Below are 57671 nucleotides of genomic sequence, written 5' to 3'. Positions count from 1 at the left end.
GCTCGGTGGCGGTGCCGTGGCCGTTGACGTAGCCGATCGCCGCTGGTTCCAGGCCGGCATCGTCCAGGGCCAGCTGCATGGCGCCGCGCATGGTCAGCAATTCCGGCTTGGTGGCGTGCTGGCCGTCGGAGTTGCAGCCGAAGCCGACGATCTCGGCATGGATGCGGGCGCCACGGGCCAGGGCGTGCTCCAGCTCTTCCAGCACCAGCATGCCGGCGCCTTCGCCGATCACCAGGCCGTCACGAGCGCTGTCATAGGGCCGTGGTGAGCTCTGCGGGGTGTCGTTCTTCAGGCTGGTGGCGTAGAGCGCGTCGAACACCATGGCTTCGGTCGGGCAGAGTTCCTCGGCGCCGCCGGCGAGCATCAGCGGCAGGCGGCCGAACTTGATCGCCTCGTAGGCGTAGCCGATGCCCTGGCTGCCGCTGGTGCAGGCGCTGGAGGTGGGGATCAGGCGGCCCTTGAGGCCGAAGAAGATGCTGATATTGGCCGCCGTGGTGTGCGGCATCATGCGGATATAGGAGTTGGCGTTGAGGCCATCGGCCACCGAGTTGAGCAGCATGTTGCCGAAGGCCTTGATCTCCTCGGTGCTGCCGGTGGAGGAGCCGCAGGCCACGCCCATGCGCCCATCGCTGATCGACTCGTCGCCGAGCAGGCCGGCATCGTCCAGTGCCCGTTCGGCGGCCAGTACCGCCAGCTTGGCTACCCGGCCCATGCTGCGCAGCTGTCTGCGGGTCCAGTGCTTGGGCACCGCGAAGTCATCGATTGGCCCGCCGAGGCGGGTATTCAGTTCCGTGAAGCGATCCCACTCGTGCATATAGCGGATGCCGCTCTTGCCGGCCCGCAAGTTCGCCTCGATGCTCGCCCAGTCATTGCCCAGGGAGGTAATGCCGGCCATGCCGGTGACTACGACTCGTTTCATCAACACAACCCACCGTTTACCGAGAGGACCTGACGGGTAATGTAGGCCGCCTCCTCGGACATCAGAAAATTCACCGCCCCGGCCACTTCTTCCGGGGTACCCATGCGCGCCGCCGGAATCATCTTGAGGATTTCCTCGACTGGCACCTGCTCGTCGAGCATTTCGGTGTCGATCAGCCCCGGCGCCACGCAGTTCACCGTGATCTTGCGCTTGCCCAGTTCGATGGCCAGTGCCTTGGCCGCGCCGATCACCCCGGCCTTGGACGCGCTGTAGTTGACCTGGCCGCGGTTGCCGATCAGCCCGGACACCGAGGTGATGCAGACGATGCGGCCCGGCTGGCGCCGGCGGATCATCGGCATGCACAGCGGGTGCAGGACATTGTAGAAACCGTCGAGGTTGGTGCGCAGCACCTGATCCCAGTCGTCCTCGCTCAGCGCCGGAAAGGCGCCGTCGCGGGTCAGCCCGGCGTTGCATACCACGCCGTAATAGGCGCCGTGCTGCGCCACATCCGCTTCAAGGATTTCCCGGCAGGCTGCACGCTCGGCGACGTCGAATTGCAGGATACGCGCCTGACGGCCTAGCGCCTGGATCTGCGCTTGCACCGCCTCGGCCTCATCGCGGCGCGCGCGGCAGTGCAGGACAATGTCGAAGCCGGCCCGAGCCAGGCGCAGGGCGATGGCCCGGCCGATGCCACGGCTGGAGCCGGTGACCAGAATCGGGTCAGTCATGTGCGGTCTCTCGTAAATGTGCCAGGCGACTTGCCGCGTTGGCGCGGGCGATATGAGCGCGGCTGGAGCCGCTAACCAGAATCGGGTCAGTCATGGCGTGCACTCCTCGGGTTGTTCTTGCAGGTAGCTGGCCGCTTGCGGTGGGCAGAAGACGTTGAGGCGGGCTTCGGCATGGATGCCGGGACCGCGCAGGTGGCATTCGAACACGCCCATGCCGTTGTCGTCCTGCAGCGAGCGCTGCGCCTGGATCTGCAGTTCGCTGCCGGCGGGGAAGCGCTCGACATTGCATTGGAAATTGCGCGTGCCGAGGAGAAAGCCCAGCGCCACCGGCATGCCGGCCTGGCGCGCCTGGCAACCGGCGTAGGCGGCCACGCTCTGCGCCATCAGCTCGATGCCGACCCAGGCCGGCAGGCTGCCGTCGGCTTGATTGAACAGGCCGCCGGGGCGCACGCACAGACGGGTTTGCACATCCTCTTCGCTGAAGTGCAGCACTTCGTCGAGCAGGATCATGTCGCCGGCATGCGGCAGCAGTTCGGCGATCGGCCACAACCTCATGGCAGGGCTCCGAGAATCAGCGACAGGTTGCTGCCGCCAAAGGCGAACGAGTTGCTCATCAGTCGCTGCGGGCGGCTGGCGCCCGCGGCACGCACGTCGACCAGCTGCAGGCGCGGCAGTTGCGGATCGGCCTGGCCGTCCCACAGGTGGGGCGGCAGGCGCTGGTCGCGGTTGTAGGCGCTCAGGGTCAGCCAGCAGAATGCCGCCTCCAGCGCCCCGGCGGCGCCCAGGGTATGGCCGCTCAGCGGCTTGGTCGAGGAGCAGGGCACGCCTTGGGGAAACAGGGCCTGCACTGCCAGGCTTTCCATCGCATCGTTGTGCCGGGTGGCGGTGCCGTGCAGGTTCAGGTAGTCGATCTCCTCGGCGGCTACGCCGGCGGCGGCCAGGGCTTTGCGCATCGCCTGCTGGGCGCCGAGGCCCTGGGGTTCGGGCGCGGAGATGTGGTAGGCATCCGAGCTGGCGCCGCCGCCGAGCAGGGCGATCGGCCGCTCGCTAGCGGCTGTCGTTGTGTGCGGCAGTGGCGTTCGGGTCATGACGAACAACGCCGCCGCTTCGCCGATATTGATGCCCCGGCGATTCAGCGAGAACGGATTGCAGCGTTCGGCAGCCACCGCTTCCAGCGCGGTGAAACCGTTCAGGGTCAGGCGGCACAGGCTGTCGACCCCGCCGCACAGCACGGCATCGCAGACGCCTTGCTGCAGCAGGCGCTGGGCGCTGAGCAGGGCGCGGGCGCTGGAGGTACAGGCGGTGGACAGGCAGTAGGCCGGGCCGCTCAGGCCGAGCCACTCGGCGAGAAAGATGGCGGGGGCGGCGATTTCCTGTTGGGCGTAGCGGTAGTCCGCCGGCAGCGCGCCGTCGTTCAGGAAGCGGGCAATGTCCTGGCTGGCTTCGTGAATGCCCGAGGTGCTGGTGCCGAGCACCACGCCGACCCGTGCGCCACCGTACTGGGCGATGGCGGCGCGGATCTGCGCCTCGATCTGCAGCGCGGCGGCCAGCAGAAGCTGATTGTTGCGGCTGAGCGAGGTCTGCATGCCGTCCGGCATCGGCGGCAGCTCGGCAGTCACTGCGCCGACCGTCAGGCTGCGGCCGCTGACCCAGTCGTCCTGCGCGCGCATGCCGCTGGCGTCGCCGCTGAACAGGGCATCGGCGACGGCCTGCTTGCCCTGGCCGAGGGCGCAGATCAGACCGAGGGCGTTGAGGTAGCCGAGCATCAGGGAATCTCCTGGTCGGAGAGCACGTTGACCCGATAGTTCAGGTCTTGCGCGTGGTTCAGGGTGAAATCCAGGGGCGCACGGTAGCGGATTCGCCAGTCGGGGGTAAGCCGGCGCTGACCATCGGCGAGCAATTGCCAGGTGGTGGGCGCATAGCTGGCGGGCAGGGCATCGGCCGGGGTCAGGGCGAACAGCACGGCGGCGAACAGCTCGCGTGCTTCGCCGTTGGGCGGCAGCAGGCCGTCGGCCCGCCAGGCGCCATCCTGCAACAGCTGGCGCGCCAGGGGCACGCCGAGCGGATCGAACAGCGACCAGCGCAGGGTGGAGGCCTCGGCCTGCACCACCACCAGCCACCAGAACTGCTCCTCGCCGGCCTGCTCGCGGCGGATCTGCAGGGTCGCCGGCAGCAGCGCAGTGAGTTCGGGCGGATTCGAAGGCAGCGGTGTGCGCGCCGCGCAGGCGCTCAGCAACAGGCAAATGCCGAGGAGCAACAGACGGCTCATGGCTGGGGGCGCTCCAGCGGCTTGCGCGCCACCAGGTTGACCAGGGTTTCGTCACGCTGGCCAAGTGGTTTGGGCTGGCGCAGGCCCCAGCGTTGGAGCAGGCCGAAGTCCTTGGCGCGGCTCCACCACAGGTAGGGGTAGGAGACGTTGCCCTCGGCAAATTCGAAGCCCTGGCCGCGCAGCATGTCGAGGTATTGTCCGGCGCTTTTCTGCACCTGCATCGGATGGCGGAACAGCCAGCGGATCACCCAGGTATCGATATAGAACTTGGTCGACTCGGCGAACAGCAGCAGGCCGCCGGGCTTGAGTACGCGCCAGAATTCGGCGAGGGCTCGCTCCTGCTCGACCAGGTGGTGGAAGGTCTGGTGGCAGAAGAGGATGTCGACGCTGGCATCGCCCAGCTGGATCGCCGCGCAGTCGCTGGCGAGCAGGCGCACGGGCAGACCCTGGCGCTCGGCCTCGCTGCGCGAGCACTCGAGGCTGTGCGGGTCGGCGTCCAGGCCGATCAGTTGCGCCGGCGCGAACGCTGCCTGCAGCAGGCTGAAGGACTTGCCCTGGCCGCAACCGGCATCCAGCAGCACCGCGGCGCTGGGCAGCGGCGTATCGATCAGGCGCTTGAGGTCGTCGATCGCCACACGCAGCACGTGCTGCTGCCAGACGCGGCTCTGCAGGAACCAGAAACCGAAACGGGTTTCTTCGACATAGGTGGCGGCGGCGCGGCTCATCGAGCTTCCTTCTTCAGACAGTATGGGGGGTCAGACGGCATGGGCGGGGGCGCAGAATTCGGCCAGCGCGCGCAGGCGCCGAGCCGGTTCGGCGACATAGGGATTGCGCTCGTCCCAGGCATAGCCGGCGAGGATCGAGCTGATCATCCGGCGGATGTCCGGCGCGGCGTTCTGGTAATGGATCACGTCCTGGAAGGAACCGTCGTACCAGCCCTCGACGTAGACCCGGAAGGTGTCGATGCCGCGCTTGAGCGGGATGGCGAAGTCATTTTCCCAGTCCACCGCCTCGCCGCACAACTGACGGTGCAGCACGCCGGCGGCCATGCTCGCGGAGCGCATGGCGATGGTCACCCCGGAGGAGAACACCGGGTCGAGGAATTCCGCCGCGTTGCCGAGCAGGGCGAAACCCGGCCCGTGCAGGCGTTTGACGTTGGCCGAGTAACCGCCGAGGGCGCGCGCAGGGGTATCCCAGACGGCGTTCGCCAGCACGCGCTGCAGGCTCGGGGTTTCCGCGACGAACTGCTTGAGACAGGCGTCCAGATCCTGCGGTCGGCCGGCGTAGCGCGTGGCAGCGGCGACCACGCCGACCGAGCAGCGGCCGTTGCTGAAGGGAATGGTCCAGAACCACACATCCTGCATGGCGGGGTGGGTGGTGATGAGGATCTTCTCGCGGTCGAAGCCGCTGCCGGCGCTGCGATCCTCGACATGGGTGAACACGGCCTGGCGCACCGGGAAGGTCGAGGGCGTGTCGAGGTCGAGCAGGCGTGGCAGCACGCGGCCGTAACCGCTGCCATCGAGGACGAAGGCGCATTCCACCTGGTATTCGTGGCCATCACCCAGCCGGCGTACCGCCAGGCGCGGGCAGGCACCGCTGAAATCGACCGCGACTATTTCTTCCTCGTAACGGATTTCCACGCCCTGCTGCTCGGCCTGATTGGCCAGCAGCGTGTCGAAGTCGGCGCGCAGAACTTGGTAGGTCGAGCCCATACCCTGGGTGAAGCCGTCGCGGAAGTCGAAGTCGCTGTAACGCTCGCCCCAGGCGAAGGCCGCGCCATGCTTGGTCTGGAAGCCAGCGGCCTGCACCGCCTCGAGCATCCCGGCCTCCTCGACGAAGTCCAGGCAGTGCGACAGCAGGCTCTCGCCGATCGAGAAGCGCGGAAAGCGCTGGCGCTCCAGGACCAGCACATCATGGCCGTTGCGCTTGAGCAGGGCACTGGCGATGGCGCCCGAGGGGCCGGCTCCGATCACCACGACCTGGCGTTTTTCGACTTCGAGAGAATTCATACGGAGCTTGGTGCCTCGTTATTGGCGGTGAGCGGGAGGTGGCTCGGGGTAACCCAGGGCGACAGCAGGAAGCAGAAGAACAGGCCGAGGCTGATGGCCAGGCCGAAATTGGCGATGACCGGGGTCTGGCTGAGCAGCAACAGGCCGAACGACAGCCAGCTGGTCAGGGCCGCGAGCAGGGTGCCGAGCAGGCTCACCGCCGGGCCGCCGATGTTCTCGCGCATCAGGATCGCGTAGTCGACACCGATGGCGGTGATCAACAGCAGGCCGAACAGGCTGAACAGGGTCAGCGGTTGCCCCAGCCAGCCAAGGCAGGCCAGTGCCGCCAGGGCGGCCAGCAACGGCAGGCAGACGATGCGCAGGGCGCCGCCGAGGCCGAACGGCAGGCACAGCAACAGCAGGATCGCCGCAATGGACATCAATTTGAGCTGCGCCGCGCTCAACTGGGTGGCGCTGAACAGGCCGTTCAGCTCGCCGAGGCGATCCACCAGTTGCACGCCGTCGAGCCCCGCGCCGACGCTGTGCAGCACGCTGGTATCGCTCAGGCCTTGCAGGCTGACCAGTCCGGCCACGCCGGCATCGCTGTGGCCGAGCCAGAGCGGGCGCCAGGCCTCGCCGAGCGGGCCGGCGAGGGCCTGTTCGAGGTGCGGTTGTTCGCTGTTTAGCAGCAGCGCCAGTTCCGCCTGCAGGGCGGCCTCGGGAATGCCGGCCGCCAGCAGCGCCTGCCAGTGCTGCGGCAGGCCTTTCAGCGCCTGGCGCAGTGCGTGCTGCGAGTCGGCCGGGGCGACCAGCTGGCTGAGGGCGCGGTAGCCGCGCAGCTGGCCGTCGGCCACGGCCCGCTCCAGGCGTTCGCTCAACGCGGCCTGGCGCTGCAGCAGCTGTTGCTCGTCGCTGGCGCGCACCAGGAAGAACTGGCTGGTGGGCTGCTGCCCGGTCAGCTCGGCGATCCGCTGGGCCTCGTCGAGCAGCTGCGGCTCGGCGCCCAGCCACTGGCGCAGATCGTTCTGCGTCTGCAGTTGCAGCAGGCCGGCGGCGCAGAACAGCAGGAGCAAACCGAGCAGTTTGCGGTTGCCGATGCGGGCGAGCAGGCGGGCACGCAGGCTCAGCAGGGTTTCGCTGAAGCGCAGCAGGCGCGGCGCGGGGCTTAGCTGCAGGCCGGCGAGCCAGGCCGGCAGCAGGCACACCGCGCAGAGGTAGGCAGCGATCAGACCGGCGGCGGAGAACACGGCGATCTGGGTCAGCGCCGGGAACGGGGTGAAGGCCAGCGCCAGGTAGCCGATCAGGTTGGTGCCCAGGCTCAGGCTGAGGCCGGGCAGGGTCGCGGCCAAGGCACTCCAGCTGTGCCAGTTGGCCTGGCCGGGCAAGGTGCTCCAGCTCTTGCTCAGATAGTGCTGCGGGTAGTCGGCGGCCACGCCGATCAGGCTGGCGCCGAGCACCAGGGTCAGCGCATTGATCTGGCCGAACACCAGCACGCAGGCGGCGCAGCCGGCGAGCAGCGCCACGCCGATGGGCAGCAGGCTGACCAGCACACGCGTGCGGCGATAGCTCAGCAGCAACAGCAGGAGGATGCCGAGGGTCGCGGTGCCGCCGATCCAGGTGATTTCTCGGCTCGCCTGGGCCTGGCCGGCGGCGGCGTAGAGCAGGCCGCTGGCGGCGAGCAGGTGACCGCCCTCGGCATCGACCAGGGCGCGCGCCTTGGCCACCTCGCTGGCGACCGCCGGCGCTGCCTGCAGGTCGAATGAGTCGCCCTGGATGCGCGCGCGCAGCAGTGCCCAGGTCAGGCCCTGATCTTCGACCAGCAGCGCGCCGCTGCCCAGATCGGTCTGGATCCGCGGGTGCGGGTTGAGTGCCTGTTGCGCGCGGGCGCCGAGGCCCAGCCAGTCCTGATCGATGGGCAGCAGGCTGACGCTGGCGAAGGTGTCGAACAGCTGGGCGGCGCGTTGCTGGATAAAATCCTCGGGCTGCTCGATCAGCAGTTGCCGGTCTGCGCTGGGCAGCAGGCTCAGGCGGCTGGCGAGCAACTGTTGGCGCAGCGTGGCGAGATCGGCCTGCAGGCTCCACTGCACCTGCTCGAAGCGCTCCGCCTCGGCCCATTGTCGAGCGATGCGCTGCACCAGAACTATCGCCTGCTCGCGCTCGGCATGGCCGACCAGGATCAGCAGTTCGCGATTCAGCGGTTCCTGCATGCGCCGTTCGGCCTGCTGCACCAGGTCATCGCCCGCGCCTTGCGGCAGCAGGGCGAGCATGCTCGCCTGCAACGGTGGGCCGGCGCGCCACTGCCAGGCGCTCAGTGCCAGCAGCGCCAGCAGCAGGGCCAGGCACAGGCGCGGCAGGAACCGTCGAGTCGAGCGACGGTCAAGGCGCAAGGGCGAGGCGCTCCGCTTCGCTCAAGCTATCGTCGACCTGGCTCTGCGGCAGGCGCAGCAGGGTGCTGTCACCCTGGGTTTCCGCCAGTTCGATCCGCTCGACCAGTGCGCCACCCTGGATGTGGATGGCGCTGAAGATCTGTTGCAGCAGCCGCGAGCGCGGCGTCAGGCTGAGCTGCCAGGCCTCGGCGTCGCCGCTCAGCTGCAGCTCGAAGTCGTCGGCCAGGCCGGCATGGTCGCCCCTGAGCACGGCGAGGAACAGCCGACTCTGCTGCGCGGCGATGTCCTGCCCGGGTTGCTGCTGCCAGCCCTGGGGCGTGCGCCGGGCAATCCCCTGGTCGCCGATGCGGTAGTCCTGCTGCAGCGGGCTGTGCAACTGCCAGAGCAGGCCATGTTCGCGGGACAGGACGAACTGGCCACGGCTGGTCAGCGGCTGCGGCAGGGCGCGCAGGTGTTTCTCCTGGATAAACGGGCCACGCACCACGGCCGGTTTGGCCAGTTGGGCGCCGAGTTGGTCGAGGTCGAAGGCCTGGACCAGCAGCGGGCAGGTCAACAGGAGCAGGGTGACGAACGCCCGTAGTGTGCAGCGACTCATGCGAGCGCCTTCTCTACCGCGTCGACCAGCACCCGGGGCGAGGCCAGTTGCATTTCGCGGCTGGTCATTTCCACCGCCACCTGCACGCTGCTGCCGCGGGTCATGCGTTCGCCGGTCTCGGCGTCGCAGATCAGGTAGTGGATCTTCAGGCGGTTCTCCCATTCGATCAGGTCGGCGCGCACGACGATCGTCTGGCCGAACCGGGCGCCACGGATATAGCGCAGCTGCAGGTCGATGATCGGCCAGGCATAGCCCGCCGCGCGCATCTGCGTGTAGTTGTGGCCGAGCCTGTCGAGCAGGGCGCAGCGCGCCACCTCGAAATATTTGACGTAGTGGCCGTGCCAGACCACGTCCATCGAGTCGACGTCGAAGAAGGGCACGACCATCTCGATCTCGGCCTGCAGCACGCCTTGGCTACGCATGGACGGCTCCTTGGCGGGTGGTGCGCGCGGCGCAGCCTACGCGGTATGCGGTGCTGGCCGTAGGGTGCGCCGTGCGCACCAGGGCAGACTCAGGCATATAGCCTCCAATGCTGGTCGCGGATACGGGTCAGGCACAGGCGCAGTTCGCCTTCCAGGGCACGGTCTTCGATCACCGGCGCAAAATCCGCACTGAGTTGTTCATGCATGGCCGCCACAGGGGTGGGGACGTCGTTCTTGCCGTTGCGCAGACGCAGCCAGACGCCCTGGTTGGCCGCCAGCAGGGTGGCGGCGGCGACCTGTTCGGTCAGCTCGAGGCTGCGCAGGGCGTCGCGCGCGGCGATGGTGCCCATGCTCACCTTGTCCTGGTTGTGGCACTCGGTGGAGCGCGAGAACACGCTGGCCGGCATGGTGTTTTTCAGGGCTTCGGCGGTCCAGGCGCTGGCGCCGATCTGCACCGCCTTGAAGCCGTGGTTGATCATCGCGCTGGCCGCCGGTGCACCGGACAAGTTGCTCGGCAGGCCGTGGTTGTAGCGACTGTCCACCAGCAGGGCGAGCTGGCGGTCGAGCAGATCGGCGACGTTGCCGACCAGGTTCTTCAGGCTGTCCATGGCGAAGGCGATATGCCCGCCGTAGAAGTGCCCGCCATGCAGCACGCGCTCGGCTTCGGCGTCGATCAGCGGGTTGTCGTTGGCGCTGTTCAGTTCGGTTTCGATGAATTGCCGGAGCAGGCCCAGGCTGTCGGCCATCACCCCGAGCACATGCGGCGCGCAGCGCAGCGAGTAGCGGTCCTGCAGGCGGTGCAGCGGCGCGGTCGGCGCGTCGATCGCCAGGTCCTGGCGCAGCCAGGCGGCGACCTGCATCTGCCCCGGGTGCGGCTTGGCGGCGAACAGGCGCTCGTCGAAGTGCTCCGGGTTGCCTTCCAGCGCCACCACGTTGAGCGCGGTGATTCGCGTGGCCAGCTTGAGCAGGTACTCGGCGCGGGAAAATGCCAGGCAGGCCAGGGCGGTCATCACCGCAGTGCCGTTCATCAGCGCCAGCGCTTCCTTGGGCCGCAGGGTCAGCGGCGTCCAGCCCAGTTCGGCATGCACCTCGGCGGCGCTGCGTTGCTCGCCGCGATACAGCACCTCGCGCTCGCCGGACAGGGTGGCGGCGACATAGGACAGCGGGGTCAGGTCGCCGCTGGCGCCGACCGAGCCTTCTTCCGGGATCAGCGGCAGCACGTCATGTTCGAGAAAGGCGCGCAGGCGCTCCAGCAGTTCCATGCGTACCCCGGAAACCCCCTGGCACAGCGACTGCAGGCGCACGGCCAGCACCGCCCGGGTGCTCGCTTCGTCGAGCAACTGGCCCAGGCCGCAGCCGTGAAAGGTGTAGAGGTGACGCGGCAGCGCCTCGACCTGGTGCAGCGGCACGGCCACCACGCAGGAGTCGCCGTAGCCGGTAGTGACGCCGTAGATCACACCCTCCTTGGCCAGCAGGGTATCGAGGAAGCGCGGGCCTTTGTCGATCATCTCGCGGTAGGCCGCATCGTCCTGCAGCAACGCCTGGGCGCGGCGTTGGGACAGGGCGTTGATCTGCTCGATACTCAGCGGTTGTTCGCCGAACACCACGGGTTCAGCCAGGTATGTCGTCATCTTGCTTCCAGAACGGGTAGAAGTTGAACCATTGGTGCGGTGCATCCAGGCAGAGTTGGCCGAGGCGCTGTGCATAGCCCTGGACCCAGCTGCGGATCACCGCGTCGCGTTCGCCGCGCTTCCACTGTACGCGGTCGGCCAGGGGTTCGAGCAGCACTTGGTAGCGGCCGTCGATCTTCAGGCAACTCATCAGGTTGAGCGGGCAGCGCAGCAAACCGGCCAGCAGCCAGGGCCCCTGGGGGAAGGCGGCGGGTTGGCCGAGAAAATCCACCGTGACGCTACGGGCGCCATGCAGCGGCACGCGGTCGCCGGCGATCGCCAGCCACTCGCCGCGTTCCAGACGCTCGGACAGTTGCAGCATGATCGCCGGGTCCAGTTCGCTGACCTGAATCAGGCGCAGGTTGCTGGCACCGGCTTCATTGAGCAGGCGGTTGAACTGCTCGGCATGCCTGGTGTGCACCAGCACGTTCATCTGGACCTTGTTGTTCAGTTCGGCCAGCGCCCGGCACACTTCCAGGTTGCCCAGGTGCGCGCCGATCAGCATCTGGCCGCGTGCGCCCTGCATCAGACCGTGCAGGTCGTGGCGATCGATCAGATCGATGTCCTGCACGCCCAGCTTGTCGTTCCAGACGTCCAGCTTGTCCAGCAGGGAGTCGGCGAAGGCCATGAATTGACGGAATACCGACCGGCGGCTGGGCTGCAGTTCGGCGCGCCCGCTCCAGCGGGCCAGGTTGCGCTGGTAGCGCCAGATGCTGCGCCGGGCCTGGCCGCCGAGCAGGAAGAAGTACAGCACGATCAGGTAGAGCAGCGGGCTGAGCGCGCGGCGACCGAGCAGGCGTACGGCCAGGGCGATGAATTTCATCAGGACGAAGCTGCCGCGCTCTTGCTGTGCGGCCCAATGCTTGCTGTTGCGCGGCCGACTCATGCGCGCCACCGGCGCCAGAGCAGCTGCGGGGCGCGCAGGAGCATGCCGCAGAACAATTTGGCGTGCATCTTCGAGATCAGCGCGTTGTCGTGCCACAGGCGAAAGTGCGAGAGGCCGTCGGCCGGGTAGTGCACGCGCACCGGCAGCCAGCGCATTGGCTGCTCGCGCCAGAACAGGCGCACCAGAATCTCGGTGTCGAAGTCCATGCGCCGGCCGATGGCCACCGCGTCGAGCAGCGCCAGGGTGGCCGGCAGCGGGTAGATACGAAAGCCGCACATCGAGTCGCGAATGCTCAGCGACAGGCAGTTGATCCACACCCAGACATGGGTCAGGTAGCGGGCGTAGAGGCGGCCCTTCGGCACGCTGGCATCGTACTGCGGGTAGCCGCAGATCAGCGTCTGCGGTTCGGCCCGCGAGGCGGCGAGGAAGGCATCGAGTCCGCTGAGATCGTGCTGGCCGTCGGCGTCCACCTGCAGGGCGTGGCTGAAGCCCAGTCGCGCGGCTTCACGCAGGCCGGCCATCACCGCGCCGCCCTTGCCCTGGTTGACGGGCAGGCGCAGCAGGTAGACGTCCACCTGCGTGGCCAGACGCTCGATGGTCGCGGCGCAGGACGGGTTGGAGGCATCGTCGATCAGCACGCAGGGCAGTCCGGCACCGCGCAAGGCGCTCACCACCGCCGGTAGGGCGTGCTCATGGTTGTACACCGGGATCACCGCGCAGGGCTTATGCATGGGCAGCGCCTAGGTCGGATGGGGTGAGCGCAGCGATAGCCAGGGTGGTTTTGTTGGGTATCGCTGCGCTCAACGCCAACCTACGGGAGCATCTCATTGCGCCGGCCCCAGCAGGATGCGCCCGGACGAGCAGACCTTGTCGCCGTTGCGGAAGCTGAAGTAGAGCTTGCCGCGGCTGGCGTCGAAGCGCAGCGACAGCTGCAGGGGATCGCCGGGGCGCACCAGTTGCTGGAATTTCAGCACTTCCATGCCGACGAAGCGCGGCGGCAGTTGTTCGATCAGTTGCCGTGCCAGCTGCTGGGCCCAGTCGATCTGCACCACGCCCGGCAGCACCGGGGTCTGCGGGAAGTGGCCGCTGAAGTGGGCCAGGTCCAGCGGCACCTCTAGTTCAAGCAGCCATTCGCCATCCCGCTGCACGGCGCTCAGCGGCTCGACCTGGGTCGGGCGCGGCGCGGCGAGCAGGGCCTCGACCGTGGTCTGGGCCAGCTTGCCCTGGCTGCTGTAGGGCAACTGATTGAGCAGGCGCCAGCGCCGCGGCAGGGCGATGGCTTCGCAGTGCCCGGCCAGATGCCGGCGCAGGGTATCGGTGACGCTGCGCCGGCCCTGGTTGCGCAGCGCATGCACGCCGGCCGGACTCAAGGCCAGCAGGGCGCCAAGGAAGGCACGGCCCTGCTGAAGCACGCCGAGGCGCGCATCGCTGACCCAGTGATGGGCCATCAGGGCCTGCTCCAGCATGGGCAGGGAGATGCGCTTTTCTTCCAGTTTGACGATGCGGTCCAGGCGTCCGCGCAGGACGAAACGGCCATCGGCCTGGAGTTCGACGGCATCGGCGGTCTGCTCGCAGTGACCAGCTGGCAGGTAGGGCGAGGTCAGCCTGAGCGCACCCGCGGCGTTGACCCCCAGCTCGACGCCGGCGAACGGCTGCCAGGGCGTATCGCCCTGGCGCCAGGCGATGCCACCGGTTTCCGAGCTGCCGTAGATTTCCGTTGGCCACTGACCGAGCTGGGCGTGCAACAGCTGCGCGGCCTCGACCGGCAGGGCGCCACCGGAGGAGAACAGCTGACGCAACGGCTGCAGGGCGGTCCAGTCGAGGTTGTCGCCCATGCGCTTCAACAAGGCCGGGCTGGCGACCCAGGCGAACGCGGGCTGCTCCAGGCTGGTGCGCTGCATGTCCTCGGGGAAGGGTTGCGCGCGGCGCAGGAAGGCGCGGCCGGCACACAGCGGCCAGAGCACGCGGAACAACAGGCCATAGATATGCTGGGCGGCCACGCTGGCGACTATCACCGCGTCGCCCAGGCTCTCGCCCCATAGCCGCTCCAGCGCTTCGACTTCGTTGCTCAGTTGGCGCAGGCTCTTGTCGATCGGCTTGGCCGCGCCGCTGGAGCCGGAGGTGCACAGGGTCAATCGGCACTGGTCGAGATCCAGGGCGCGGGCCTGCAGGGGCTCGGCGGTTCCTGCACGATCGACGGCGTCAAGCGCATCCAGCCAGAGGTCGATCCGGCTCGCCAGCTGTAGGCGTGTCTGCGTCTGGGCATCGGCCGGCAGCAGCACATGGACCCCGGCCAGCCAGGCGCCGAGCAGGGCGATTGCCAGGTCGGCGGCGTCTTCCAGATAGAGCGCGACGCGCTGTACCTCCTGGGCGCGCAACTGCCCGCCCAAGTGCAATGCGCGGCGGCACAGCTCGGCGTGGTCGAGGTCCGGGGTGACGTAGCGGCTGGGGTCCGGGTGGAGCAGCAAGCAATCGAGGCCTATCCAGCTCATGCCAGCCGCCTTACGCGCTGGCGCACCAGCCATTCGCCGGCGAACAGCAGGCCGATCAGGCCGTAGGAAATCAGTCCGGTGTAGAGGGTCCACCAGGACAGCGGCGCCCACAGGGTCAGGGCGACGGTGATCAGGCCGTTGCCGAGAAAGAACAGCGCCCAGACCTTGGTCACCTGGCGGGTGTAATGCACCGCCACCTCGGGTAACTCCGGCTCGCGCAGGCGCGCCAGCCGTTCCACCAGCGGTGGGCCGACTTTCAGGCTGAGGGCAAACAGGCCGAGCAGCAGCAGGTTGATCAGCACCGGATACCAGCGCAACAGCACCGGCTCGCCGGCCAGGCCCAGCAGCAGGCAGAACGCCAACCCCGCGGTGGCCATCCAGCGCCCGCCCGCGTCCTGTTTGCCCAGCAGCAGGCGCGCCAGCCAGAGCCCGCCCAGGAGGGCGGCGAAGACCCGGGGCGAGAGGTGTTCCATGCCGTAATACACCGCGAAGGGATAGGCCAGGCCAGCCGCGACCAACAGCAGGCCGAGCAGGCGAGTCATGGGCGACTCTTCATTAACTGTCCGGCCATCAGTTGTCCGGGTTGACCAGGCGGTACACGGCTTCGACCACATCGCTCACGCTGCGCACCGACTTGAACTCCTCGGCGGCGATCTTCTTGCCGGTCTGGCGCTTGATGTGATCGATCAAATCGACGGCATCGATGCTGTCGATCTCCAGATCCTGGTAGAGGTCGGCCGTCAGGGTCACGCGTTCGGCATCCAGCTCGAACAGTTCGACCATGGCGTCGCGCAGGGTGGCGAAGATTTCATCACGGGTTTGCATGTGCTGAGTCCTCAGGCCGTTTGTCGTGCGGCAACGAAAGCCGCGAGGCTGGCCACGCTGGCGAAGTGCTCACGGGTGTCCTTGGCTTCGGCGTCGATCTTGATGGCGAAACGCTTCTGGATCGCCAGACCCAGCTCCAGGGCGTCCACCGAGTCCAGCCCCAGGCCTTCGCCGAACAGTGGCAGATCGGTGCCGATGTCGGCGGCTACCATGTCTTCCAGGCCGAGGGCCTCAATGATCAGGTGTTTGATTTCCAGCTGTAAATCGCTCATCTACGGCGAGCTCCTTAATGAAGTGACGATGCAAGAATTCGTTGAGTTTACGCGAGGCGATGGGCGCCGATCCCTGTGCACGGAACAATTGCGGGTCGATATCCTCGCCCACCCGCAGATGGAAGTGAAAGCGCTGCGATGGAATACGGTACCAGGGCTCGGCCTTGGTCAAGGTGGTCGGGGTCACGCTGATCACCACGGGAGTGACGATGCGCGCGCCGCGCAGCGCGATGGCGGCCGCCCCCCGGTGGAATTCGGGCGACTGCCCCGGGCTGGTGCGTGTGCCTTCGGGGAAGATCACCAGGGTCTGGCCGCCGTGCAAGGCGTTGGCGGCCTCGTCGAGCATGTCCATGCTGCCGCTGTTGCTGATGTACTGGGCGGCCCGAATCGGCCCGCGCATGCAGGGATTGTCCCACAGGCTCTGCTTGACCACGCAGTTGGCGTCGCGGATGAAGGCGATCAGCACCACCACGTCGATGAGCGACGGGTGGTTGGCGAGCACCAACTGGCCCGGCCGGCCCAGGCGTTCGGCGCCTTCCACCTCGTAGGTCAGCACCCCGCTGCGGAACATGAACTGGACGAAGGCGCGGAATACCCAGCTGATCACGCCGCGGGCGCGGCGTCGGCGAGTCTCGGCGTCGTCCGGCAACAGCCCCAGCAGGGGGAAAACCAGCACGCGCAGCAGCACGCCGCCCACGCCGAACAGGGCGAAGCTCAGCGCGGTGGCGATCAGACGCCACCAGAGGGGCGCACTGTAGGGGCTCAGGCCTTGTTGTGTGACCAGGTCCATTGATGGTTTTTCCAGTGATGCACGAGGGTCGGCTGTCCGCTGCAGAGCGCGCGCAGCAGGCTGATGGGGTGTGGCCATGCGGCTTGTTGGTCTTCACCGGTGCACAGTGTCAGCTGCCAGTCGTCGCCGGGCGTCAGCAGCAGGGCAACGGCGTAGGGAAAAGGCACGTCGTCGATATAGGGCGCATACAACGCTGGCGGTGCTTCCTCGGCGATCACCAGCAGCACTGCCGGAGCGCCCTCGCCGAGCAGCATGGCGGCTTCCAGCATGGCGTGCTCGAGGCCATCGCCGGCCGCAGCCATTGCGGTCATTTCGCTGGTGTCGCCACGCAGGATCGACCATTGACCGATGATGGCGTTGTGCACCGACAGGCTGAACTGGGTCGGCGACAGGGGTTCATCGCGCGCCAGGTCGCTGAGAATGGCCAGGGTGCGCGGCGTTTCGCCGTGGCGCGAGGCGAATATCAGGGGTAAGGCCGGGTAAGCGTCGGCCAGCGGCCAGGCAACCTGAAACAACATCCGCGCCAGGCGGCTGAGGCGTCGACGTTGCATGGCCGGGAGGAAGCTGACGTCCGGTTGCTGCTGGCCGTCAACCAGGCACACAGGCGCCTTGCACCAGGCGCGCCAGTCATCAACGCTCTCCAGGCCTGGGGCCCAGGCACGCCATTGCTCGATCCTGAAATGCATCACACGAAGCGTTTCCCGGCCCTGGTGGGCGTTCTTGTCAACTGCGGCGGTTGCGCGCGACAGCTTGAGTTGTCGGCGGCGCCATGGCGAAGTGCCCGCATTATCTAGGGCGCAGGCATTCTGCGCAAACTTTGACCGGACGCTTCTGATGGATGGGTGGGCGATTTCAGACGCCGACCTCGCCCTTGTCATGCGCTTTGCATAGAATCCAGGGTCAACGGAATCAGGGAGGTTTGTCATGCGGCGTGTGGTGTTCAATCAGAAAGGCGGGGTGGGCAAGTCCAGCATTGCCTGCAACCTGGCGGCCGTAAGCGCCTCACAGGGGTATCGCACGCTGTTGGTCGATCTGGATTCCCAGGCCAATTCCACCCACTACCTTACCGGCCTGACGGGTGATGAGATCCCCATGGGCATCGCCGAATTCTTCAAACTCAGCCTGACCAGTGGCCCTTTTGCCAAGAAGGGCCGGGTCGACATCTACGAGACGCCGTTCGACAACCTGCATGTGGTCACGGCGACCGCTGAACTGGCCGATCTGCAGCCCAAGCTGGAGTCGAAACACAAGATCAACAAGTTGCGCAAACTGCTCGATGAGCTTGATGGGGATTACGAACGGATCTACCTGGATACGCCGCCAGCGTTGAATTTCTACACGGTTTCCGCGTTGATCGCCGCTGATCGTGTGTTGATCCCCTTCGACTGCGACAGTTTCTCGCGCCAGGCCCTGTATGGGCTGCTGCAGGAAATCGAAGAGCTCAAGGAAGATCACAACGAAAGGCTGGAGGTCGAGGGCATCGTGGTCAACCAGTTCCAGCCCCGTGCGACCTTGCCGCAGCAGCTGCTCGATGAGCTGATCGCCGAAGGCTTGCCGGTGCTGCCGGTGAACCTGATGAGTTCGGTGCGCATGCGTGAGTCGCACCAGGCTTGTATGCCGTTGATCTATCTGGATGCACGGCACAAGTTGACCCAGCAGTTCGTCGAGCTGCATGACTTGCTCAACGCCAGCGATTAGTCGGGGCCGGGCAAAACGACAAAGGCGCCAGTGGCGCCTTTGTCGTTTTGCCCGGGTGATGGCTGTTTAGCGGCGTACGACAAAAATGTCGCAGGGCGCCTTGTGCAGGAAATGCTGCGCCAGGCTACCGAGCAATGCCTGGGACAAGGCGCTGCGGCCGTGGCTGCCGAGCACCAGCAGCTCGCTGCTGCGGGTTTTCAGCTGTTCCTGCAGGCTGCGCAGGATACCGCCTTGCCGCACCGAATGGGTCAGGGTCGGACCCGTGGCGGGCAGGGTCTGCGCTTCGTCCTCAAGCAGTTGATCGATCAAGGCGCACTGGATGTGCAGTTGCTCCTCGATCTGTTTGGGTGTGCCCTTGTCCGGCGCGAACACGTGCAGTGCATGCAGTTCGGCGGTTTCCGGCAGCAGGCGATAGGCCTGCTCCAGAGCGCTGCAGGCGCAGAGGGAGAAGTCGATGGCGGCAAGCGCGCGCTGGTAGGGCTGGAACTCGCTGCGTGCCACCAGCAGCAACGGCACGCTGCAGTTTCTGGCGATACGATCCAGGCTGGTACCGGAGAAGAAATCGTGGCGCTGATGATGGGCACCCAGTACCAACAGGTCGCAACCGAGCTCGTCTACTTGCTGCAGCACCACCTCGGAAGGTTTGCCGCTGATCAGTTGCAGTTCACTGCCCGGCGGGGCATATCGGGTCAGGCTGCGATCTAGGGCCTGATGGGCCTTTTCGTGCGCCTGGCTGCTCTGGGTGGGGTCGAGGACGTGCAGTATCGTCAGCTTGGCATTGTGCTGCTGTGCCAACTGGGTGGCGCGGCACAGGGCCATGTCGGCCGTGTCGCGCAAGTCATGGGCAATGAGGATATGGGTAAACATGGGGCAAATCTCCGGCCGATGGATGTCGGCGATTTATTATCCATCAAGCAATAGCCGTTCTTTTGACCTTAGGCAAGGCCAAGCGTCAGAGGCTGTAAAAATATCGAGCGCAGTAGGCAAACGTTTTTTACAAGCGCTCATAGCCCTTGACCATGCAGCCAGGCAAGCAATTGCGGCAGTGGCAGGGCGCCACTCTGGCGAGCCACTTCGCGGCCGCCCTTGAACAGGATCAGGCTGGGGATCGAGCGGATGCCCAGCTGGGTGGACAGTTGTGGGTTGGCCTCGCTGTCCAGCTTGCCCAGGCGGCAGCGCCCCTGCAGTTGGTTGGCGGCCTGGGTGAAGGTCGGCGCGAAGGCTTTGCAGGGCCCGCACCAGTCGGCCCAGACATCCACCAGCAGCGGCAAATCGCCCTTGAGCTGGCTGGCAAAGTTGGCCTGGGTCAATTCGATCGGCGTGCCCGGCACGACCTCATGCTTGCAGCGCCCGCAGCGCGGGTTGTCGTCCAGGCGCTCGGCGGGAATGCGGTTGAGACCGTTGCACTGGGGGCAGGGAATCAGCAAGGGGTCGCTCATGATGGGGCTCCGGTGGTTATGTCCAGTAGATGGAGCCGCCGCCATCGCTTATCAAGTCACACCGGCGTCAGCGGCCAGAACCAGGGAATCACGAAACTGGCCACCACCCACAACAGCAGGTTGAGCGGGATGCCGACCTTAATGAAGTCGGTGAAGCGGTAACCGCCGGCGTTGTAGACGAAGGTGTTGGTCTGGTAGCCGATGGGCGTGGCGAAACTGGCGCTGGCGGCGAACATCACCGCGACCACGAAGGCCCGCGGGTCGACGCCCAGGTGCTGGGCCAGGCCGATGGCGATGGGGGTGACCAGCACCGCCACCGCGTTGTTGGACAGCATCTCGGTGAGGATCGAGGTGAACAGGTAGATGAACGACAGCATCAGCAGCGGCCCGGCCCAGGGCATCAGGCCCATGACGTTTCCTACCATCAGACTGACCAGGCCGACCTTGTCCATGGCGATGCTGATCGCCAGCATGCCGAAGATCAGGCTGAGGATCTTCCAGTCCACCGCCTTGTAGGCGTCTTCCACGTCCAGGCAGCGGGTCGCCAGCACGGTCACCGCACCGATGATCGCCAGCCCCTCGATGGCCATCACGCCGAAGGCGGCCAGGACCATCACCGCCAGGGTGGCAATGATCGCAATCGGCGCCTTGTCGCGGCGGAAGGCGCGCTCCTGCACGGCGTTGAGGCTGATCAGTTCGCCGTTGTCGGCGAAACGCTTGATCTGCGCCGGGGTACCCTCGACCAGCATCACGTCGCCGAACTGCAGCTCGAAGTCGTCGAGGTTGCCCTGGATGTTCTCGTCCTGACGGTGTACGGCGAGCACGGCGATGCCGTAGCGCGCGGTGAGGTCGAGGTCGCGCATTGGCCGGTGGCTGTAGCGCGAATTGCGCCCGACTATGGCCTCGGCCAGCACCACGTCGTGGCTGCTGATGGTCTCGAAGGCGTCGCCGCGGTTGAAGGTCAGGTGGCCGCTTTCGCGCAGCTCGACCACGTTCTTCACCTGGCCGTGCAGCACCAGGCGGTCGCCGCTGGCCAGCAGGGTGGCGTGATCCGGTTCGGTCAGCTCCTGCTCTTCGCGGAACAGTTTGAGCACCTGCAGGCCGCTGCCGCCGTTGAGGTTGGCTTCGGCCAGGGTCTTGCCGATCACCGGTGAACCATGGGGCACCAGCAGCTCGGTCATGAAGGTGCGATCGAGGTCGGGACGCAACTGCTTGGACAGGGTTTCGCGTTCGGGCAGCAGGTGGCGGCCGATGGTCAGCAGATAGAGCATGCCGACCGTGGCCAGGATCAGCCCGGCGCCGGTGATCTCGAAGATGCCGAAGGGCGCCAGGCCGGCCTTGCGCGCGACGCCGTCGACCAGGATGTTGGTCGAGGTGCCGATCATGGTCAGGGTGCCGCCGAGGATGGTGGCGTAGGACAGCGGGATCAGCAGCTTCGACGGCAGGGTGCCGGCACGGCGGGCCAGGGAGATGGCCACCGGAGTCAGAATGGCCACCACCGGGGTGTTGTTCAGGCAGGCGGAAATCACCAGGGCGGTGATCGTCAGGCCGGTGAGTACGCGGATCGGGCTGGTGCCGACCAGGTCGCCCAGCCAGTTGCCCAGCGCGTCGATGCAGCCGGTGCGCTCCAGGGCTGCGGAGAGCACGAACATGCAGGCGATGGTCACCGGCGCCGAGTTGGACAGCACGCTGAGCACTTCGCCGGGGGTCAGCAGTTGCGTGACCAGTAGCGTCGCCACGGCAATCGCCGCGACTATGTCCGGGCTCCATTTCTCGCGGACGAAGGCGTACAGCACCCAGATCAGCAAGGCGCCGACAAACAGCAAGGGCAGGGGTAGCGAGTCCCAGAACATGAACGTCCTTAGCGTGCGAATCTCGTGTGAGGCAGCGGGCGCGCTCGAGGGCGGCCACGCGAGGCGCTGAAGATAAGGCTTGCTGCTTAGAGAGTCTAAGAATGTTTGAGAAGGTTTATATGCTTTTTCGATTTAACCGATAAGGGCAGGGTAAGCCACTCGTCGGGCGGGAGAGGCTTCATCCATTCACCGTTGAACGGGGGAGGGGGATGAAAAGGCATCATCCACTCTATGCATATGTCTGGCCTCGCCTACGACGAGCAGCTGATTTCCAGGTGTTTGCCCCATTCCGGCGGGCGCTGGGCGTAGCGCTCGAAGCCAGGTTGTTCGTCGAACGGCCGGCTGAGCACGGCATGCAGTTCGCGCACGGGGCCATAGTCGCCCTGTTCGGCGGCGTCGATGACTTGCTGGGCGAGGTAATTGCGCAGGATGTACTTGGGGTTGACCGCGTGCATGCGCGCGCTTCGTTCTGCCTGGGTTCCACCGTCCTGTTCGCTGCGGATCCGGTATTCGCTGGCCCAGGCATCGAAACCGCCGAGGTCGGTGAAGTCGTCGCGCAGGCGGGCGAGGGCCTGCTCGGCCGTACTGTTGCCCAGCTCGCGGAAGAAATTCGTGTAGTCCACTGCGCTGCTCTGCATCAGTTGCAGCAGGCGCTGGACCAATGCGTCGTCGCCGGCGTCGCTGCTGAGCAGGCCCAGGCGGCGGCGCATCAGGTCGAGGTAGTGGGCCTGGTACAGCGGCAGGAACAGGCTCAGGGTCTCGCGCAGGGCATCGACCTCGACCAGTGGGGTCAGCGCCTGGCCGAGGGCGGCGAGGTTCCACTGGGCGATCGGCACCTGGTTGCTGAAGCTGTAGCGCCCCGTGTCGTCGGAGTGGTTGCAGATGTGGTTGGCGTCGAAGTCGTCGAGAAAGGCGTAGGGGCCGTAGTCGAAGGTGATGCCGAGGATCGACATGTTGTCGCTGTTCATCACCCCGTGACAGAAACCATAGGCCTGCCAGTGGGCGATCAGCTCGGCGTTGCGTTCGACCACCTCGCGGAACATGGCCAGGTAGGGTTCGGGTTGGGCCAGGCAGGCGGGGAAGTGGCAGCTCAGCACGTGCTCGCCGAGTTGTTTCAGCAGGTCGTGCTGGCGGGTGTAATAGAAGTACTCGAAGTGACCGAAGCGCACATGGCTCTGCGCCAGACGCAGAATCATGGCCGCGCTTTCCTGCTTCTCGCGCCATACCGGGGTGCTCGAGGCGGTCACGCACAGCGCCCGCGAGCTGGGAATGCCGAGGGCGTGCAGGTGTTCGCTGGCGAGGAACTCGCGGATCGAGCTGCGCAGCACGGCGCGGCCATCGCCCATGCGCGAATAGGGCGTCTGCCCGGCGCCCTTGAGGTGCAGGTCCCAGTATTCGCCGGCGTCGTTGACTACCTCGCCCAGCAGCAGGCCGCGGCCATCGCCCAGGCGCGGGTTGTAGCTGCCGAACTGGTGCCCGGAGTAGACCATGGCCCGCGGCTCGGCCTCGCTCCACAGCGTGTGTCCGGCGAACAGCTGGGCGAACACCTCGGTTTCGGCCTCGGTCGGGTCGAGGTCGAGCAGGGCCATGGCCGCCTGGCTGACCACCACCAGGCGCGGCTCGGCAATCGGCTCGGGCAGCACATGGGTGGAAAAGGCATCGCCGAGACGGGCGAAGCGATTGTCAAAGGTCAGGTCGGTGAGCGACTTCAAGGTGAGACTCCTGCGGGCGGGGCGGCCGAGCCTGGGGCTCGGTCGCCGGGTGGTCGGCGAGGGGTATCCGCGCGTTGCTCGAACTGTAGACCCCTGGCAAGGGGAGAGGTTTACGGGGGATCGAGCGCAGGCGTCGTCGGGGTGATCGGATCCTGGTCGGGTTCGGCTTTAACGGTAGAGAAGGACTTGGCCGGCGCGACGAGCGTGGTCTCGCCGCTGCCCAGGTTGAGCTCCTGGCCCTGCAGGTTCTTCACCGTCACCTCGACCTGGTTGAAGGCCATCTCGACGTTGTGTTCGCGGAAGCTCAGGGCGATCCGGGTGAGGATTTCATCGGTGGAGGCGTTGCGGTCGGCCAGTTCGCGCACATGGAAGCGCAGTTCGTAGTCGAAGGTGCTGGCGCTGATGGTCAGGAAAAACAGCAGCGGCTCGGGATCGCGCAGCACCCGTGTATTTTCCATGGCCGCCTGCAGCATCAGCTTGCGCGCCAGCTCCAGGTCGGTCTCGTAAGCCACACCGATCTTGATGATCACCCGGGTGATCGTATCGTTGAGCGACCAGTTGACCAACTGGTCGGTGACGAAGGTCTTGTTCGGTACGATGATTTCCTTGCGGTCGAAATCGGTGATGGTGGTGGCGCGGATGCGGATCTTGCTCACCGTACCCGACAGATTGCCGATGGTCACCACGTCGCCGATGCGCACCGGGCGTTCGAACAGGATGATCAGGCCGGAGATGAAGTTGGCGAAAATTTCCTGCAAGCCGAAACCGAGGCCGACCGAGAGCGCCGCGACCAGCCACTGCAGCTTGTCCCAGCTGACCCCCAGGGTCGACAGGGTGATGACGAAACCGATGGAGACGATCGCATAGGACAGCAGGGTGGTGGTGGCGTAGGCGCTGCCTTGCGCCAGGCTCAGCCGTGACAGCACCAGCACTTCCAGCAGGCCTGGCAGGTTGCGCGCCAGGGCCACGGTGATGGCGACGATGATCAGTGCGCCGAGTACGTCGCTGAGGCTGATCGGCACCAGGCTGGCGGCTTCGCCGCTGCCGCTGCTGTATTCGTAGAGGCTGATGTTGTCCAGGTAGGAGAACACCGAGATCAGGTCGGCCCAGACCCAGTACAGTCCGGCAAGAAAAACGCCGAGCAGGGCCAGGCGAATCAGCCGTAGCGACTGCTGGTTGACCTGCTCGATGTCCAGGGTCGGTTCTTCGATCACGACGTCGCCGCTTTCGCCCTCGGCGGCTTGTTGGGCCTGGCGCTTGGCGGTGGCGCGCTGGTAGGCCAGGCGTCTGGCGGCGACGCCGAGGCCCCGAACGAAGGCGGCTTCGACGAACAGCCAGATGACCAGCAGGTAGAGGGTGTCGATCAGTCGGTCGCTGAGTTTCAGCGCGGTGTAGTAGTAGCCGAAGGCGACCGCGACGATCAGCGCCAGCGGCAGCAGGCTGAACAGTAGGCCGATGAGTATGCGGAACGCCGAGGCATGCTCGCGTGCCGGGCCACTCAGCAGCAGCTGGTGCAGCAGCCAGGCCATCAGGCCGTAACAGCTCAGCACCACGGCGATACCGATGACATCGTCGGCCAGGCTGGCGGGCTGGTGCTCGGCCACGGCGACCACGCCGGCCAGGGCGATGACCACCAGACCGAGACGGCGAATCTGCCGGTGGAGGAAGTTGACCTGTGTGCGCGGCCAGCGGAAATGCAGCTCGGCCACCCCTCCCGGTGAGAGGACCCGGTAGAGGGTATAGAACACCAGCCAGGCCTGGGCCATCTCGAACAGGGCCGCGCCGAGGTTGACGTTCTGGCCGCGCGCATCCATCTGCAGGGCGAAGCCGCACAGGGCCAGGAACAGGGTGCCGGGCAGCGCCAGCAGCAGGTTGAGGAGAATGGCCAGGGGCGTATGCAGCTGACTGTCACGCTTGAAGTGGCCGATGTCATGGTGCAATTCATTGAGCTTGCGGTACAGGTAGCTGCGTTTCCACAGCAGCAGGCCGATCAGCAGCAGCAACGGCAGAAACAACAGCGGGCGCTCGATCAGGCCGAAACCCAGCTCGCGCAGGTTGGAACCCCATGGCAGGTCGGCAATCTGGCGTTCCAGCAGGCGCGGCACGCTGGCGAACCAGTCGAAATCCAGTGGCTTGTTGCTGGGGATCCAGAACATCTGCTCATCCAGGGTCGCACGCAGGGTACGGGCGCTGCTCTGCAGCTGCTTCTGGTTGAGCTGCAGGGTGATCGATTCGTTGAGCAGCGCATTGAGCTCGCGATTGAGGCGCTCCAGCAGGCCGCGGCGCGTGTCAATCAGCTCAAGCAGGGTCGCGCGCAATTCCTCGGTGACGTTCTCGGGTGGTTGCTTGGCAAGCAGCTGTTCGACATAGGTGTTGGGGTTGCTGAGCAGCTCGCGCTGCTGGTTCAGCTCGAACTGGTAGAGGCGAATGTCGGCGATTTCATTGGCCAGGCCGTTGTCCAGGGTCAGTTTGGGCAAGGCCTGCTTTTGCTGGTAGAGAATCTTCGACAGCAGCAGGCTGCCTTGCAGCACGTCGATCTGCTCATCCAGGGCCTGGTCGCTCTGGTTGAGGGCATCCAGTTGCTGGCGGGTCTGCAGGTTCTGCTGGGTCAGCTGATTGAGGCGTTCGGTGGCGCGCAGCAGGTAATCGGAGAGCTTGAGGTTGCGTGTGCTGACGCTGGTCAGGAGCTTGTCCGAGCCAGCTTTCTCCGCCTCGAGCGATTGTTCTGCGACGGTTTTCTCGGACAGTGCCCGGCGTTTCTGGTTGACCAGCGATTGCAGGTCGAGCAGTTCCTGCTCCAGGCGCTTGATGCGTTCATCGAGCAGGTCGCGCTGGCTGTTGCCCAGGTCCTGCAGCAGGCTGTTGCCCTCCAGTTCCTTGCGGCGCAACAGGGTCTGCGCATTGAGTGCGGCGACTTCGGCGTTGAGCAGATCGCGCCGCTCGGCAGTCAGTGATTTACCGGATTCCTTGCCATTTTTCAGGGCGTTGTTGATCTCCTGAATACGTGTCTGGTTGTTGCTGATTTCCGTCTGCGCACGTTCGGGGCGGGTCTGCGCGGTGATGATCAGGCTGTTGGCATCGATGATCTGCCTCTGCCAGTCGTTCAGCTGAGCGTTGTGCTCGCTGAGCAATTGCTCCAGCTGCGGCACCGCCGTATCGGCATAACGCTGGGTGACCGCGGTGGGTTTACTGGCCTTGAGACGGGTCAGGTCGCGCTGCGCTTCACTGATCAATCGCGGCGCCTGCTCGAGCTGCTGCTTGAGATCGTCCAGGCGCTTTTCGCTGTCGGCCTGCTGATTGAGCAGCTCGAGGGTTTTCTCAAGGGTCTGCTTGAGGGCCGATTGTTCGGCTTCCGGCAGCTTGCGCTCGGCCAGACTCTCCAGGTTGCGCTGCACGTCAGTGCGTTGCGGCGACTCGGCCGCGTGGCTCAAGGACGTACTCAGGCAAAGCCCGAGCAGAAATACGGCTAGATAGGTACGTATAGAGGCCATGGTCACAATCGGGCGGCTCGAAAAGATGCTGAGTTTAACAGGCTGCTGAAAGGCTTGATGCAGGAGGTTTGCGCAAGCAGTCAGAGAAACAGGCCGGGTCCTGGACGACTGCCTTCGGGGAATTTGACGCCGACTTTACGGATCTTGTTCCCTTCCATCGCCGCCACCGTCCAGGTCAGGCCCTGCCATTCGACCTGGTCGCCAATCACCGGTTCACCGCCTATTTCATGGGCAATGAAGCGCCCCAGGCTCTGCTGGCTGTTGATGCCGTCCAGCTTCAGGCCATAGAGCGCGGCAACGGCGCTGAGCTGGGCATCGCCTTCGAGAACGAAGTCGCCGAAGAAACGCAGGTCCTGGCCACGTTTGGGGGCCTGGCTGAACAGTTTGCCCAGGGCCGGCAGGTCGTGTTCGTGGCCAACCACACAGAGCAGGTCGCCGGCCTCGAGCCGGGTGCTGCCGGAGGGGTGGAGCAGTTCCTTGCCGCGGAACAGCGCGGCGATACGTGTGCCTGCGGGCATCTTCAGCTCGCGCAGGGCGGCGCCTATGCACCATTTCTCCGCGCCCAGGCGGTAGATGAACAGCTCCCACTGGCTGGTCGGGTGTACGTCCAGACCGGCGCGCGACACCGGAACCGGCTCCGGCGGTACGGTGACGCGCAACAGTTTGGCCGCCCAGGGCAGGCTGGTGCCCTGCAGCAGGAGGGAGACCAGCACGATGAAGAAGGCCACGTTGAAAAACAGCTGGGCATTCGCCAGACCGGCCATCAGAGGGAACACCGCGAGGATGATCGGCACCGCGCCACGCAAGCCGACCCAGGCGATAAAGGCGCGTTCGCGGTCATGGAAGCCCTTGAATGGCAGCAGGCCGAGGAAAATCGACAGCGGCCGGGCGAACAGGATCATCCACAGGGCCAGGCCCAATGCCGGCAGGGCGATCGGCAGCAGTTCATGGGGCGTGACCAGCAGGCCGAGCACCAGAAACATGCCGATCTGCGCCAGCCAGGCCAGGCCGTCGAGCATGTGCAGGATGCCGTGACGCGAGCGGATCGGCTTGTAGCCCAACAGCAGGCCACACAGGTAGATGGCCAGAATGCCGCTGCCGCCCGCGGTATTGGTGATGGCGAAGATGATCAGTCCGCCGCTGACCACCAGCAAGGGATAGAGGCCGTTGGCCAATTCCATGCGGTTGACCAGATTCAGCAGCAGCCATCCACCGCCCAGGCCAAACAGTGCGCCTATGCCGAACTGCTGGAGCAATTGCAGGAGTGGCGACCAGCTCAAGCCATCCTGGCCGCTGGCAAGCATGGCGATCAGGGTGACGGTGAGGAATACCGCCATGGGGTCGTTACTGCCGGACTCGATTTCCAGGGTGGCGCTGACCCGTTCGTTGAGGCCACGTCCGCCGAGCAGGCTGAATACCGCGGCGGCATCGGTGGAACCGACGATGGCGCCGATCAGCAAGCCTTCCATCCAGCTCAGTTTGAACAGCCAGGCGGCGGCCATGCCGGTCAGCCCGGCGGTGACCAGCACCCCCACCGTGGCCAGCGACAAGGAGGGCCAGAGGGCCACGCGGAAGCTGGAGACGCGGGTGCGCATGCCGCCATCGAGCAGAATGATCGCCAGGGCCAGGTTGCCCACCAGGTAGGCCAGCGGGTAATTGTCGAAGAGGATGCCGCCCGGCCCATCGGTGCCGGCGAGCATGCCGACGGCGAGAAAGATCACCAGGATGGGAATGCCGAAGCGCGAACCGAAGGCGCTGACCAGGATGCTCAAGGCCACCAGCAATGCACCGATCAAGAACAGATTATTGATGGTGCTGGCGTCCAAGAAGGTACTCCGGGTCGAAAGGCGAGTGCACCGATATGCATGGTGCGTGCCATGGATTCTAACCGTTGCCCTTGCCCGCCTGTCAAAAAAAACGCCTCGCGAAAGCGAGGCGTTGTGTGATTCACCCTGGCCGTTCTAGAACCAGGCGTCCTGCATGCCCAGGCAGGTGTCGTCACGGGCCTCGAGAATCGTCAGGTGGTGATGGCAGCTCGGCACTTCCCAGGTCAGGAAGTAACGCGCGGCCTGCAGCTTGCCCTGATAGAAGTCGACATCCGCCGGGTTGCCGGCCGCCAGCCCCTGTTCGGCCTTGATCGCCTGTTCCAACCAGCGCCAGCCGATGACCATATGACCGAAGACGTTCAGGTACAGCGCCGAGTTGGCCAGGCCCTGGTTGACCTTGCCGCTCTGCAGGTCGCCCAGCAGCGCCAGGGTCACCGTCGACAGGCGCGCCAGCAGCTGCTCCAGCGGTTGGCGCAGGGCATTCAGCGACTGGTATTCGCTGGCCTGCTGGCAGCTGTCCTGGATCAGCCTGACCAGTTGCTTGAGCGCCGCACCGCCGTTCATCGACACCTTGCGCCCGAGCAGGTCGAGGGACTGGATGCCGTGGGTGCCCTCGTGGATCGGGTTGAGGCGGTTGTCGCGATAGTACTGCTCCACCGGGTAGTCGCGGGTATAGCCGTGGCCGCCGAGGATCTGGATCGCCAGTTCGTTGGCCTTGAGGCAGAACTCCGAAGGCCAGGACTTGACGATCGGGGTCAGCAGATCCAGCAGTTCCAGGGCGGTGCGCCGCTGCTCTGCGGTTTCCAGGGTCTGGGTATCGTCGAACAAGCGCGCGGCGTACAGGCCGAGGTCGAAGGCGCCTTCGACATAAGCCTTCTGGGTCAGCAGCATGCGCCGCACATCGGCGTGCTCGATGATCGACACCTGGGGGCTGGTCGGGTCCTTGCCGTCCGGCTGGCGGCCTTGCGGGCGCTGGCGGGCGTAATCGAGCGAGTACAGGTAGCCGGCGTAGCCGAGCATCACCGCGCCCATGCCGACGCCGATACGCGCCTCGTTCATCATCTGGAACATATAGGCAAGGCCATGGTGCGGCTTGCCTACCAGGTAACCGACGCAGTCGCCGTTGTCGCCAAAGTTCAATGCGGTGGAGGTGGTGCCGCGCCAGCCCATCTTGTGGAACAAGCCGGCCAGCACCACATCGTTGCGCTTGCCCAGCGAACCGTCGTCGTTGACCAGGAACTTGGGCACGATAAACAGCGAGATGCCCTTCACCCCGGGCGGCGCGTCCGGCAGCTTGGCCAGCACCATATGCACGATGTTCTCGCTCAACGGGTGGTCGCCGCCGGAGATGAAGATCTTGTTGCCCTTGAGCCGGTAAGTGCCGTCGCCCGCCGGTTCGGCGCGGGTGCGCAGATCCGACAGCGAGGAGCCCGCGTGGGGCTCGGTCAACGCCATGGTGCCGAAGAAACGCCCGTCGATCATCGGCTGCAAAAAGCGCTGCTTATGCTCCTCGCTGCCGAAGGTCTCGATCAGGTTGGCCGCGCCCATGGTCAGGAACGGGTAGGAGGTGGTTGCCGCATTGGCCGACTGGAAGTGGGCAAAGCAGGCCTGGGACAGCAGGTTGGGCAACTGCATGCCGCCAGTTTCGAAGTCTCTTGTGGCATTGAGGAAGCCAGCCTCGAGGAAAGCATCCACTGCCGGCTTGACCTCGGGGATCAGCACCGCGGCGCCGTCCACGTACTCGGGTTCGTGTTCGTCGCTCTTGCGGTTATGCGGGGCGAACAGCTTTTCGGCGATGCTGCGCGCGGTGTCGATGGCCGCATCGAAGGTCTCGCGGCTGTGATCGGCGAAGCGCTCGCGCTGGATCAGGGCTTCGGCATCGAGCACTTCGTAAAGTTCGAAGGCCAGGTTGCGGGAACTGAGCAGGGACTCGGACATGGGTAAACCTCCGGTTAGTATGCGCCGAGTCTAAGCAGGCCCAGACCTGGCTCCCAGCACTATCAGCAAGCGTGATAACGGGCCGTTGGGCAGGGTGCGGCCCGGGGTGGGGATAGCCCGGATAAGCCGTGGCGCAATCCGGGAGCGCCTCGCGGATTGCTGCGCGTGCCGTGCTTGATCCGGGCTACGGGGCAAAGCCCCTGGCCAGCTCGCGGGTCAGTTCGGCTGCACCGATGCTCTTGCAACCGCTGGCATTCTGCCCGGCCCAGAGTGGTGAGAAGTCGCCGCTGCCCTGGCTTTCCGCCTTGGTGCGCAAGGGGGCGATGGCGGCAGTAGCCAGGGGGAAGGCTGGTGCCGCAGGGCTGATCGGGCCCAGTTCACGCATCAGCCGGTTGACGATCCCCCGCGCCGGGCGGCCGCTGAACAGGTTGGTCAGGGCGGTATGCCGTGCGGCCGGACTGTGCAATGCGGCGCGGTGGATGGCGCTGGTGGTCGCTTCCGGGCAACAGAGGTAAGCCGTGCCGATCTGCACCCCGGCCGCGCCCAGGGCCATGGCCGCGCGCACGCCCTGGGCATCGGCAATGCCGCCCGCGGCGATTACCGGCACCTGCACGGCCTGTACGATCTGCGGCAGCAGGGCGAAGCTGCCGAGCTGGCTGCTTAACTCATCGCCAAGAAACATGCCGCGATGGCCGCCGGCTTCCAGGCCCTGGGCGATGATTGCATCAGCACCATGGGCTTCGAGCCAGAGCGCTTCCTCGATCGTGGTCGCCGAACTGAGGATCCTTGCGCCACAGGCTTTGACCCTGGCCAGTAGTTCCGCGCTGGGCAGGCCGAAGTGAAAGCTGACCACCGGCGGCCGGAACTCTTCCAGCAGGTCTGCCATTTCGCCACTGAACGGCTGACGGCCGGGGCCGGCAGCGATGCCGGTCGGGTCCAGGCCAAGCTCGGCATAGTAAGGCGCCAGTGCCTCGCGCCAGGCCGCTTCCCGCTGCGCATCGGCTTGCGCCGGGGTGTGGCAGAAGAAGTTGAGGTTGTAGGGCTTGCTGGTCTTTGCCGTCAGCGCCGTCAGCTCTGCGCGCAACCCGGCGGCGTCGAGCAGGGCGCAGGGCAGCGAACCGAGGCCGCCGGCATTCGATACGGCCGCGGCCAAACCGTGCAGCTGCACGCCGGCCATCGGTGCCTGAATCAGGGGAAGGTCGATATTCAGCAGGGAATTGAGGTTCATCTGTTTATGCTCCCGTGTGGCGAGTCGAATGTGTGGGGATAAACCAGCTCCAGACCAGTGACCAGAGAATGGCCAGTGTGCCGAAGGCGAAGCTTTGCTCCAGGCTGCCTCCGTGCTCCAGCCACAGACCTGCGAGCCAGGGCCCGGTCAGTTGCGCGCCGCCATACAGGGCGATCAGCGCGGCAGACAGGCGTATGCCCTGGTGTGGCTGCAGGGTGCGCGCCAGTCGCTGGGTTAGCAGAACACTGCCCATGAACGCACCGCCGACCAGCACAGCGCAGAGTAGTAAACCGATGGTGCCGGGCATGAACAATGGCGCCGCACAGCCGATTGCCTGTAGCAGGTAGGACCAGAGCAGAGCGCGGCGATCACCGAGGTGGCTGCCCAGGGCGTTCCACAGCGGAATTGAGACCATGCAGGCCAATGCCGTCCAGTTCCATACACCGCTGGCCAGCGTGTGACCGCTGGTTAGTTGGGCCTGGGCCAGTGTCGGTAGAAATGTCATGGGCAGAATGTAGCCAAGGCCTGCGCCGGCGTAGGCGAGAAACAGCGGGGTGCTGTTGCGATCAAACAGCGGGCTCGAGGCTGGCCGGTGGCTGCTCTTGTGGTGGGTTTGTAGATGCAGGTGCTGGAGTTGCCAGGCGCTAACAATGGCCAGGGGCAGGGCAATCGCGGCAACCGGCCACCAGCGCTCCGCACCGCTGAGCCAGGCTGCCGGTAGATCGGCCAGCCAACCGACCAGCAGCAGGCCGGCTGCGAAACCCAGGTAGATCAGCCCGCTGAGATGCGCGCGCTGGCGTTCAGCCAGCCATTCGAGCAGCAGCGCCGGTGCCAGGACGAACACCAGGCCGTTGCTGATGCCATTGGCCAGGCGCAGCGTTAACAGGGCCTGATAGTCGCTGGTGAAACCCTGGCTCAAGGTCAGCAGCGCGTTGATTAGCAAGGCGCTGGGCAGCGCAATGCGCAGGCGCGCGGGTTTATACAGTGCCAGCGCCAGCAGTGCACCGCAGAGGTAACCGATGTAGTTCCAGGTGGCCAGCTGTGCGGCCTGATGCAGCGAGAACAACTGATCGCCGAGCAGGTGCGGTAAGAGCGGCGTAAAGGCGAAGCGCCCGAGAGTGTGCACCACGATCAGTGCGCCGCTGCCGGCAAGCAATGCTTGCAACGTTTGACGATTGGAAACCGGGAGCATCGCGTGCCTCCTGCTGGGATGTCGCCACGGTAACGGCTATCATTTTTTACTGTTAGTGAAAAATAATGAGTGTTTTTCACTTTTGGTGATTATGAGGGTGGTCTATGGCGCCTTGGGAACGACTCAATCCACACCTGTTGCGCCACTTCCTGGCGGTCAGTCGAACCGGCTCGCTGACTGCTGCCGCTCAGCAGTTGCACTGTGTGCCGTCGAATGTGTCTGCGCGCTTGCGCCAGTTGGAAGAACAGCTGGATGTTGAACTGTTCCAGCGTCAGGCGCAGCGCCTGCATCTGACTGAGGCGGGCAAGCGATTACTGCCACACGCCGAGAACCTGGAACAGGTGTGTCGTCAGGCCTGGGCCAGCGTGCAATCGGATCTCTGGGCTGGTGACGTATGTCTGGGCTCTATGGAAACAACGGCCGCGGTGCGACTGCCTGAAGTGCTGGCTGCGTTTCACCAGGAGGCGCCGCGAGTCAACCTGACACTGATCACAGGCACCAGTGCCGATCTGATCGAGGAGGTGCTGGCCGGGCGGATGAATGCTGCGCTTATCGGTGGTCCCTATCAGCACCCGCGTCTGATCAGCGAGCTGTTATGGCCTGAGGAATTGGTATTGGTACTGCCGGTTGGGTTGTCACCTGCGCTGCTGGGGCAGGTACCTGTCACTCTGCTCGGTTTTCCCAATGGCTGTCATTACCGTGCGCGTTTGGAGCGCTGGTGCGAGCAGCAGGCACTGCATGTGGCGGCGCGGCAAAGTTACGGTTCGATTGATGCGATTTTGGCTGGCATTGCCGGTGGTATGGGCATTGGCCTGTTACCGCGCAGCCTATTGCAGGCACACCCGCGTGCGCGTCTGGTGGCCTGGCATGCGATTGATCCGGTCCTGGCCGATGCCCCAACCATGCTGGTGCGGAGCCGTGACGTTGCGGTGCCACCTGCCCTGCAGCGGTTGCTGGAGGTATTGTGTCGAGCTACACGTGCAGACGACCCATTACAGACCGCATGAAGCAGGTAAACTGTGCGGCCACAGGAGCCCGCCCATGAACTACCGTCACGCCTTCCATGCCGGCAACCACGCCGATGTACTGAAACACTATGTGTTGAGCCGTCTGATTGCCCTGCTGTCGCGCAAGGAGGCGCCGTTCGCCTACCTCGACAGCCACGCCGGCGTTGGCCTGTACGACCTGAAGGGTGATCAGGCCAGCCGCACCGGCGAATGGCTACAGGGCATCGCGCGCTTGTGGCAGGCCGAGGATGTACCGGATCAACTGCTCGATTACCTGGAAGTGATCCGCGCCATGAACCCCGATGGCGTGCTGCGCCATTACCCCGGCTCGCCGGAACTGGCGCGCCTGCTGACGCGTGAACAGGATCGCCTGCACCTCAACGAGAAACACCCGGAAGACGGTCGCCTGCTCAAGGAAAACATGGCCGGTGACCGCCGCGTCGCCGTGCACCTGGGCGAAGGCTGGCACGTGTCGCGTGCCTTGCTGCCGACCCGCGAGAAACGCGTGCTGCTGCTGATCGACCCGCCTTTCGAGCAGACCGATGAACCGGAACGCTGCGTGCAAGCGTTGAACGAAGCCATCGGCCGGATGCGCCAGGCGGTGGTGGCGATCTGGTACCCGATCAAGGAGCTGGGCCAACTCAGGCGCTTCTACCGCGACCTGGAAAAGAGCAACGCACCCAAGCTGCTGCGCATCGAGCTCTATGTGCACCCCGCCGACGACGCACAACGCCTGAACGGTTCCGGCCTGGTGATCAGCAACCCGCCCTGGGGCCTGGAGGACGAACTCAAGCAGGTCCTGCCCTGGTTGACCACCTTGCTCGGGCAAAGCCAGGCCGGCTGGCGCATGGATTGGCTGATCGAGGAAAAAGCGGCTTAAGCCATTTGGGCGAACATGCTGCATCCGGCGTCAAGTGCCAGCCTCTTTGCCAGGAGTTGATATGAGTTTGTCGCTGTTGAACCGCTATGCCTTCTTTGCGTTCTGCGTGTTGTTCACCTTGGGCAGCCTGCCTTTTGTCGGCTCGCATGAGTGGCTGTGGGGGCTGGCATCGATAATCGCCTTGCTGAGTGCGATAGGCCTCAATGACCTGCTGCAGACGCGCCAGGCGGTGCGGCGTAACTACCCGGTTCTCGGCAATATCCGCTACCTGGTCGAGGCGATCCGTCCAGAAATCCGCCAGTACCTGCTGGAGGCTGACGGCGATCAATTGCCGTTCTCCCGTGCACAGCGTTCGCTGGTGTATGCGCGGGCCAAAAACCAGAGTGCAGACAAGGCATTCGGTACCCTGGCCGATGTTTACCAGAGTGGCTTCGAGTTTATCGGCCATTCCATGCTGCCGGCCCTGCATGTCGACCCCGAGACGTTCCGGGTGAGCATCGGCGGGCCGCAATGTACCCAGCCGTATTCGGCGTCGCTGTTCAATATTTCGGCGATGAGCTTTGGCTCGCTCAGTGCCAACGCTATTCGTGCATTGAATCAGGGCGCCAGGCTGGGCGGTTTCTATCACGACACCGGCGAGGGCAGCATCAGCCCCTATCACCGCGAGCACGCTGGCGATCTGGTGTGGGAGTTGGGTAGCGGTTACTTCGGCTGTCGCCATGAGGATGGCAGTTTCGATCCGCAGCGCTTTGCCGAGCAGGCGGCAAATCCGCAGGTGAAAATGATCGAGATCAAGCTGTCCCAGGGCGCCAAGCCGGGGCATGGCGGCATTCTGCCCAAGCACAAGGTCAGCGCTGAAATTGCCCTGACCCGCGGTGTGCCAATGGGCCAGGATTGCATTTCGCCGGCGCGGCACAGTGCCTTTGCCACGCCGATCGAACTGCTGCGGTTCATTGCCCAATTGCGTGAGTTGTCAGCCGGTAAACCGGTGGGGTTCAAGTTCTGCCTGGGGCATCCCTGGGAATTCATGGGCATCGCCAAGGCCATGCTGGAAACCGGGATTCTGCCGGACTTCATCGTGGTGGACGGCAAGGAGGGCGGCACGGGCGCCGCACCGCTGGAGTTCACCGACCATATCGGCGTACCGCTACGTGAAGGGCTGTTGTTCGTGCATAACACCCTGGTCGGTATCGGCTTGCGCGAGCAGATCAAGATCGGTGCCAGCGGCAAGATCGTCAGCGCTTTTGACATCGCCAGCGTGCTGGCGATAGGGGCCGACTGGGCCAACTCGGCGCGTGGTTTCATGTTTGCCATCGGCTGCCTCCAGAGCCAGGCGTGCCACACCAACAAATGCCCGACCGGCGTGGCCACCCAGGATCCGTTGCGCCAGCGCGCCCTGGTGGTGCCGGACAAGGCCGAGCGGGTGCGCAGTTTTCATCGCAATACCCTCAAGGGCCTGGCCGAGATGCTCGCGGCTGCAGGTCTTGAGCATCCCGAGCAGCTGGAGGCCAAGCATCTGGTGCGGCGCATGTCGGCCAGTGAGATCAAGCTGTATTCGCAGCTGCACGTGTTCCTTGCGCCGGGCCAGCTGCTCAGTGGCGAGGTGTCTGGCGAGTTCTACTCACGCATGTGGCAAATGGCCCAGGCCAGCAGTTTTTCTCCGCTGCAATGACCCGCCGTCATGCCGGCAAACACACCCCTGTACCGCCCAGGCCACAATAGCCACCGGGATTCTTCGCCAGGTATTGCTGGTGGTAGGCCTCGGCATAGTAGAAGGGCGGGGCTTCGGCGATTTCGGTGGTGATGGGGCCGAAGCCGGCCTGTTCCAGCTCGGCTTGAAACTGTGCCTGGCTGGCTTTGGCGGCGGCCAGCTGCTCGGCACCATAGCAGTAGATCGCCGAGCGGTACTGGCTGCCGACGTCGTTGCCCTGGCGCATGCCCTGGGTCGGGTTGTGCGCTTCCCAGAAGACTTTCAGCAGCGCCTCGTAACTGATCTGTTGCGGGTCGAATACCACCAGCACCGCTTCGGTGTGACCGGTCAGGCCGGAGCAGGCTTCCTCGTAGGTCGGGTTGGGCGTATGGCCGCCGGCGTAGCCGACGGCGGTGGTCCACACCCCCGGTTGCTGCCAGAAACGTCGCTCGGCACCCCAGAAACAGCCAAGGGCGAACACCGCCTGCTGCATGCCTGCCGGGAAGGGCGCCTGCAGGGGGTGGCCATTGACGTAATGGGTCTCCGGCACGGGCAGCGGCGTATCACGGCCGGGCAGTGCCTGCTCGGCGCTGGGCAGTTCGAGTTGGTGGGCAAGAATTTGCGAACGCAGAACCATGAGCGATTTCCTCGACATAAGCGGGTATATGGGTAGACCGCGTGCATGGCGCGGCGTTACAGGTCGTGGTCAGGATCGTCTAACGGCAGGGGTAGCGCTGCAGTCTGGCGATCAGCTCGCTTCCTGCGATCGGCCGGTCGAACAGGTAGCCCTGGCCGATGTCACAGTGCTGGCGACGCAGAAAGCTCAGTTGCGCGGCGGTTTCGATGCCTTCGGCGACTACCTTGAGTTTCAGTTTATGCGCCATGGCGATCACTGCCGAGGTGATCTCCATGTCGTCCTGGTTTTCCGGGATGTCCTTGATGAAGCTGCGGTCGATCTTGATCACGTCGATGGGGAATTTCTTCAGGTAGCTGAGCGACGAATAGCCGGTGCCGAAATCGTCCATCGCCAGGGTCAGGCCCAGGCTTTTCAAGCGGCTGAGTTGATGGCGGGTGTCGTCGGTGGCCTCCAGCAGCAGGCTTTCGGTCAATTCCAGCTCCAGCAAGGCGGGAGGCAGCTGCTCCTCATGCAGGATCGCGGCGATCGAGCCAACCAGGTCGGGATCGGAGAACTGCTTGGGCGACAGGTTGATCGCCACCTGCAGGTTGCCGAGGCCGGCGGCGGTCAACTGCTTGCTCATGTGGCAGGCCTGGCGCACCACCCATTTGCCGATGGGGATGATCAGCCCGGTTTCCTCGGCCACGCCGATGAACTGGTCCGGCTGGATCATGCCTTTCTCAGGATGGTGCCAGCGCAGCAGCGCCTCCATGCCGAGCAGCTGGCCAGTCTTCAGGCACAGTTTGGGTTGATAGAACACGTCCAGCTCGTTCTGGGTCAGCGCGCGGCGCAGGTTGTTTTCGACGAACAGTTTGTAGTCGGCCTCGGCGTTCAGTACCTCGGTGAAGACCTGCAACTGGTGCTTGCCGTTGGCCTTGGCCTTGTGCAACGCCAGGCCGGCATGCTTCATCAGGGTGTGTGGGTCGGCTCCGTGCTCTGGCGTGCTGGCCACGCCCACCGAGCCGGTGACGCTGATCAATTGGTTGTCGACGAACAGTGGCTTGTCCAGGGTGTGCAGCACCTGGTGGGCCAACTGTTGGGCGCCAGCCAGGTCGGCGGTTTCCAGCAGGATAGCGAATTCGTTGCTGGCGAAGCGCGCGAGGATACCGCTCGGCGTGAGGCTGTTGCGCAGGCGCCTGGCCAGACTGATAAGCAGCTTGTCGCCGGTCTGGTGGCCGAGGCTGTCGTTGATCCGCTTGAAATTGTCAATGTCCACCAGCAGCAGGCTGAACGGTTTGCCGTCATCGCTGGCAAAGCGGTGTTCCAGGGCGCGGATAAAGGCGTAGCGGTTACCCAGGCCGGTGAGGCTGTCGCTGTAGGCCAGGCGCTCGATGCGTTGCTGGGCCTGTTTGGTTTCGGTGACGTCTTCGTAGATGCCGATGTAGTGGGTCAGGGTGCCGTCGTCGGCATGCACCTTGGAGATCGACAATTGTCCCCAGTAGGGATCGAGGTTCTTGCGCCGGCTCTTGAATTCGCCTTGCCAGCTGTTGTGTTCGCTGAGGCTGGTGGGCGCATCGAAGAGCAGCTCGCCGAGGTTTTCCAGGGCCGGCAGTTCGGACAGGCGGCGGCCTTGTACCTCGGAGGAGCTGTACAGGGTGATGGCGGTAAAGCTCGGGTTGACGTATTCCACCAGACCGTCGCGGTCGATCAGGATAAAGGCGCTGGCGCTTTGCTCAACCGCGCGCTTGAACAGATGCAGTTCACTGGTGGCGCTGCGCCGTTGCTGATTGCTCAGCACTTGTGCGTACTGATCGGCCAGTTCGCCGGCAAAGGCGACTTCGTCGTCCTGCCAGACACGCCGAGAGTCTGTGTGTTCCAGGCACAGCACGCCGACCACTTCTCCGTCGACCCGGATACTGGCATCGAGCATGGCCTCGATGCCCATTGGTTGCAGGTAGCTCGCAGACATCTCACGGGTGCGTGGGTCGAGAGAGGCGTCATGGGCGTCGATCGCCCGGCCACCTTGCAGTGCTTGCAGGTAGGCGGGGAACGCGTCGATTTCGATCGGCATGGCGCGTTCATGGCAGTCGACATCGCGGCAAAACAGGGCCACGGGCTCAAGACTGGCACCTTTCAGATTCCAGATGCTCGCCCGCGCTACGTTATAGACACTGCAGGCTGTGCGAGTGATCAGTTCGGCGGCTTCGCGCAGCGGATCGCTGGTGGTGTAGCGCTGGCGCGCCAGGCGTACTATCAGGCTTTGCTGGGCACGCGAGCGCTGCTGTCGCTGCAGATCCTCGCTGCCCGACGCGGGCTGGCCGGGGGCGCTGCTTTCAGCGGTGACTATCAGGTAGCCGCGCAGCAGTTGACGGCCGTGTTGCTTGAACGGTTCGCCCATTTCCACCAGGCCGACGGGGCCGTGCGCGGTATGCAGGGTGTAATTCACCCGATAATGCGCTTGCCGCGCCAGTTGCAGCTGAATGCTGTCATGCAACCGATGGCGAGCTTCAGGCTCCATCAGGCAAGCATAGGGGGCATCGATCAGTGCGCAGAGTTCGCTGGCGGGGATGCCGAACTGGCGTTCGCAGGCCGGGTCGAGAAACAGCAGCGCCCAACTGGCTTCGTTCAAACGTTCGAAGCGCAGCATGCCGAGCCTCGACGGCACTGGTAACTGTGTCACAACCTCGGATGCTAACCGGCTCACGGCATCGGTATGGCTTTTCATCAAGCGGCTGGCTTCCAGTATGCTGGCTGAGGCGAGGGTTGAGCCCACTTCACTATAGCGTCGAGTAAGGGTGCATCATGCATTTGCGACTGACAAGAAAACTAATTCATACCGTGTGTTTGCTTGGCTGCCTGGTTGCACCGCAGGCCTTGGCCAGCGAACCGGCAGCGGGGCTGAGCAGTGCCGAACAGGCCGGTTATCTGGCCGGCTTGAAGCGTCTGTACCTGAGTCAGGACGAGCGCCAGGCCCTGCTCTTGCACAGCAACGCGCTGCTGACCACCTACGCCCTGCGTGCCGGCTATCAGGTGGGCCAGGCGCAACCTCAGGACCTGCTCTACCAGTTGCGCCTTGGCGCGCCCGGCGAACTGATACTGCGCGAGGAGATCCGTGGCCAAGGCAGCGACATGGCCGTGCGCAACCAGCGCCTTGCGCTGTTCGGCGTCGACCCGTTTATCCGTTACGACTGCCCCTCCAGCGGCATCAGCTGCGTGCTGTACAACCCCGTCGATGGCAGCCCGCTGCTGACCATCGTGCGCGATCACCAGGGTGCGGCCGAACTGGCCAAGGCGCTGAGCTTTCTGATCCGCAAGGTGCAGAAGGACTGATAGCTTGTGAAAAACTCCCGCCTGCTGCGACCGCCTCCAGGCGCCCGCTGCCGACGTTGCGCTGCGAAGGCCTGGAGATGGTCTCGCGACGGCGCTCGATATTTTCACAACCTCTGAGCGTTGCAGGCGCTGTACCGCCTGGCGCCGCGGGGGCGCCAGGGCTGGAAAAATCCATCGGCCAGGACGATGCTTTAGGTGAACCGCTGACAGCGCTGAAGAGAAGGGGGCGCACCGATGCTGGACGTCAATCCCGATACTGTTTGCCGACTGATAGCCCTCGCCCGGGTGTTTCATGCCAAAGAGGCGGTGGTCATTCCCGAACAGCCGACCAGTCCCAGCGACGACTGGGCGATGCAGGTACTCGCCGACCATGCGGATGACGAGGTATTCCTCGAGTTCAAGTCGATTATCGATGACCTGGAACCTGATCAGCAGCAACAGGTCGTGGCATTGCTCTGGCTGGGGCGTGGCGACGGCACGCTGGAGGACTGGTCGGAATTGCTCGAGCAGGCGCAGGACGACTGGAATCCAAGCACCGCCGAGTACCTGATCGCCCATCCTTTTCTTGCGGATCATCTGCAGGAAGCCCTGGATATGCAGGGCTACGCGTGCGAGTGAGAGGCTGTAAAAACTCTCGCCTACTGCGACCGCCTCTAAACGCCCGCTGCGGCGTTGCGCTCGGTGAGAAACAGGGTCATTTAGCTGACTAAACTCCCCGGCCCCCCTGCCTTGGCGTACAACCCGTAACGGGTACAGCACCCAAAAAAAACCCCGCCAAACAGGGCGGGGTTGAGGGACGAGCGTGGCGTGCTCGAAAATTGAAGCTTGGGGTTACAGCAGCATGGTGCGGATATCTGCCAGCACATCGCCGAGGCGCTTGGTAAAGCGTGCGGCAGCAGCGCCATTGATCACCCGGTGGTCGTAGGACAGCGACAGCGGCAGCATCAGCTTGGGCTGGAAGGCCTTGCCGTCCCAGACCGGCTGGATGGTCGCCTTGCTGACGCCGAGGATCGCCACTTCCGGCGCGTTGACGATCGGCGTGAAGCCGGTACCGCCGATATGGCCGAGGCTGGAGATGGTGAAGCAGGCACCTTGCATGTCGTCGGCGGCGAGTTTCTTGCTCCGCGCTTTTTCCGCCAGGGCGGCTGCCTCAGCCGCAAGTTGCAGCAGGCTCTTCTGGTCGACGTTCTTGATTACCGGGACCAGCAGACCCTCCGGGGTGTCCACGGCGAAGCCGATGTTCACGTATTTCTTGCGGATGATCGCCTTGCCGCTTGGTGCCAGCGAGCTGTTGAAGTCCGGCAGTTCCTTGAGCAGGAAGGCGCAGGCCTTGAGCAGCAGCGGCAGCACGGTGAGCTTGACCCCGGCTTTCTCGGCCACGGCTTTCTGCGCGACGCGGAAGGCTTCCAGTTCGGTGATGTCGGCCGAGTCGAACTGGGTCACATGCGGCACATTGAGCCAGCTGCGGTGCAGGTTGGCGGCGCCGATCTGCATCAGGCGGGTCATGGCCACTTCTTCGATTTCACCGAACTTGCTGAAGTCCACCACCGGGATCGGCGGAATGCCGGCGCCGCCAGTGGCGCCAGCGGGTGCCTCCTTGGCCTTCTGCAGCATCGCCTTGACGTGCACCTGCACATCTTCCTTGAGAATCCGGCCTTTCGGGCCGCTGCCAGGTACGCCCGACAGTTCCACGCCGAAGTCGCGGGCCAGCTGGCGCACGGCCGGGCCGGCATGCACCTTGTCGCCGCGAGCAACTGCAGGCGCGGCTGCCGCACTGGCGGCTGCTGCCGACAGCTTGGCGATGGCGTTGACCTCGGCGATGACTGCAGGGTCGGCGCCGGCAGGGGTTTTGTGTCCCTCGGCCGGTTGCGCTGGAGCTGCAGCCGGTGCCTGGGTCGCAGCTGGAGCAGCCGCTTCCCCGGCCACTTTCAGCTTGAGGATCAGGTCGCCGGTGCCGACTTCGGCGTCCAGCTGGACCACGACACTTTCCACCACGCCGGCAACCGGCGAGGGGATTTCCATGCTGGCCTTGTCCGATTCCAGGGTGATCAGCGACTGCTCGGCTTCGACCCTGTCGCCGGCCTTGACCAGTACTTCGATGACCTTGGCTTTGCCGGCCGAACCGATGTCAGGTACATGGATGTCCTGCACGGACGATTCAGCCGCCGCTGCTGGTGCCGCTGCTGGCGCCGCAGCCTTGGGCGCTTCGGCAGGTGCTGCCGCTGCTGCCGCCGGAGCCGGAGCGGCTGCGCTGGCGCCTTCGACTTCCAGCTCGAGCAGCTCGTCGCCTTCTTTCAGGCGGTCGCCCAGTTTGACTTTCAGGCTCTTGATCACCCCGGCTTTCGGTGCCGGGATTTCCATGCTGGCCTTGTCCGACTCGAGGGTCAGCAGGCTCTGTTCGGCTTCGATGCGATCGCCGACCTTGACGAACAGCTCGATGACTTCGCCTTCACCACTGCCGATATCGGGTACGCGGATTAGTTCGCTCACAGTGCGTCTCCTTAACAGTCCAGTGGGTTGAGTTTTTCCGGGTTGATGCCGAACTTGGCGATGGCCTCGGCCACCACTTTAGGTTCGATATCACCGCGGTCGGCGAGGGCTTCGAGGGCGGCCAGGACCACCCAGTTGCGATCCACTTCGAAGAAGTGACGCAGCTTCTTGCGGCTGTCGCTACGGCCGAAACCGTCGGTGCCCAGCACCTTGTATTCCTTGCTCGGGACCCACTGGCGGATCTGGTCGGCGAACAGCTTCATGTAGTCGGTGCTGGCAATGACCGGGCCTTGGCGGCCGGTCAGGCACTGCTCGACATACGACAGCTTGGGCTTCTGCTCGGGATGCAGGCGGTTGTTGCGCTCCACGGCCAGGCCATCGCGACGCAGTTCGTTGAAGCTGGTGACGCTCCACACATCGGCGCCGACGTTGAACTCTTCACGGAGGATTTTCGCCGCCTCGCGCACTTCGCGCAGGATGGTGCCGGAGCCGAGCAGCTGCACGTGATGGGCGGCTTCCTTCTTGTCCTCTTCGAGCAGGTACATGCCCTTGACGATGCCTGCCTCGACACCTGCAGGCATGGCCGGCTGCTGATACGCCTCGTTCATCACGGTGATGTAGTAGAAGACGTTCTGCTGCTCTTCGATCATCTGCCGCGTGCCTTCGCGGATGATCACCGCCAGCTCGTAGCCGTAGGTCGGGTCGAACGTGCGGCAGTTGGGGATGGTCGAGGCCATGATGTGGCTGTGACCGTCTTCGTGCTGCAGGCCTTCGCCGTTGAGCGTGGTGCGCCCGGCGGTGCCGCCGATCAGGAAGCCGCGGGTGCGGCTGTCGCCGGCCGCCCAGGCCAGGTCGCCGATACGCTGGAAACCGAACATCGAATAGAAGATATAGAACGGCAGCATCGGCTGGTTGTGACAGCTGTAGCTGGTGCCCGCGGCGATGAAGGAGCTCATGGCGCCGGCTTCGTTGATGCCTTCCTCGAGGATCTGACCCTTCTTGTCCTCGCGGTAGAACATCACCTGATCCTTGTCCACCGGCTCATACAGCTGGCCGACCGAGGAATAGATGCCGAGCTGGCGGAACATGCCTTCCATGCCGAAGGTGCGCGCCTCGTCCGGGATGATCGGCACGATGCGCTGGCCGAGTTCCTTGTCCTTGAGCAGCTGGGCGAGGACCCGCACAAAGGCCATGGTGGTGGAGATTTCACGATCGCCGGAACCGTCGAGGATGGCCTTGAGGGTATCCAGGGGCGGGGTCGGGATGCTGAAACTGTTGGCGCGGCGCTGCGGTACGAAACCACCGAGGGCGGCGCGGCGCTCGTGCAGGTACTTGTATTCGGCGCTGCCGGGTTTCGGCTTGAAGAACGGCAGGTTCTCCAGTTCGTCGTCCTGGACCGGGATGTCGAAGCGGTCGCGGAACTGCTTGAGGCTGGCGACGTCGACCTTCTTGGTGTTGTGCGCGGTGTTCTTCGCTTCGCCCGCGCCGGTGCCGTAACCCTTGATGGTCTTGGCCAGGATCACGGTCGGCTGTTCTTTGTGGTTGACCGCGTCATGGTAGGCCGCATAGACCTTGTACGGGTCGTGGCCGCCACGGTTGAGCTTCCAGATCTCGTCGTCGGAGAGGTCTTCGACCATCGCCTTGAGTTCGGGCGTGTTGAAGAAATGCTCGCGGACGAAGGCGCCGTCTTTGGCCTTGTAGTTCTGATACTCGCCGTCAATCACTTCATCCATCCGGCGTTGCAGGATGCCGTCGGTGTCCTTGGCCAGCAGCGGATCCCAGAAACGACCCCAGACCACCTTGTTGACGTTCCACTGGGCGCCGCGGAACACGCCTTCGAGTTCCTGGATGATCTTGCCGTTGCCGCGTACCGGGCCGTCGAGGCGCTGCAGGTTGCAGTTGATGACGAAGATCAGGTTGTCCAGCTTCTCGCGGCCGGCCAGGGAGATGGCGCCGAGGGATTCCGGCTCGTCGCACTCGCCGTCGCCGAGGAAGCACCAGACCTTCTGCTTGCCGGCCGGGATGTAGCCGCGGTCTTCCAGGTACTTCATGAAGCGTGCCTGGTAGATCGCCTGGATCGGCCCCAGGCCCATGGACACTGTGGGGAACTGCCAGAAGTCCGGCATCAGCCAGGGGTGCGGATAGGACGACAGACCCTTGCCATCGACTTCCTGGCGGAAGTTGTCGAGCTGCTCTTCGCTGATCCGGCCTTCCATGAAGGCGCGGGCGTAGACGCCCGGCGAGGCATGACCCTGGAAGAAGATCAGGTCGCCGCCGTGCTCGTCGGTCGGGGCCTGGAAGAAGTAGTTGAAGCCAATGTCATAGAGGGTCGCGGACGACGCGAAGCTGGAGATGTGGCCGCCCAGATCCGGATCTTTCAGGTTGGTGCGCATCACCATGGCCAGGGCGTTCCAGCGTACCAGCGAGCGAATGCGGCGTTCCATGAACAGGTCGCCAGGCATGCGTGCTTCGTGGGTTACCGGGATGGTGTTGCGGTACGGCGTGGTGATCGCATAGGGCAACTGGGAACCACTACGGGTGGCCAGTTCGCCGAGACGGGTCATCAGGTAATGCGCGCGGTCTTCGCCTTCCTTGTCGAGAACAGACTCAAGGGCGTCCAGCCATTCCTGGGTTTCGACGGGATCGAGGTCTTGCATGGCTTGCTCCAGGGCGGAAAGGCTTCCAGAATCGGAGGCCAGGATTCGTGACCGGCTTTGTGGGCGGGCACGTGAATTCTTGGATATACCGGGGATAGGGCCGGCTCTGTGTAGTTTTACTACATATCGACGGCGATTTCAGCCCTTTGGATACAATCTTTCGTAGCAAAACTACAATTTATTTGTCTGTTTGTTGCGCGCATCGCGTCAAGTGAGAGGGTTTCCGGCTTTGTGCGTGTCACTTGCAGTTCGCCAAAAAGGATAGACCATGAGCCTGCCCGCGTTGGCTTCTTTACCCGCCACTCTTGCTCCCCTGGCCCAGCGTGCCGAACAGTCCCTAAAGGCGGCTTTCGCCGAATGCTCGGCTGCCGCGGCCGAGCTTGCCGCCTGGCCGAGTGCGCGCCGCGAGGTGCTCCGGCGCGTGGCGGCGGTCAGCGATTTCGTCGTCGAGCAAGCCCGGCGCGACCCGCAGATGCTTCTGGATCTGGCCGCCTCCGGCGAGTTGGAGCGCGCGCTGCAGGCTGGCGAGCTACGTGGACAGCTGGCGGCCGCGTTACTCGATTGCGCCGATGAAGACGAGCTGGGCCGGCGCCTGCGGCGATTCCGCAATCGCCAGCAGGTGCGCATCATCTGGCGCGACATCAGTCGCCAGGCCGACCTGGTCGAAACCTGTCGCGATCTCTCGGAGCTGGCCGATGCTTGCATCGATCTGGCCTATCACTGGCTCTATCCCCGGCATTGCACCCAGTTCGGCACGCCCATCGGCCGGCGTAGCGGGCAGGCCCAGCACCTGGTGGTGCTCGGCATGGGCAAGCTGGGCGCCTTTGAACTGAATCTGTCTTCGGACATCGACCTGATCTTCGGCTACCCGGAGGGCGGCGAGACCGAAGGGGTCAAGCGTCCGCTGGACAATCAGGAGTTCTTCATTCGCCTCGGTCAGCGCCTGATCAAGGCGCTGGACGTGATCACCGTCGACGGCTTCGTCTTCCGCACCGACATGCGCCTGCGCCCCTATGGCTCCTCGGGTTCGCTGGTGTTCAGCTTCAATGCGCTGGAACAGTACTACCAGGATCAGGGTCGCGACTGGGAGCGCTACGCGATGATCAAGGCGCGGGTGGTCGGCGGTGACCCGGTGGCCGGCGCGCAGTTGCTGGAGATGCTGCGACCCTTCGTCTATCGGCGCTACCTGGACTTCTCCGCGATCGAAGCGTTGCGCACCATGAAGCAGCTGATCCAGCAGGAAGTGCGGCGCAAGGGCATGGCCGAGAACATCAAGCTGGGTGCCGGCGGCATTCGCGAGGTGGAGTTTATCGCCCAGGCCTTTCAGCTGATTCATGGTGGGCGCGATCTGAGCCTGCAGCAGCGTTCGCTGTTTGCGGTGCTCAACACCCTGCGTGACCAAGGCTATCTGCCGTCGGCGGTGACTGACGAGCTGCGTGATGGCTATGCCTTCCTGCGTTATACCGAGCATGCCCTGCAGGCCATCGATGATCGGCAGACGCAGATGCTCCCGGCTGATGATCAGGATCGTGAGCGGGTGGCCTTTATCATGGGCTTTGACAACTGGCAGGCGTTCCACGAGCAACTGATGCACTGGCGTGGTCGGATCGACTGGCATTTCCGTCAGGTGATCGCCGACCCCGATGAGGACGCCGAAACCGCCGACGATGAAGTGGTCGGCGGTGAGTGGCTGCCGCTGTGGGACGATGTGCAGGACGAAGCCGCGGCCTGTCGTCAGCTGGCCGAAGCCGGGTTCAGCGAACCCCAGTCCGCGTGGCAGCGCCTGGCCGGCTTGCGCAATGGCAATCAGGTGCGAGCCATGCAGCGTCTTGGTCGTGAGCGCCTGGATGCCTTCATGCCCAGGCTGCTGGCGCAGGCGGTGGAGCACGATAACCCCGATCTGGTCCTGGAGCGGGTTCTGCCGCTGATCGAGGCGGTGGCGCGGCGCTCGGCCTACCTGGTGCTGTTGACGGAGAATCCCGGCGCCTTGCAGCGCCTGCTGACCCTCTGCGCCGCCAGTCCGTGGATTGCCGAGCAGATCACCCGCTTTCCCTTGTTGCTCGACGAATTGCTCAACGAGGGGCGTCTGTTCAAGCCGCCGCTGGCGCCGGAACTGGCCGCCGAGCTGCGTGAGCGGCTGATGCGCATTCCCGAAGATGACCTCGAGCAACAGATGGAGGCACTGCGCCACTTCAAACTGGCGCACCGCTTGCGTGTGGCTGCGTCGGAAATCGCCGGCAGCCTGCCGCTGATGAAAGTCAGCGACTACCTGACCTGGCTGGCCGAGGCGATCCTCGATCAGGTGCTGGCCCTGGCCTGGCGGCATACCACCAGTAAATACGGGGTGCCGCAGCGTGCCGATGGCAGCCCCTGCGACCCGGACTTCATCATCGTCGGTTACGGCAAGGTCGGCGGCATCGAGCTGGGCCATGGCTCGGACCTGGATCTGGTGTTTATCCACGATGGCGATCCCCAGGCCGAGACCAATGGCGCCAAGCCGATCGACGGCGCGCAGTTCTTCAATCGCCTGGGGCAGCGCATCATCCACCTGCTGACCACCCAGACCAACTCCGGCCAACTCTATGAGGTCGACATGCGCTTGCGCCCCTCGGGGGTGGCGGGTCTGCTGGTCAGCTCGCTGGGCGCCTTCCAGCGCTATCAGGAAAACGAAGCCTGGACCTGGGAGCACCAGGCCCTGGTGCGCGCCCGGGTGTTGGTCGGTTGCCCGCGGGTCGGCAAGGCGTTCGAGGCGGTGCGCGCGGCGGTGCTCGGTCGCGAGCGTGATCTCGACCGGCTGCGCGCCGAGGTCAGCGAGATGCGCGCGAAGATGCGCGACAACCTCGGTACCCGGGCCACGGCTGCCGGCACCGCGGCCAATGCCTTCGAGGCCGCGGTCTGCTTCGATCTCAAGCAGGATGCCGGTGGTATCGTCGATATTGAATTTATGGTGCAATACGCGGCCTTGGCTTGGTCGCGACAATATCCCGAGCTGTTGGAGTTCACCGATAACATCCGCATTCTGGAAGGGCTGGAGCACCTTGGCTTGCTGGCCGCCGAGAGTGCAGGCCTGTTGCAGGAAGCCTACAAGGCCTACCGCGCGGCGGCCCATCGCCAGGCATTGCAAAAGCAGCCCGGGGTGGTGCGCGGCGACCAGTTCCAGGAGCAAAGACGCAGTGTGCTGCGCATTTGGCGGGAGCTGGGGCTGAATTGAATGCTATATAGACTGGCCGGCGCGCGGCGCCCCGGCGACTAAGTACGAATCGAATTTGAGGAGCAGGCAACTATGTCGATGGCCGATCGTGATGGCGTGATTTGGTATGACGGCAAGCTGGTGCCGTGGCGTGACGCGACCACCCATGTGCTGACCCACACCCTGCACTACGGCATGGGCGTGTTCGAAGGCGTGCGCGCCTACGATACCCCGGACGGCACGGCAATCTTCCGCCTGCAGGCGCATACCGACCGGCTGTTCGATTCGGCCCATATCATGGGCATGAAGATTCCCTTCTCCAAAGACGAGATCAACCAGGCGACCCGTGCCGCGGTGCGCGAGAACAACCTGGAGAGCGCCTATATCCGCCCCATGGTGTTCTACGGATCGGAAGCCATGGGCCTGCGCGCCACTGGCCTGAAGGTGCATGTCATCGTTGCCGCCTGGAACTGGGGTGCCTACATGGGCGATGAGGCCCTGCAGATCGGCATCAAGGTGCGCACCAGCTCCTTCACCCGTCATCACGTCAACATCTCGATGACCCGGGCCAAGGCCAACGGCAACTACATCAACTCGATGCTGGCCCTGCAGGAAGCCATCTCCGGCGGCGCCGACGAGGCCATGCTGCTGGATACCGAGGGCTACGTGGCCGAAGGCTCGGGCGAGAACATCTTCCTGGTGCGTAACGGCGTGATCTACACCCCGGAAGTCACCTCCTGCCTCAACGGCATCACCCGCAACACCATCCTGACCCTGGCCGCCGAACACGGCATTCAGGTGGTCGAGAAGCGCATCACCCGCGACGAGGTGTACATCGCCGACGAGGCCTTCTTCACCGGCACCGCCGCCGAAGTGACGCCGATCCGGGAAGTCGATGACCGCCAGATCGGCGCCGGCCGCCGTGGTCCGGTGACCGAGAAGCTGCAAAAAGCCTATTTCGACCTGGTGGCCGGCAAGACCAGCGGCCACGCCGAATGGCGCACGTTGGTGAAGTAACCCTCACACCGGACGCTTCGTCGGATGGGTCGGGCCGCGTAGGTCGGGCCGCGCAGGTTGAGCGCAGCGATACCCATCGCCTGTTGAGGCTGATAGTTGAGTGTTGAATCTGTCCGGGAGGCGCGAGCCTCCCCGGTCGTTTCTGGAATAAGCATGAAAATACTGATCGTTGGGCCCAGCTGGGTCGGTGACATGGTGATGGCGCAGACGCTGTTTCAGTGCCTGAAACAGCGTCACCCCGACTGCGAGATCGATGTGCTGGCGCCCGAGTGGAGCCGGCCGATTCTCGAGCGCATGCCCGAAGTGCGCCAGGCCCTGAGCTTTCCGCTCGGCCATGGCGTGTTGCAGCTGGCGACCCGGCGCAAGATCGGCAAATCCCTGGCGGGCCAGTACGATCAGGCCATCCTGCTGCCCAATTCGCTGAAATCGGCGCTGGTGCCGTTCTTCGCCGGGATCGCCAAGCGCACCGGCTGGAAGGGCGAGATGCGCTACGGCCTGCTCAACGATGTGCGCGTGCTGGATAAAGACCGTTACCCGCTGATGATCGAACGCTTCATGGCGCTGGCATTCGAACCTGGCGTTGATTTGCCGAAACCTTATCCGCGGCCGTCCCTGCACATCGACCAAGGCAGTCGCGCGGCGGCGCTGGCCAAGTTCGGCCTGAGCCTGGATCGACCGGTGCTGGCGCTCTGTCCCGGGGCCGAGTTCGGCGAGGCCAAGCGCTGGCCGAGCGAGCATTACGCCCAGGTCGCCGAGGCGAAGATCCGTACCGGCTGGCAGGTCTGGTTGTTCGGCTCGAAGAACGATCATCCGGTGGGTGAAGAAATCCGCCTGCGGCTGATTCCCGGACTGCGTGAAGAAGCGGTCAATCTGGCCGGTGAAACCAGCCTGGCCGAGGCCATCGATCTGCTGTCCTGCGCGGGCGCCGTGGTCTCCAACGACTCGGGCCTGATGCATGTGGCCGCCGCGCTCAATCGTCCACTGGTGGCGGTCTACGGCTCGACGTCGCCGCAGTTCACCCCGCCGCTGGCCGAGCAGGTGGAGGTCGTCCGCCTGGGTATCGAGTGCAGCCCCTGCTTCGACCGCACCTGTCGCTACGGCCACTACAACTGCCTGCGCGAGTTGCCACCGCGGCCGGTGCTGCAGGCGCTGGATCGCCTGGTAGCCGATCCGATCGAGCCGGTTGAGGTCCAATAGTGCGGGTTCTGTTGATCAAGACGTCCTCGCTCGGCGATGTTATCCACACTCTGCCGGCCCTCACCGACGCGGCGCGGGCGATTCCCGGTATCCAGTTCGACTGGGTGGTGGAGGAGGGCTTCGCCGAGATTCCCGCCTGGCACCCGGCCGTCGCCCAGGTAATCCCGCTGGCGCTGCGGCGTTGGCGCAAGCACCTCTGGCAGACCCTGAAGAACGGCGAGTGGCGCCGCTTCAAGGCGCGCCTGGGGGAAACCCGTTACGACCTGGTGATCGATGCCCAGGGCCTGCTGAAGAGTGCCTGGTTGACCCGTTACGTCAAGGCGCCGGTGGCCGGCCTGGGGCCGGACTCCGCGCGCGAGCCGATCGCCAGCCGCTTCTACGACCGCCGTTACAGCGTGCCGCGCGAGCAGCACGCGCTGGAGCGGGTGCGCCAGTTGTTCGCCCAGGCGCTGGGCTATCCGCTGCCGGCGGGCATCGGCGACTATGGGCTGAATCGTGCGCGCCTGGCCGGTGCGGTGGAGCAGCCGTATCTGCTGTTCCTGCACGGCACCACCTGGCCGAGCAAGCACTGGCCGGAAGCCTGCTGGCGCGAACTGGCCGAACGCATGAACGCGCTCGGCTGGGCGGTGCGCCTGCCGTGGGGTAACGAGGTCGAGCAGGCGCGCGCCGAGCGCATTGTCGCCGGCCTGGACAATGCCGCGTTGCTGCCCAGATTGAACCTGGCCGGCGTGGCCAAGGTGATCGCCGGTGCCAGCGCCTGCGTGGCGGTCGACACCGGCCTCGGTCATCTGGCCGCGGCCCTGGATGTGCCGACCATCTCGCTCTACGGGCCAACCTTGCCGGGACGGGTGGGGGCCTATGGCCGTTCCCAGGTCCACTTGTGCGCCACGGGTCCGGGTGCCGGTTCGGGCGACCGCCACAAACCCTGTTTCGAGACGCTCTTGCCGGAACGGGTGGTCAGCGAGTTGCAGGCGTTGCTGCTGGCCGAGGAAGCCGTCTGATGCGGGTACCGAGTATTTTTCCCGGGTTGTATTCGGGCTACGCGATTGAAGGGCACACCTGATGCAACTGGCTTTTATCCTCTACAAGTATTTCCCCTACGGCGGTCTGCAGCGCGATTTCCTGCGCATCGCCCTGGAGTGCCAGCAGCGCGGTCATGCGATTCGCGTGTATACGCCGATCTGGGAAGGCGACGTGCCCGAGGGGTTCGAGGTAGTGGTGGTGCCGGTCAAGGCGCTGTTCAACCACAAGCGCAACGAGAAACTCACGGCCTGGGTCGAGTCCGACCTGGCCAGGCGTCCGGTCGACCGGGTGATCGGCTTCAACAAGATGCCGGGGCTGGATGTGTATTACGCCGCCGACGGGTGCTTCGAGGACAAGGCGCAGACCCTGCGCAACGCGATCTACCGCAAATGGGGGCGTTACAAGCATTTCGCCTACTACGAGCGGGCGGTGTTCGCCCCCGAGTCGAGGACCGAAATCCTGATGATCTCCGAGGTGCAGCAGCCGCTGTTCGTCAAGCATTACCACACCCCGCGGCAGCGCTTTCACCTGCTGCCACCGGGCATCACCCAGGATCGCCGTGCGCCGGCCAATGCCGGCGAGATTCGCGCCGAGTTCCGTCGCGAATTCGGCCTGGCGGATGACCAGTTGTTGCTGGTGCAGATCGGTTCCGGGTTCAAGACCAAGGGCCTGGATCGCAGCCTGAAAGCCGTCGCCGCCCTGCCGCGCGAGTTGCGCCAACGCACCCGACTGATCGCCATCGGTCAGGACGACCCGCGTAGCTTTCAGCTGCAGGCCAAGGCGCTGGGGATTGCCGAACAGGTGCAGATCCTCAAGGGCCGTAGCGATATTCCGCGCTTCCTGCTTGGTGCCGACCTGCTGATCCATCCCGCCTACAACGAAAACACCGGCACCGTGCTGCTCGAAGCGCTGGTCGCCGGCCTGCCGGTACTGGTCACCGATGTCTGCGGTTACGCCCATTACATCCGCGACGCGGATGCCGGGCGGGTACTGCCGAGTCCCTTCGACCAGCAACGGCTCAATCACAGCCTGGCCGACATGCTCGCCGACGATCGGCGCCGCGCCTTCTGGGGGCGTAACGGCCTGGCCTATGCCGACTGTGCCGACCTCTATTCCATGCCGCAGAAGGCGGCCGATGTGATCCTGGCGGAGCGTCCATGAACTTCTTGTGTAGGGTGCGCCGTGCGCACCACAAGGCTGGCATCGCCGCTTCACTGGTGCGCATGGCGCACCCTACGGATGTAGGCACCCGCCAGCAAGGGTGGCAAACATGCGCCTGATCCTCGCCGAACCCTTCAAGACCCTGTGGGCCGGCAAGGATGCCTTTGCCGAAGTGGAGGCCTTGCAGGGCCAGGTCTACCGCGAGCTGGAGGGGCGGCGCACCCTGCGCACCGAAGTGGCCGGGCGTGGCTATTTCGTCAAGATCCATCGCGGCGTCGGCTGGGGCGAGATCGCCAAGAACCTGCTGACCGCCAAGTGGCCGGTGCTCGGCGCGGGGCAGGAGTGGCGGGCGATCCAGCGCCTGCAGGAAGTCGGCGTGGCGACCATGACCGCGGTGGCCTATGGCGAGCGCGGCAGCAATCCGGCGCAGCAGCATTCCTTTATCGTCACCGAGGAGCTGGCGCCCACCGTCAGCCTGGAGGACTTCAGCCTCGACTGGCTGCAGAACCCGCCCGCGCCCGCGCTCAAGCGCGCGCTGATTGCCGAAGTGGCGAAGATGACCGGCCGCATGCACCGCGCCGGGGTCAATCATCGCGACTGCTATATCTGCCACTTCCTGCTGCACACCGACAAGCCGGTCAGTGCGAGCGATTTGCGCCTGTCGCTGATCGACCTGCATCGCGCGCAGATCCACGCCAGCTTGCCGCTGCGCTGGCGCAACAAGGACTTGGCGGGGCTGTATTTCTCGGCCCTGAATATCGGCCTGACCCGGTGCGACAAGCTGCGCTTTCTGCGCAGTTATTTTGCCGAGTTGAAGGGCCCGCAGTCGCTACGCCAGACCCTGCGCGACGAGGCGCCGCTGCTGGCCTGGTTGCAGCGCAAGGCGGACAAGCTGCTGGCCCGCTATGCGCGCAAATATGCGCCGGGTGCCAGTCATGAGTGAGTGGCGGCTGAGCGATGAGGTGTCACCGCGGGCGGCGGCGGCGTTTACCGATCTGGATGCGGTGTTCGCCCTGCAAGGCGAGTGCATCACCCGCGACCCGTTGTCCGAGGTGTTGCGCGTCGAGTACGAGGGCGTGCGCTACTACGTCAAACGCTATCACGGTGCCGGCAAAGGCTTGCGCCGCTTTATCGGGCGGCCGCGGGTCAAGGCCGAGTGGCAGAACCTCAAGTATTTTGCCAAGTGGGGCATCGCCACGGCGCCCATCGTCGCCTACGGGCTGGAGCGCAAGGCCGGCGCCTTCGTTCGCGGCGCCCTGATTACCCGCGAGCTGGTTGCCACCGAGGACCTGGCGCAGTTGGCGCAGCGCGATGCGGCCTGCCTGCGCGACCGTAACTGGGTGGCGCGGATCAGCCAGCAGCTGGCCGCGGCGACCCGAACCCTGCATGACCATCACTTCACCCATAACGACCTGAAGTGGCGCAACCTGCTGGTCAACGATCAGTCCGAGCTGTTTCTCATCGACTGTCCGACCGGCGCCTTCTGGTGGGGGCCGTTGTTGCGCTATCGCATCGTCAAGGACCTGGCCTGCCTGGACAAGGTGGCCAAGTACAAGTTGTCGCGCACCCAGCGCCTGCGTTTCTATCTGCAGTACCGCGGTCGGCAGCGCCTGAATGCGGCGGACAAGCGCCGTGTGCGGCAGATCGTCCGCTATTTCGAGGGCCGCGAATGAAGGATTTTATCGCCGAGCAGGATCGTGCGCTGCTCGAACGCCACGGCCTGGCCAACTATGACGCGCTCTGGGCGCTCAAGCTGGAGGCGGTGGACGAACCGAACACCGAGCGCGGCGGCTGGAGCAGTGTCTATCGCCTGGACTTGGGCGAGGCCGCGTTCTACCTCAAGCGCCAGAGCAATCACCTGACCCGTCGGCTGACCTGTCCGTTGGGGGAGCCGACCTTTGCCCGCGAGTTTCGCAATATCCAGCGTTACCAGCGCCTGGGGATTCCGGCGTTGCAGGCGGCGTTTTTCGCCCAGCGGCGGGTGGCCGGCGAGCGCCGGGCGATTCTGCTGACCCGCGCCCTGGATGGCTGGCAGGACCTGGAGGCGCTGCTGGAGGGTTGGCAGCAGCGCGCCGAGAGCGAGCGCGCGGGCATTCTGCGCAGTTGCGGCGCACTGGCGCGGCGCCTGCACGACGCCGGGCAGATGCATGGCTGCTTCTACCCCAAACATATTTTCCTCAGGCGGGATGCCGACGCGTTCAGCGCGCAATTGATCGACCTGGAAAAGACCCGGCCGCTGCTGTTCGGTGAGCGTGACCGGATCAAGGATCTGGAGCCGCTGCTGCGCCGAGCCAGCCTCTGGAGCGAAAGCGAGGTGCGCCAGTTGCTGAGCGCTTATCTGGGTGCGGCCGCCGATGTCGAACATTGGTGGCAACGCCTCGGCAGCCGCCGGCGGGATAAGGAGGCGCGTCGATGAAGTCGATGAAGCAGGACGGCGCGCCGATGACGCTCCGCGACTTGACTCGGGCCGGGCGCAGCCCGCAGTTGCCACTGCCTGTCGAGCTGGCGGACGCTGCCGGCCCCGCCACCCTGGTGCTGGAGCAGCTGCTGCGCGTGCTGCCCGGGCAGCGCTATGTCGGCGTGGCCGAATGGCGTGGGCGCAGGGTGCTGGCCAAGCTGCTGGTGGGCGGCAAAGCGGCACGCGCCTTCCAGCGTGAACTGGACGGCGCTCGCCTGCTCGCCGGGCAGGGCCTGCCGACGCCGCTGCTGCTGGCCGATGGCCTGCGCGAAGGCGAGGGCGGCTGGCTGCTGTTCGAGTACCTCGATAACGCCGAGAGCCTGGGGGATGCCTGGCGTGCGGTCGAGGGGCAGCCGTTGCTGTCCGCTGACCAGCAGACCGTGCTCGCCGAGGCCCTGGCGCTGGTGGCCCGGCTGCACGGCCAGGGCCTGTGGCAAGCCGACCTGCACCTGGACAACCTGCTGCGGCATGACGGTCAACTGCAGGTGATCGATGGCGGCGGCGTACGCGGCGAAACGCCTGGCCAGCCGCTGTCGCGGGACAAGGTGCTGGAAAATCTCGGGGTATTCTTCGCCCAGCTGCCGGTCGAGCTGGAGTCGTTTATCGAAGAGCTGCTGGTGCATTACCTGCTGGCCAACGGCGAGCATGCGCTGCCGGTGGAGGCCTTGCTCAAGGAGATTGGCAAGGTTCGCCGCTGGCGCCTGCGCGACTACCTGCGCAAGATCGGCCGCGACTGCAGCCTGTTCAGCGCGCGTCGCGGTGCGTCGATCCTGCGGGTGGTGCGGCGCCAGGATGAGAGCCGCTTGGCGCCATTGCTGACCGATCCGGATGCGGTCATCGCCGCCGGCCAAGCGCTCAAGCTCGGTGGCACCTCCACGGTGGCGCTGGTCGAGCAGGCCGGCCGCCAGCTGGTGGTCAAACGCTACAACATCAAGGGCTTCGCCCATTGGCTCAAGCGTTTCTGGCGACCCAGCCGCGCCTGGCACAGCTGGGTGGAGGGCAATCGCCTGGACTTTCTCGGCATCGCCACGCCCAAGCCCTTGGCCCTGCTGGAGCTGCGCACCCTGTGGCTGCGGCGGCGGGCCTATCTGATTACCGAATACGCTGCAGGTGAGGATATAATCGCGCGCTTCAAGCCCTGCCTGGACGCGCCGGGGGAGGCCGCTTCGCCGCCCGAGGCCGAGCTCCAGGCGCTGGATCTGCTGTTCGCGGCCCTGCTGCGCGAGCGCATCAGTCATGGCGATTTCAAGGGCAGCAACCTGCTCTGGCAGGACGGGCGCTGGGTTCTGATCGACCTGGATGCCATGCAGCAACACCTGAGTGCGCACAGTTTCGCCCGGGCCTATGCCCGCGACCGCGCCCGCTTTCTGCGCAACTGGCCGGCCGATTCAAGGCTGTTCCAGTTGCTCGACGAACGTTTACCGCAGGTGCCCGGCACCTGCCCTGAATAGAGGCTTTCACCTGTGGCACTGACGATTCTTGGCCTGTCCGGCGCTCTCAGTCACGATCCTTCCGCCGCCCTGTATATCGACGGCAAGTTGATCGCGGCCGCCGAAGAAGAGCGCTTCGTGCGCGACAAGCACGCGAAGAACCGCATGCCCTACGAATCGGCCAAGTTCTGCCTGGAACAGGCCGGGATCAAGCCGAGCGACGTCGACGTGGTGGCGATTCCCTTCGCCCCCATCAGCCTGTTCGGCGAGGCGCGCTGGAAGTATGCCAAGCGCTACTGGTACGCCCCGGATCGCGCCCTGGACGCGATCCTGATGGGCAATCGCCGCTACAAGCGCTACCGCAACAAGATCGTCTGGTGCCTGGAACAACTCGGCTTCGACCCGAAGAAGATCAAGATCGAGCCGGTCGAGCACCACTTGGCCCACGCGTCCAGCGCCTACCACTGCTCCGGCTTCAAGGAGAAGACCGCGATCCTCGGCATCGATGGCAAGGGCGAGTACGCCACCACCTTCTTCGGCTACGGCGAGAACGGCAAGATCCACAAGATCAAGGAATTCTTCGATCCGGATTCCCTTGGCGGTCTGTACGGCGCGATCACCGAATTCCTTGGTTTCGAGATGCTCGACGGCGAATTCAAGGTCATGGGCATGGCGCCCTACGGCGACGCCAGCAAGTACGATTTCTCCCGCCTGGCCAAGTTCGAGAACGGCGAACTGATCATCAACACCGAGTACGCCAACGTCATCGGCTTGCGCCGCTATAAAGAGAAGGGCAAGGGTTTCTACTTCTCGCCCAAGCTGATCGAGTGGCTGGGGCCCAAGCGGGTCGGCGATATCGCCGACGACCCCTATATCCACTATGCCGCCAGCATGCAGGCGCTGTT

47 protein-coding genes and 2 pseudogenes (2 of these 49 cut by a window edge) are annotated in these 57671 nt (G+C 64.9%); 16 read left to right on the top strand and 33 right to left on the bottom strand.

Annotation, left to right across the window (positions count from 1 at the left end; genetic code table 11):
- The 19 genes from R3355_RS03365 to R3355_RS03275 all read right to left on the bottom strand — a co-directional run.
- A protein-coding gene (locus R3355_RS03365) for a beta-ketoacyl-ACP synthase (RefSeq protein ID WP_318960055.1) crosses the window boundary here: on the bottom strand, positions 1–919 show its 5' portion. The gene continues 308 nt to the left of window position 1, outside the view; 919 of the gene's 1227 nt are visible here — the first part of the coding sequence; the start codon lies at positions 917–919; the stop codon falls past the left edge of the window.
- On the bottom strand, positions 919–1647 hold the full coding sequence (fabG, locus tag R3355_RS03360) for a 3-oxoacyl-ACP reductase FabG (RefSeq protein ID WP_318960054.1): 729 nt from the start codon (positions 1645–1647) through the stop codon (positions 919–921). The genes R3355_RS03365 and fabG overlap by 1 nt, the downstream gene beginning before the upstream one ends.
- 90 nt (positions 1648–1737) lie before the next feature.
- Positions 1738–2202: a hotdog family protein gene (locus R3355_RS03355; RefSeq protein ID WP_318960053.1), complete on the bottom strand. Its 465-nt coding sequence runs from the start codon at positions 2200–2202 to the stop codon at positions 1738–1740.
- Positions 2199–3413 carry a beta-ketoacyl-[acyl-carrier-protein] synthase family protein gene (locus R3355_RS03350; RefSeq protein WP_318960052.1) on the bottom strand — a complete coding sequence of 405 codons (1215 nt, stop codon included), beginning with the start codon at positions 3411–3413 and terminating at the stop codon, positions 2199–2201. Before R3355_RS03350 ends, R3355_RS03355 begins: the two co-directional genes overlap by 4 nt.
- Entirely contained in the window at positions 3413–3916 is a 504-nt protein-coding gene (locus R3355_RS03345; RefSeq protein ID WP_318960051.1) for a DUF3261 domain-containing protein, read from the bottom strand. Before R3355_RS03345 ends, R3355_RS03350 begins: the two co-directional genes overlap by 1 nt.
- Positions 3913–4641, bottom strand: a complete 729-nt coding sequence (locus R3355_RS03340; protein WP_318960050.1) for a class I SAM-dependent methyltransferase — start codon at positions 4639–4641, stop codon at positions 3913–3915. The genes R3355_RS03345 and R3355_RS03340 overlap by 4 nt, the downstream gene beginning before the upstream one ends.
- A 30-nt stretch (positions 4642–4671) precedes the next feature.
- The gene (locus R3355_RS03335) at positions 4672–5925 is read right to left on the bottom strand and encodes an NAD(P)/FAD-dependent oxidoreductase (RefSeq protein WP_318960049.1); all 1254 of its coding nucleotides are present in this window, start codon (positions 5923–5925) and stop codon (positions 4672–4674) included.
- Positions 5922–8291 (bottom strand): hypothetical protein, encoded by a 2370-nt coding sequence (locus R3355_RS03330; protein WP_318960048.1) that lies wholly within the window; start codon positions 8289–8291, stop codon positions 5922–5924. Before R3355_RS03330 ends, R3355_RS03335 begins: the two co-directional genes overlap by 4 nt.
- Positions 8281–8886 (bottom strand): outer membrane lipoprotein carrier protein LolA, encoded by a 606-nt coding sequence (locus tag R3355_RS03325; RefSeq protein WP_318960047.1) that lies wholly within the window; start codon positions 8884–8886, stop codon positions 8281–8283. Before R3355_RS03325 ends, R3355_RS03330 begins: the two co-directional genes overlap by 11 nt.
- Positions 8883–9308, bottom strand: coding sequence for an acyl-CoA thioesterase (locus R3355_RS03320; protein ID WP_318960046.1), 426 nt, complete (start codon positions 9306–9308; stop codon positions 8883–8885). Before R3355_RS03320 ends, R3355_RS03325 begins: the two co-directional genes overlap by 4 nt.
- An 89-nt stretch (positions 9309–9397) precedes the next feature.
- Entirely contained in the window at positions 9398–10939 is a 1542-nt protein-coding gene (locus R3355_RS03315) for an aromatic amino acid ammonia-lyase (RefSeq protein ID WP_318960045.1), read from the bottom strand.
- Complete coding sequence (locus R3355_RS03310; protein ID WP_318960044.1) at positions 10920–11864, bottom strand: glycosyl transferase; 945 nt, start codon at positions 11862–11864, stop codon at positions 10920–10922. Before R3355_RS03310 ends, R3355_RS03315 begins: the two co-directional genes overlap by 20 nt.
- A complete protein-coding gene (locus tag R3355_RS03305) occupies positions 11861–12595 on the bottom strand; it encodes a glycosyltransferase family 2 protein (protein WP_318960043.1) in 735 nt (244 codons plus the stop codon). Before R3355_RS03305 ends, R3355_RS03310 begins: the two co-directional genes overlap by 4 nt.
- Positions 12596–12688: 93 nt before the next feature.
- Positions 12689–14356, bottom strand: coding sequence for an AMP-binding protein (locus R3355_RS03300; RefSeq protein WP_318960042.1), 1668 nt, complete (start codon positions 14354–14356; stop codon positions 12689–12691).
- Complete coding sequence (locus R3355_RS03295) at positions 14353–14898, bottom strand: hypothetical protein (protein WP_318960041.1); 546 nt, start codon at positions 14896–14898, stop codon at positions 14353–14355. Before R3355_RS03295 ends, R3355_RS03300 begins: the two co-directional genes overlap by 4 nt.
- 28 nt (positions 14899–14926) lie before the next feature.
- A complete protein-coding gene (locus tag R3355_RS03290; RefSeq protein ID WP_318946910.1) occupies positions 14927–15181 on the bottom strand; it encodes an acyl carrier protein in 255 nt (84 codons plus the stop codon).
- An 11-nt stretch (positions 15182–15192) separates the two neighbouring features.
- Positions 15193–15453, bottom strand: a complete 261-nt coding sequence (locus R3355_RS03285) for a phosphopantetheine-binding protein (protein ID WP_318946911.1) — start codon at positions 15451–15453, stop codon at positions 15193–15195.
- The gene (locus R3355_RS03280; protein ID WP_318960040.1) at positions 15413–16243 is read right to left on the bottom strand and encodes a 1-acyl-sn-glycerol-3-phosphate acyltransferase; all 831 of its coding nucleotides are present in this window, start codon (positions 16241–16243) and stop codon (positions 15413–15415) included. Before R3355_RS03280 ends, R3355_RS03285 begins: the two co-directional genes overlap by 41 nt.
- The gene (locus tag R3355_RS03275) at positions 16216–16929 is read right to left on the bottom strand and encodes a beta-ketoacyl synthase chain length factor (protein WP_318960039.1); all 714 of its coding nucleotides are present in this window, start codon (positions 16927–16929) and stop codon (positions 16216–16218) included. Before R3355_RS03275 ends, R3355_RS03280 begins: the two co-directional genes overlap by 28 nt.
- A gap of 238 nt (positions 16930–17167) precedes the next feature.
- Here R3355_RS03275 and R3355_RS03270 point away from each other — a divergent pair, with 238 nt between their 5' ends.
- Complete coding sequence (locus tag R3355_RS03270; protein ID WP_318946915.1) at positions 17168–17941, top strand: ParA family protein; 774 nt, start codon at positions 17168–17170, stop codon at positions 17939–17941.
- A 66-nt stretch (positions 17942–18007) separates the two neighbouring features.
- Here the strand turns inward: R3355_RS03270 and R3355_RS03265 are convergent, their stop codons facing one another.
- The 9 genes from R3355_RS03265 to R3355_RS03225 all read right to left on the bottom strand — a co-directional run bounded on the left by R3355_RS03265 (position 18008) and on the right by R3355_RS03225 (position 32620).
- Entirely contained in the window at positions 18008–18808 is an 801-nt protein-coding gene (locus R3355_RS03265; RefSeq protein WP_318960038.1) for a universal stress protein, read from the bottom strand.
- 137 nt (positions 18809–18945) lie between these two features.
- Positions 18946–19380, bottom strand: coding sequence for a thioredoxin TrxC (gene trxC / locus R3355_RS03260; RefSeq protein WP_318946200.1), 435 nt, complete (start codon positions 19378–19380; stop codon positions 18946–18948).
- Positions 19381–19436: 56 nt separating this feature from the next.
- On the bottom strand, positions 19437–21233 hold the full coding sequence (locus R3355_RS03255; RefSeq protein ID WP_318960037.1) for an SLC13 family permease: 1797 nt from the start codon (positions 21231–21233) through the stop codon (positions 19437–19439).
- 251 nt (positions 21234–21484) lie between these two features.
- Positions 21485–22945 carry a protein adenylyltransferase SelO gene (selO, locus tag R3355_RS03250; RefSeq protein WP_318960036.1) on the bottom strand — a complete coding sequence of 487 codons (1461 nt, stop codon included), beginning with the start codon at positions 22943–22945 and terminating at the stop codon, positions 21485–21487.
- A 110-nt stretch (positions 22946–23055) separates the two neighbouring features.
- Entirely contained in the window at positions 23056–26436 is a 3381-nt protein-coding gene (gene mscK / locus R3355_RS03245; protein WP_318960035.1) for a mechanosensitive channel MscK, read from the bottom strand.
- An 80-nt stretch (positions 26437–26516) separates the two neighbouring features.
- Complete coding sequence (locus R3355_RS03240; RefSeq protein WP_318946204.1) at positions 26517–28262, bottom strand: potassium/proton antiporter; 1746 nt, start codon at positions 28260–28262, stop codon at positions 26517–26519.
- A 135-nt stretch (positions 28263–28397) separates the two neighbouring features.
- Positions 28398–30200 carry an acyl-CoA dehydrogenase gene (locus R3355_RS03235; RefSeq protein WP_318960034.1) on the bottom strand — a complete coding sequence of 601 codons (1803 nt, stop codon included), beginning with the start codon at positions 30198–30200 and terminating at the stop codon, positions 28398–28400.
- A 184-nt stretch (positions 30201–30384) separates the two neighbouring features.
- Positions 30385–31428 (bottom strand): nitronate monooxygenase, encoded by a 1044-nt coding sequence (locus R3355_RS03230; protein WP_318960033.1) that lies wholly within the window; start codon positions 31426–31428, stop codon positions 30385–30387.
- Between the two features lie 4 nt (positions 31429–31432).
- On the bottom strand, positions 31433–32620 hold the full coding sequence (locus R3355_RS03225; protein ID WP_318960032.1) for a YbfB/YjiJ family MFS transporter: 1188 nt from the start codon (positions 32618–32620) through the stop codon (positions 31433–31435).
- A gap of 104 nt (positions 32621–32724) precedes the next feature.
- Here R3355_RS03225 and R3355_RS03220 point away from each other — a divergent pair, with 104 nt between their 5' ends.
- The 3 genes from R3355_RS03220 to R3355_RS03210 all read left to right on the top strand — a co-directional run bounded on the left by R3355_RS03220 (position 32725) and on the right by R3355_RS03210 (position 36179).
- Positions 32725–33627, top strand: a complete 903-nt coding sequence (locus tag R3355_RS03220) for a LysR family transcriptional regulator (protein WP_318960031.1) — start codon at positions 32725–32727, stop codon at positions 33625–33627.
- 34 nt (positions 33628–33661) lie between these two features.
- Positions 33662–34507, top strand: a complete 846-nt coding sequence (locus R3355_RS03215; protein WP_318960030.1) for a 23S rRNA (adenine(2030)-N(6))-methyltransferase RlmJ — start codon at positions 33662–33664, stop codon at positions 34505–34507.
- Positions 34508–34568: 61 nt separating this feature from the next.
- A complete protein-coding gene (locus R3355_RS03210; RefSeq protein WP_318960029.1) occupies positions 34569–36179 on the top strand; it encodes an FMN-binding glutamate synthase family protein in 1611 nt (536 codons plus the stop codon).
- A gap of 7 nt (positions 36180–36186) precedes the next feature.
- Here the strand turns inward: R3355_RS03210 and msrA are convergent, their stop codons facing one another.
- From msrA to R3355_RS03200, 3 genes and pseudogenes are all read right to left on the bottom strand, one after another.
- The gene (msrA, locus tag R3355_RS03205; protein ID WP_318946211.1) at positions 36187–36834 is read right to left on the bottom strand and encodes a peptide-methionine (S)-S-oxide reductase MsrA; all 648 of its coding nucleotides are present in this window, start codon (positions 36832–36834) and stop codon (positions 36187–36189) included.
- Positions 36835–36913: 79 nt separating this feature from the next.
- Positions 36914–37612: pseudogene (locus R3355_RS24275) on the bottom strand (putative bifunctional diguanylate cyclase/phosphodiesterase); the annotation flags it as partial.
- A gap of 168 nt (positions 37613–37780) precedes the next feature.
- Positions 37781–39538, bottom strand: a pseudogene (locus R3355_RS03200) (diguanylate cyclase domain-containing protein); the annotation flags it as partial.
- Positions 39539–39615: 77 nt separating this feature from the next.
- Here R3355_RS03200 and R3355_RS03195 point away from each other — a divergent pair.
- Complete coding sequence (locus R3355_RS03195) at positions 39616–40143, top strand: hypothetical protein (protein WP_318960027.1); 528 nt, start codon at positions 39616–39618, stop codon at positions 40141–40143.
- Between the two features lie 234 nt (positions 40144–40377).
- Positions 40378–40761: a DUF3775 domain-containing protein gene (locus R3355_RS03190; RefSeq protein WP_318960026.1), complete on the top strand. Its 384-nt coding sequence runs from the start codon at positions 40378–40380 to the stop codon at positions 40759–40761.
- 213 nt (positions 40762–40974) lie between these two features.
- Here R3355_RS03190 and aceF read toward each other — a convergent pair whose 3' ends face one another.
- Together aceF and aceE are read right to left on the bottom strand one after the other, a co-directional pair.
- Positions 40975–42633 (bottom strand): dihydrolipoyllysine-residue acetyltransferase, encoded by a 1659-nt coding sequence (gene aceF, locus R3355_RS03185; RefSeq protein WP_318960025.1) that lies wholly within the window; start codon positions 42631–42633, stop codon positions 40975–40977.
- A gap of 11 nt (positions 42634–42644) precedes the next feature.
- A complete protein-coding gene (aceE, locus tag R3355_RS03180) occupies positions 42645–45290 on the bottom strand; it encodes a pyruvate dehydrogenase (acetyl-transferring), homodimeric type (RefSeq protein ID WP_318960024.1) in 2646 nt (881 codons plus the stop codon).
- Between the two features lie 268 nt (positions 45291–45558).
- Here aceE and glnE point away from each other — a divergent pair, with 268 nt between their 5' ends.
- The 10 genes from glnE to R3355_RS03130 form a co-directional block, all read left to right on the top strand.
- Entirely contained in the window at positions 45559–48501 is a 2943-nt protein-coding gene (glnE, locus tag R3355_RS03175) for a bifunctional [glutamate--ammonia ligase]-adenylyl-L-tyrosine phosphorylase/[glutamate--ammonia-ligase] adenylyltransferase (RefSeq protein WP_318960023.1), read from the top strand.
- Positions 48502–48573: 72 nt separating this feature from the next.
- Positions 48574–49497 (top strand): branched-chain amino acid transaminase, encoded by a 924-nt coding sequence (locus R3355_RS03170; protein WP_318960022.1) that lies wholly within the window; start codon positions 48574–48576, stop codon positions 49495–49497.
- 153 nt (positions 49498–49650) lie between these two features.
- Positions 49651–50694, top strand: coding sequence for a lipopolysaccharide heptosyltransferase II (gene waaF / locus R3355_RS03165; protein WP_318960021.1), 1044 nt, complete (start codon positions 49651–49653; stop codon positions 50692–50694).
- Complete coding sequence (gene waaC, locus R3355_RS03160; protein WP_318960020.1) at positions 50694–51695, top strand: lipopolysaccharide heptosyltransferase I; 1002 nt, start codon at positions 50694–50696, stop codon at positions 51693–51695. The genes waaF and waaC overlap by 1 nt, the downstream gene beginning before the upstream one ends.
- A gap of 61 nt (positions 51696–51756) precedes the next feature.
- On the top strand, positions 51757–52878 hold the full coding sequence (locus tag R3355_RS03155) for a glycosyltransferase family 4 protein (protein WP_318960019.1): 1122 nt from the start codon (positions 51757–51759) through the stop codon (positions 52876–52878).
- A gap of 109 nt (positions 52879–52987) precedes the next feature.
- Positions 52988–53821: a lipopolysaccharide core heptose(I) kinase RfaP gene (gene rfaP, locus R3355_RS03150; protein WP_318960018.1), complete on the top strand. Its 834-nt coding sequence runs from the start codon at positions 52988–52990 to the stop codon at positions 53819–53821.
- Positions 53814–54551 carry a lipopolysaccharide kinase InaA family protein gene (locus tag R3355_RS03145; RefSeq protein ID WP_318960017.1) on the top strand — a complete coding sequence of 246 codons (738 nt, stop codon included), beginning with the start codon at positions 53814–53816 and terminating at the stop codon, positions 54549–54551. Before rfaP ends, R3355_RS03145 begins: the two co-directional genes overlap by 8 nt.
- Positions 54548–55294 carry a lipopolysaccharide kinase InaA family protein gene (locus R3355_RS03140; protein WP_318960016.1) on the top strand — a complete coding sequence of 249 codons (747 nt, stop codon included), beginning with the start codon at positions 54548–54550 and terminating at the stop codon, positions 55292–55294. Before R3355_RS03145 ends, R3355_RS03140 begins: the two co-directional genes overlap by 4 nt.
- 26 nt (positions 55295–55320) lie before the next feature.
- Positions 55321–56787, top strand: a complete 1467-nt coding sequence (locus tag R3355_RS03135; protein ID WP_318960202.1) for a lipopolysaccharide kinase InaA family protein — start codon at positions 55321–55323, stop codon at positions 56785–56787.
- A 12-nt stretch (positions 56788–56799) separates the two neighbouring features.
- Positions 56800–57671: the start of a carbamoyltransferase gene (locus tag R3355_RS03130; RefSeq protein ID WP_318960015.1), read on the top strand. Its footprint extends 883 nt past the window's final position; the window shows 872 of its 1755 coding nt (coding positions 1–872); the start codon lies at positions 56800–56802; its stop codon lies off the right edge, out of view.

This window comes from Pseudomonas sp. (assembly GCF_033723075.1).
GTDB lineage: Bacteria > Pseudomonadota > Gammaproteobacteria > Pseudomonadales > Pseudomonadaceae > Aquipseudomonas.
This window is presented reverse-complemented; position numbering and strand designations above follow the sequence as displayed.

Excerpts from the sequence above, each read along its gene's own strand:
- R3355_RS03285 (WP_318946911.1), bottom strand. The coding sequence starts at position 15,453 with ATGAGCGATTTACAGCTGGAAATCAAACACCTGATCATTGAGGCCCTC.
- R3355_RS03170 (WP_318960022.1), top strand. The coding sequence starts at position 48,574 with ATGTCGATGGCCGATCGTGATGGCGTGATTTGGTATGACGGCAAGCTG.
- R3355_RS03325 (WP_318960047.1), bottom strand. The coding sequence starts at position 8,886 with ATGAGTCGCTGCACACTACGGGCGTTCGTCACCCTGCTCCTGTTGACC.
- R3355_RS03295 (WP_318960041.1), bottom strand. The coding sequence starts at position 14,898 with ATGACTCGCCTGCTCGGCCTGCTGTTGGTCGCGGCTGGCCTGGCCTAT.
- aceE (WP_318960024.1), bottom strand. The coding sequence starts at position 45,290 with ATGCAAGACCTCGATCCCGTCGAAACCCAGGAATGGCTGGACGCCCTT.
- R3355_RS03270 (WP_318946915.1), top strand. The coding sequence starts at position 17,168 with ATGCGGCGTGTGGTGTTCAATCAGAAAGGCGGGGTGGGCAAGTCCAGC.
- R3355_RS03195 (WP_318960027.1), top strand. The coding sequence starts at position 39,616 with ATGCATTTGCGACTGACAAGAAAACTAATTCATACCGTGTGTTTGCTT.
- R3355_RS03310 (WP_318960044.1), bottom strand. The coding sequence starts at position 11,864 with ATGAGTCGGCCGCGCAACAGCAAGCATTGGGCCGCACAGCAAGAGCGC.
- R3355_RS03280 (WP_318960040.1), bottom strand. The coding sequence starts at position 16,243 with ATGGACCTGGTCACACAACAAGGCCTGAGCCCCTACAGTGCGCCCCTC.
- msrA (WP_318946211.1), bottom strand. The coding sequence starts at position 36,834 with ATGGTTCTGCGTTCGCAAATTCTTGCCCACCAACTCGAACTGCCCAGC.
- R3355_RS03220 (WP_318960031.1), top strand. The coding sequence starts at position 32,725 with ATGGCGCCTTGGGAACGACTCAATCCACACCTGTTGCGCCACTTCCTG.
- R3355_RS03190 (WP_318960026.1), top strand. The coding sequence starts at position 40,378 with ATGCTGGACGTCAATCCCGATACTGTTTGCCGACTGATAGCCCTCGCC.
- R3355_RS03335 (WP_318960049.1), bottom strand. The coding sequence starts at position 5,925 with ATGAATTCTCTCGAAGTCGAAAAACGCCAGGTCGTGGTGATCGGAGCC.
- R3355_RS03320 (WP_318960046.1), bottom strand. The coding sequence starts at position 9,308 with ATGCGTAGCCAAGGCGTGCTGCAGGCCGAGATCGAGATGGTCGTGCCC.
- R3355_RS03340 (WP_318960050.1), bottom strand. The coding sequence starts at position 4,641 with ATGAGCCGCGCCGCCGCCACCTATGTCGAAGAAACCCGTTTCGGTTTC.
- waaF (WP_318960021.1), top strand. The coding sequence starts at position 49,651 with ATGAAAATACTGATCGTTGGGCCCAGCTGGGTCGGTGACATGGTGATG.
- mscK (WP_318960035.1), bottom strand. The coding sequence starts at position 26,436 with ATGGCCTCTATACGTACCTATCTAGCCGTATTTCTGCTCGGGCTTTGC.
- R3355_RS03355 (WP_318960053.1), bottom strand. The coding sequence starts at position 2,202 with ATGAGGTTGTGGCCGATCGCCGAACTGCTGCCGCATGCCGGCGACATG.
- R3355_RS03215 (WP_318960030.1), top strand. The coding sequence starts at position 33,662 with ATGAACTACCGTCACGCCTTCCATGCCGGCAACCACGCCGATGTACTG.
- rfaP (WP_318960018.1), top strand. The coding sequence starts at position 52,988 with ATGCGCCTGATCCTCGCCGAACCCTTCAAGACCCTGTGGGCCGGCAAG.
- R3355_RS03275 (WP_318960039.1), bottom strand. The coding sequence starts at position 16,929 with ATGCATTTCAGGATCGAGCAATGGCGTGCCTGGGCCCCAGGCCTGGAG.
- R3355_RS03135 (WP_318960202.1), top strand. The coding sequence starts at position 55,321 with ATGACGCTCCGCGACTTGACTCGGGCCGGGCGCAGCCCGCAGTTGCCA.
- trxC (WP_318946200.1), bottom strand. The coding sequence starts at position 19,380 with ATGAGCGACCCCTTGCTGATTCCCTGCCCCCAGTGCAACGGTCTCAAC.
- R3355_RS03230 (WP_318960033.1), bottom strand. The coding sequence starts at position 31,428 with ATGAACCTCAATTCCCTGCTGAATATCGACCTTCCCCTGATTCAGGCA.
- R3355_RS03145 (WP_318960017.1), top strand. The coding sequence starts at position 53,814 with ATGAGTGAGTGGCGGCTGAGCGATGAGGTGTCACCGCGGGCGGCGGCG.
- glnE (WP_318960023.1), top strand. The coding sequence starts at position 45,559 with ATGAGCCTGCCCGCGTTGGCTTCTTTACCCGCCACTCTTGCTCCCCTG.
- R3355_RS03315 (WP_318960045.1), bottom strand. The coding sequence starts at position 10,939 with ATGACGACATACCTGGCTGAACCCGTGGTGTTCGGCGAACAACCGCTG.
- R3355_RS03350 (WP_318960052.1), bottom strand. The coding sequence starts at position 3,413 with ATGCTCGGCTACCTCAACGCCCTCGGTCTGATCTGCGCCCTCGGCCAG.
- R3355_RS03155 (WP_318960019.1), top strand. The coding sequence starts at position 51,757 with ATGCAACTGGCTTTTATCCTCTACAAGTATTTCCCCTACGGCGGTCTG.
- R3355_RS03225 (WP_318960032.1), bottom strand. The coding sequence starts at position 32,620 with ATGCTCCCGGTTTCCAATCGTCAAACGTTGCAAGCATTGCTTGCCGGC.
- R3355_RS03300 (WP_318960042.1), bottom strand. The coding sequence starts at position 14,356 with ATGAGCTGGATAGGCCTCGATTGCTTGCTGCTCCACCCGGACCCCAGC.
- R3355_RS03140 (WP_318960016.1), top strand. The coding sequence starts at position 54,548 with ATGAAGGATTTTATCGCCGAGCAGGATCGTGCGCTGCTCGAACGCCAC.
- R3355_RS03235 (WP_318960034.1), bottom strand. The coding sequence starts at position 30,200 with ATGTCCGAGTCCCTGCTCAGTTCCCGCAACCTGGCCTTCGAACTTTAC.
- R3355_RS03255 (WP_318960037.1), bottom strand. The coding sequence starts at position 21,233 with ATGTTCTGGGACTCGCTACCCCTGCCCTTGCTGTTTGTCGGCGCCTTG.
- R3355_RS03345 (WP_318960051.1), bottom strand. The coding sequence starts at position 3,916 with ATGAGCCGTCTGTTGCTCCTCGGCATTTGCCTGTTGCTGAGCGCCTGC.
- R3355_RS03265 (WP_318960038.1), bottom strand. The coding sequence starts at position 18,808 with ATGTTTACCCATATCCTCATTGCCCATGACTTGCGCGACACGGCCGAC.
- fabG (WP_318960054.1), bottom strand. The coding sequence starts at position 1,647 with ATGACTGACCCGATTCTGGTCACCGGCTCCAGCCGTGGCATCGGCCGG.
- R3355_RS03290 (WP_318946910.1), bottom strand. The coding sequence starts at position 15,181 with ATGCAAACCCGTGATGAAATCTTCGCCACCCTGCGCGACGCCATGGTC.
- R3355_RS03305 (WP_318960043.1), bottom strand. The coding sequence starts at position 12,595 with ATGCATAAGCCCTGCGCGGTGATCCCGGTGTACAACCATGAGCACGCC.
- R3355_RS03210 (WP_318960029.1), top strand. The coding sequence starts at position 34,569 with ATGAGTTTGTCGCTGTTGAACCGCTATGCCTTCTTTGCGTTCTGCGTG.